At 59.3% G+C, this 57,671-nt stretch carries 38 protein-coding genes (1 of these 38 cut by a window edge); 16 read left to right on the top strand and 22 right to left on the bottom strand.

From position 1 onward, the window contains the following. The 3 genes from HMPREF2605_RS05290 to HMPREF2605_RS05280 form a co-directional block, all read left to right on the top strand. Nucleotides 1-645, top strand: the 3' end of a protein-coding gene (locus tag HMPREF2605_RS05290; protein ID WP_070847260.1) for a cysteine desulfurase. 654 nt of this gene lie to the left of the window's left edge; 645 of the gene's 1,299 nt are visible here — the last part of the coding sequence; its start codon lies off the left edge, out of view; the stop codon is at nt 643-645. A gap of 67 nt (nt 646-712) precedes the next feature. Beyond that, entirely contained in the window at nt 713-1,183 is a 471-nt protein-coding gene (sufU, locus tag HMPREF2605_RS05285; protein ID WP_049355035.1) for a Fe-S cluster assembly sulfur transfer protein SufU, read from the top strand. 529 nt (nt 1,184-1,712) lie between these two features. Next, the gene (locus HMPREF2605_RS05280; RefSeq protein WP_005508886.1) at nt 1,713-2,210 is read left to right on the top strand and encodes an FAD synthase family protein; all 498 of its coding nucleotides are present in this window, start codon (nt 1,713-1,715) and stop codon (nt 2,208-2,210) included. A gap of 152 nt (nt 2,211-2,362) precedes the next feature. Here HMPREF2605_RS05280 and HMPREF2605_RS05275 read toward each other — a convergent pair whose 3' ends face one another. The 12 genes from HMPREF2605_RS05275 to HMPREF2605_RS05220 form a co-directional block, all read right to left on the bottom strand. Continuing rightward, nucleotides 2,363-2,860, bottom strand: coding sequence for a DUF2505 domain-containing protein (locus HMPREF2605_RS05275; protein WP_049327953.1), 498 nt, complete (start codon nt 2,858-2,860; stop codon nt 2,363-2,365). A 250-nt stretch (nt 2,861-3,110) separates the two neighbouring features. Then, complete coding sequence (locus HMPREF2605_RS05270) at nt 3,111-3,821, bottom strand: glycosyltransferase (protein ID WP_049355036.1); 711 nt, start codon at nt 3,819-3,821, stop codon at nt 3,111-3,113. A 276-nt stretch (nt 3,822-4,097) separates the two neighbouring features. Continuing rightward, nucleotides 4,098-4,580 (bottom strand): PssD/Cps14F family polysaccharide biosynthesis glycosyltransferase, encoded by a 483-nt coding sequence (gene pssD, locus HMPREF2605_RS05265; RefSeq protein ID WP_049327955.1) that lies wholly within the window; start codon nt 4,578-4,580, stop codon nt 4,098-4,100. A 201-nt stretch (nt 4,581-4,781) separates the two neighbouring features. Further along, complete coding sequence (locus tag HMPREF2605_RS05260; RefSeq protein ID WP_070847259.1) at nt 4,782-6,014, bottom strand: Wzz/FepE/Etk N-terminal domain-containing protein; 1,233 nt, start codon at nt 6,012-6,014, stop codon at nt 4,782-4,784. Nucleotides 6,015-6,081: 67 nt separating this feature from the next. Then, complete coding sequence (locus tag HMPREF2605_RS05255) at nt 6,082-8,010, bottom strand: oligosaccharide flippase family protein (protein WP_070847257.1); 1,929 nt, start codon at nt 8,008-8,010, stop codon at nt 6,082-6,084. Then, complete coding sequence (locus HMPREF2605_RS05250) at nt 8,007-9,362, bottom strand: O-antigen ligase family protein (protein WP_070832835.1); 1,356 nt, start codon at nt 9,360-9,362, stop codon at nt 8,007-8,009. Before HMPREF2605_RS05250 ends, HMPREF2605_RS05255 begins: the two co-directional genes overlap by 4 nt. Before the next feature lie 17 nt (nt 9,363-9,379). After that, nucleotides 9,380-10,330: a glycosyltransferase family 2 protein gene (locus HMPREF2605_RS05245; RefSeq protein ID WP_070847255.1), complete on the bottom strand. Its 951-nt coding sequence runs from the start codon at nt 10,328-10,330 to the stop codon at nt 9,380-9,382. Between the two features lie 11 nt (nt 10,331-10,341). After that, nucleotides 10,342-11,130, bottom strand: coding sequence for a CDP-alcohol phosphatidyltransferase family protein (locus HMPREF2605_RS05240; RefSeq protein WP_070847254.1), 789 nt, complete (start codon nt 11,128-11,130; stop codon nt 10,342-10,344). A 477-nt stretch (nt 11,131-11,607) separates the two neighbouring features. Then, a complete protein-coding gene (locus HMPREF2605_RS05235; RefSeq protein ID WP_246828170.1) occupies nt 11,608-14,982 on the bottom strand; it encodes a fibrinogen-like YCDxxxxGGGW domain-containing protein in 3,375 nt (1,124 codons plus the stop codon). Nucleotides 14,983-15,195: 213 nt separating this feature from the next. Beyond that, the gene (locus HMPREF2605_RS05230; protein ID WP_070847250.1) at nt 15,196-16,068 is read right to left on the bottom strand and encodes a hypothetical protein; all 873 of its coding nucleotides are present in this window, start codon (nt 16,066-16,068) and stop codon (nt 15,196-15,198) included. A gap of 345 nt (nt 16,069-16,413) precedes the next feature. Beyond that, nucleotides 16,414-18,882, bottom strand: a complete 2,469-nt coding sequence (locus HMPREF2605_RS05225; RefSeq protein WP_049349998.1) for a fibrinogen-like YCDxxxxGGGW domain-containing protein — start codon at nt 18,880-18,882, stop codon at nt 16,414-16,416. Between the two features lie 528 nt (nt 18,883-19,410). Beyond that, complete coding sequence (locus HMPREF2605_RS05220; RefSeq protein WP_070847248.1) at nt 19,411-21,777, bottom strand: fibrinogen-like YCDxxxxGGGW domain-containing protein; 2,367 nt, start codon at nt 21,775-21,777, stop codon at nt 19,411-19,413. 555 nt (nt 21,778-22,332) lie between these two features. On the opposite strand from HMPREF2605_RS05220, the gene mfd reads away from it, so the two are divergent. Further along, entirely contained in the window at nt 22,333-26,082 is a 3,750-nt protein-coding gene (gene mfd / locus HMPREF2605_RS05215) for a transcription-repair coupling factor (protein ID WP_070738611.1), read from the top strand. A gap of 154 nt (nt 26,083-26,236) precedes the next feature. Further along, nucleotides 26,237-27,655, top strand: a complete 1,419-nt coding sequence (locus HMPREF2605_RS05210) for an NAD(P)H-quinone dehydrogenase (protein WP_049349996.1) — start codon at nt 26,237-26,239, stop codon at nt 27,653-27,655. A gap of 143 nt (nt 27,656-27,798) precedes the next feature. Here HMPREF2605_RS05210 and HMPREF2605_RS05205 read toward each other — a convergent pair whose 3' ends face one another. The 4 genes from HMPREF2605_RS05205 to HMPREF2605_RS05190 form a co-directional block, all read right to left on the bottom strand. Further along, the gene (locus HMPREF2605_RS05205; protein ID WP_005508870.1) at nt 27,799-29,199 is read right to left on the bottom strand and encodes an MFS transporter; all 1,401 of its coding nucleotides are present in this window, start codon (nt 29,197-29,199) and stop codon (nt 27,799-27,801) included. 381 nt (nt 29,200-29,580) lie between these two features. Continuing rightward, entirely contained in the window at nt 29,581-31,401 is a 1,821-nt protein-coding gene (locus HMPREF2605_RS05200) for an acetyl/propionyl/methylcrotonyl-CoA carboxylase subunit alpha (RefSeq protein ID WP_070847247.1), read from the bottom strand. Between the two features lie 151 nt (nt 31,402-31,552). Further along, entirely contained in the window at nt 31,553-32,260 is a 708-nt protein-coding gene (locus tag HMPREF2605_RS05195; RefSeq protein WP_070634138.1) for a Maf family protein, read from the bottom strand. A 315-nt stretch (nt 32,261-32,575) separates the two neighbouring features. Further along, nucleotides 32,576-33,994, bottom strand: coding sequence for a dicarboxylate/amino acid:cation symporter (locus HMPREF2605_RS05190; RefSeq protein ID WP_049341627.1), 1,419 nt, complete (start codon nt 33,992-33,994; stop codon nt 32,576-32,578). A 383-nt stretch (nt 33,995-34,377) separates the two neighbouring features. Between HMPREF2605_RS05190 and HMPREF2605_RS05185 the strand changes: the two genes are divergently transcribed. Continuing rightward, complete coding sequence (locus HMPREF2605_RS05185) at nt 34,378-35,328, top strand: hypothetical protein (protein ID WP_070847246.1); 951 nt, start codon at nt 34,378-34,380, stop codon at nt 35,326-35,328. A gap of 134 nt (nt 35,329-35,462) precedes the next feature. Beyond that, nucleotides 35,463-36,755, top strand: coding sequence for a glutathionylspermidine synthase family protein (locus HMPREF2605_RS05180; protein ID WP_070847245.1), 1,293 nt, complete (start codon nt 35,463-35,465; stop codon nt 36,753-36,755). 140 nt (nt 36,756-36,895) lie between these two features. On the opposite strand, the gene HMPREF2605_RS05175 is transcribed toward HMPREF2605_RS05180, so the two are convergent. The 6 genes from HMPREF2605_RS05175 to HMPREF2605_RS05150 all read right to left on the bottom strand — a co-directional run bounded on the left by HMPREF2605_RS05175 (nt 36,896) and on the right by HMPREF2605_RS05150 (nt 45,813). Beyond that, a complete protein-coding gene (locus HMPREF2605_RS05175) occupies nt 36,896-38,653 on the bottom strand; it encodes a DUF885 domain-containing protein (RefSeq protein WP_070847244.1) in 1,758 nt (585 codons plus the stop codon). 232 nt (nt 38,654-38,885) lie between these two features. Then, nucleotides 38,886-41,291, bottom strand: coding sequence for a restriction endonuclease (locus HMPREF2605_RS05170; RefSeq protein WP_070847242.1), 2,406 nt, complete (start codon nt 41,289-41,291; stop codon nt 38,886-38,888). Between the two features lie 464 nt (nt 41,292-41,755). After that, nucleotides 41,756-42,847 carry a restriction endonuclease gene (locus HMPREF2605_RS05165; RefSeq protein ID WP_246828169.1) on the bottom strand — a complete coding sequence of 364 codons (1,092 nt, stop codon included), beginning with the start codon at nt 42,845-42,847 and terminating at the stop codon, nt 41,756-41,758. Between the two features lie 298 nt (nt 42,848-43,145). Then, nucleotides 43,146-43,544 carry an acyl-CoA carboxylase subunit epsilon gene (locus tag HMPREF2605_RS05160; RefSeq protein ID WP_246828168.1) on the bottom strand — a complete coding sequence of 133 codons (399 nt, stop codon included), beginning with the start codon at nt 43,542-43,544 and terminating at the stop codon, nt 43,146-43,148. A 67-nt stretch (nt 43,545-43,611) separates the two neighbouring features. Continuing rightward, entirely contained in the window at nt 43,612-45,213 is a 1,602-nt protein-coding gene (locus tag HMPREF2605_RS05155) for an acyl-CoA carboxylase subunit beta (RefSeq protein WP_049341639.1), read from the bottom strand. Between the two features lie 318 nt (nt 45,214-45,531). After that, the gene (locus HMPREF2605_RS05150) at nt 45,532-45,813 is read right to left on the bottom strand and encodes a YciI family protein (RefSeq protein ID WP_049341641.1); all 282 of its coding nucleotides are present in this window, start codon (nt 45,811-45,813) and stop codon (nt 45,532-45,534) included. Nucleotides 45,814-46,044: 231 nt separating this feature from the next. Here HMPREF2605_RS05150 and HMPREF2605_RS05145 point away from each other — a divergent pair, with 231 nt between their 5' ends. The 9 genes from HMPREF2605_RS05145 to gatB all read left to right on the top strand — a co-directional run bounded on the left by HMPREF2605_RS05145 (nt 46,045) and on the right by gatB (nt 57,515). Beyond that, nucleotides 46,045-46,986, top strand: coding sequence for a biotin--[acetyl-CoA-carboxylase] ligase (locus tag HMPREF2605_RS05145; RefSeq protein ID WP_070688309.1), 942 nt, complete (start codon nt 46,045-46,047; stop codon nt 46,984-46,986). A 106-nt stretch (nt 46,987-47,092) separates the two neighbouring features. Further along, nucleotides 47,093-47,581, top strand: a complete 489-nt coding sequence (locus HMPREF2605_RS05140; RefSeq protein WP_070688307.1) for a glucose ABC transporter permease — start codon at nt 47,093-47,095, stop codon at nt 47,579-47,581. A 324-nt stretch (nt 47,582-47,905) separates the two neighbouring features. Then, on the top strand, nt 47,906-49,057 hold the full coding sequence (locus tag HMPREF2605_RS05135; protein ID WP_070688305.1) for an adenylate/guanylate cyclase domain-containing protein: 1,152 nt from the start codon (nt 47,906-47,908) through the stop codon (nt 49,055-49,057). Continuing rightward, nucleotides 49,054-49,947, top strand: a complete 894-nt coding sequence (locus HMPREF2605_RS05130) for a PP2C family protein-serine/threonine phosphatase (RefSeq protein WP_070847236.1) — start codon at nt 49,054-49,056, stop codon at nt 49,945-49,947. Before HMPREF2605_RS05135 ends, HMPREF2605_RS05130 begins: the two co-directional genes overlap by 4 nt. A 211-nt stretch (nt 49,948-50,158) precedes the next feature. Continuing rightward, nucleotides 50,159-52,414, top strand: a complete 2,256-nt coding sequence (gene ligA, locus HMPREF2605_RS05125) for an NAD-dependent DNA ligase LigA (RefSeq protein ID WP_141762283.1) — start codon at nt 50,159-50,161, stop codon at nt 52,412-52,414. A 696-nt stretch (nt 52,415-53,110) separates the two neighbouring features. Further along, nucleotides 53,111-53,878 (top strand): transglycosylase family protein, encoded by a 768-nt coding sequence (locus tag HMPREF2605_RS05120; protein WP_049355064.1) that lies wholly within the window; start codon nt 53,111-53,113, stop codon nt 53,876-53,878. 215 nt (nt 53,879-54,093) lie between these two features. Then, complete coding sequence (gene gatC, locus HMPREF2605_RS05115; protein ID WP_049332870.1) at nt 54,094-54,390, top strand: Asp-tRNA(Asn)/Glu-tRNA(Gln) amidotransferase subunit GatC; 297 nt, start codon at nt 54,094-54,096, stop codon at nt 54,388-54,390. A 15-nt stretch (nt 54,391-54,405) separates the two neighbouring features. Beyond that, a complete protein-coding gene (gene gatA / locus HMPREF2605_RS05110) occupies nt 54,406-56,010 on the top strand; it encodes an Asp-tRNA(Asn)/Glu-tRNA(Gln) amidotransferase subunit GatA (RefSeq protein ID WP_070847234.1) in 1,605 nt (534 codons plus the stop codon). After that, nucleotides 56,010-57,515 carry an Asp-tRNA(Asn)/Glu-tRNA(Gln) amidotransferase subunit GatB gene (gatB, locus tag HMPREF2605_RS05105; protein ID WP_070847232.1) on the top strand — a complete coding sequence of 502 codons (1,506 nt, stop codon included), beginning with the start codon at nt 56,010-56,012 and terminating at the stop codon, nt 57,513-57,515. Before gatA ends, gatB begins: the two co-directional genes overlap by 1 nt. Nucleotides 57,516-57,671 lie beyond the last annotated feature (156 nt).

Genomic DNA, 57,671 nt, shown 5'->3' with positions numbered 1-57,671 from the left:
CTCGTTGTGCTGGACGCCTGCCAGTCCGTACCGCACATGCCCGTAGACTTCCACGCCCTGGACGTCGACTTCGCGGCGTTCTCCGGCCACAAGATGCTGGCACCCACCGGCATCGGTGCCCTCTATGGCCGTGCCGAACTGCTGAACGCCCTGCCGCCCTTCCTGACCGGTGGCTCCATGATTACCCGCGTGGGTCTGCAGGACGCCGAGTATATGCCCGCCCCCATCAAGTTTGAGGCAGGTACCCAGCGCGTCTCGCAGGCAGTCGCGTTCGCTGCTGCTGTGCGCTACCTGCAGCACCTGGGTATGGAGAACGTTGAGGCGTGGGAACACGAACTGGGCGCCCGCCTGGTTGAGGGAGTTCAGAAGATCGATGGTGTGCGACTGCTCGGCCCCACCGACCCCACCAAGCGTGCTGGCTTGGTAGCCCTCGCAATCGACGGCGTGCACCCGCACGATGTGGGGCAGCTGCTCGATACTCGGGGCATCGCCGTGCGCGTGGGCCACCACTGCGCCCAGCCGTTGCACCGCTGTGCCGGCGTGACTGCCTCGACCCGTGCATCCACCTACATCTACAACACCACCGAAGACGTGGACGCTTTCCTGAAGGCGCTTGCTGAGGTGCGCCCCTACTTCGGCTTCTAAACGTAGATGCGTTAGACGCTAGCGCCCCAAATTTTTCAGACAGACCAACTGACGGAAGAAGAACACCGTGTCTCTTGAATCCCTGTACCAGGAAATTATTCTGGAGCATTCCAAGCAGCGTAGCGGCGAGCACCTCGTAGAGGTACCCGCCGGTCACGCAAGCGCCGATAACCACCAGTACAACCCCACCTGCGGTGACGAAATCAACCTGCGCGTGGTGCTCTCTGACGAGCTGAAGGATGGCGAGAAGACCATCGAGTCAATCTCTTGGGAAGGCGACGGTTGCTCCATTTCGATGGCTGCCGCTTCTGTGCTTTCTGAGATGGCTCCCGGTATGACTATCTCCGAGCTGCAGAGCCACGTGGATGCGTTCCGTGAGATGCTACGCTCGCGTGGCAAGGTGACTCTGGACGAAGAGGAGTACGGCGACATGGCGGCATTCTCTGGCGTTTCGAAGTTCATGGCGCGCGTGAAGTGCGCAATGCTCTCGTGGGTTGCTGTTGAAGAAGCTACCAAGGAAGCAGCAGCCAAGAACTAACTCTTCGCTGAGAATGTAGGCGGAAACGGCGGGGGAGTAGCTAGTATTTGAACGCCAATCGAAAATACCGAATGGCTACTCAACCTAAAATATTGCACGAGAACGTAAGCATGTGCGGTCAAAGCCTGCAGAAAATACTGGCTAAAACTCTTCGCTAAAATCTAGCGGTTAATTGTTTATCTATATAAGCTTTCTTTGATTTCAAGCGACGTATAGAAAATATGAGGCGGATACTACACTGTATCCGCCTCATATTTATATCTTTCCCTTTTTCCTCCAAAAAGGTGACTGGTAAAATAAAAGGACGAAGGGCGCCCAACCAGCACCCTCGAGAAACTCTTTTCGGACCCGCATACTCTGGGACGACAGAGAGAAGAAATAGGGCAATAATAAGAAAATATTTTCTCAATATTGCACATTCTTCACTTATTCTTAGGCTCTCACCCCAGACTGCGGATATGTTTCTCACCCTCCGGTACCTCAACCACACCGGAATACCCATCGCCGCTACCAACCACAAGGAAGCCCCATGATTATTGGCTACGCCGCAGGCGCCTACGACCTTTTCCACTACGGCCACCTCGAGATTCTCCGCAAGGCCAAGGAAAACTGCGACTACCTCATTGCAGGCGTTGTGCACGATGACGTCCTGGAAGTGACCAAGGGCCGCCGTCCCGTCATCCCCATCGAAGAGCGTGCCGCTATCGTCAGCCACATCGACTACGTGGACGAAGTGCACGTCGAAACCACCCCCGACAAACTCGAAACCTGGAAGCAGAAGCCCTTCAACGTCTTCTTCAAGGGCGATGACTGGAAGGGCACCGACAAGGGCAACGCCCTCGAAGCACGCTTCGCAGAGGTCGGCGTGGAAGTACACTACTTCCCCTACACCGAGCACACCTCCAGCACCAAGCTCCGCAAGGTCGTTGACCTGCTCGAAGCAGAGCACGACCTGCGCGTAGAGATGCGCCGCTTCGCCGAGCTGCTCGGTGAGCGCGAGTACTCCGAGGCGATTGTCGCTTCCTAACGTGCATAGGCCCTTATCAGGGCGCTAGAGCTCATAGAGACACATAAAGAACAGAGGATCCCCGCCGTAATTACTTACGACGGGGATCCTCTGTATATTGGCGTATCTAGCCGTATATCAGCTACACCTCAAAGGCGAGCGTCTAATAAGCCTTAGCGCTGTGCCAGCCACTTCTCAGCGGAGGTGCCCAGAACCTTCAGCACACGGCCAACCTGCGGCTCAGCAGCGGCAGCAATCTTCTTGCCCACCAGCGGGATGGAGCAGGAAACCTCACCGTTGACGTCCAGGCGGGTCTTGTCACCCTCGGGAATCAGGTGCTGGGTAGCCTGAGCGGACACGGGTACGCCGTTGACCTTCACCTCGGTGGAGACGGTGCGTGCACCATCAGCTGCCGGTGCGCTCACGGTGTCCACCTGGGTCATGGAGACGCCGCTACCGACGAACTTACGAGCGATGTCCGGTACGCGATCAGCGGGCACGGTGCGCTCGGTGGTTGCGGTGAACTCAGCGGAGGTGTCACCGGAAACGGAGAAGCTGTTGAACTCAACGCCAACCTCGGAGCAGACGAAGCGTGCGAAGTCCTCGCTGGAGAACGCCTCGATAACCTGCTCAACGCTTGCGTTGATAACGGTCGATTCCTGAACTGCCATAATTGTTCCTTTCGTAGTGCGCGAAAACCCCGCGCATTATCCCTTACTAAGGATACGGTGCGCGGGGTTTCGCAACCAATGTAAAGACGCGAATCCACCTGAGAATATGCCGTGAACAAGGGAAAACGTTCGCAGCCTCCCACAGGGTGGTTGGAGGATTCGCATGCCGGTCTAAAAATGTGGGAAGCACCCGGCAGGGTACCTCCCACACCGCATCACGAGGATGCTGAGCTTAGAAAGTAAGAAAACCTTAGGCGCTGGGAGCCATCGCGTCGATGCGAGCCATCTCAGCCTTGCCCGCACGGTGCGCGCGAGCAGCCTGCTTCAGGCGATCCCAGAAGGAATCCTTACGGTGGGTCTTGCCAGCGAGCAGATCCTGCAGTTCCTCGCCCAGCTGAGCTGCGGAAATCTCCGGAGTGGAGACGTACGGCTCAGCGGTACGGAACAGGGAGGGGTTCGCCAGAGCAAGATCGAGCTTAGCGAAGAGGTCTTCACGGCTCTCAACGACAACAGCGTGGCCGCGCTTCTCCATCAGAGTGGTGAAGGGGACCTGGTGGTTGTCAACAACCTCATCGAACTCTGCGCGGCGCGGAACAGCCAGGGGCAGAGCGCCGGTGCGGCGTGCATCCTGGATGGAACCGGGGCCGCCCTGAACCAGCACTACGCGTGCGGTTGCGTAGTAGTCCAGCAGTTCGGAGGCGGGAAGAAGCTTAAGGTTGTCTGCGTGCTTAATAGGCGCAGTGTGGCCGTGCTGCACGAGGCAGGTGACCTGCGGGTGAGCCTCAAGGTAAGCCTCAACCCAGCGCAGAAGACGATCAAAAGTGTGAACGTCGGTGCCGAGGGACACCACCAAATCGTAAGTCTTGGTAGGAATACGAACGGGCGCGACGGCAGGGGTAAATACGGGCAGGTCGAACTTGGAAGTATCAACACTGACGTGGGGGAAGTTCTGAATAGACATCGCCTATTCCTCTCTATGTATTTATCGGTAGTAACCCCGTATACCTGACGCAAAAATCCGGAGGGCATCATGGGTATACGCGGCGGCGTCGTGCCGGAGAAAATGGTGAGTAATCTCCGCATACGCTTCTCTGGCGAGTGGTTAGTTCGCTTGGATGGTGAGTCCACAGTGGAGCGCACGACTTATGCGTATCTGTATGTTTAATAAATACTATACCCTGAAAATAACGCCCCCAGCACACACGGGGACGCCATTTCCAGGATAAATTCATCACTCTTAGAAAATGGGATGAATCACACGAGAATCAGGGAAATTCTCCTGCTGCTCCTCACTCTGAACAATAATTCGATCAGCAAAGGTGTACAGCATCTTGCCGGTCATCGTCGGCAGAGTCGGGCGGTCAAAACACTCAATATAAAGAGTCTTTACGCCAAAAAGTTTAGCCGCAACAAAGAAAGGAACAGCAACACCCGCACCCGCAGAAACAACCGCATCCGGGCGTTCCTTCGGGAAAATACGAAATGCCAAGAACAAATTACGAATAGCGTTCTTAATATTTCGAGTGGTCGGGTAATACGCCCAATAGGTCTTCTCATCAGCAAGAGAAGATTCAACATCGGGCTGCTTAAAGCTAACCCACACACGGTCATAATCCTGCCACGCAGCAGAAGTAGCCGTCAGATGCTTCAAGTGTCCGCCACTGCTAGAAACCAGCAGAAGCTTCTTCTTCGGTGCCTGAGAGGAAGTTGCCTCAGTCATAGTGTTCTCCTAAAGCCCCAATACAAGAGAAAAATAAGAAGAGAAGATAAGGGTGAGCTGCCGGGTCCGGCAACACCTGTATCAACAGACCTGCCGCAACAGATCCGCCTCAACAGGCGTTACCTCACCCCACGCTCAAGGACGAAGGACTAACCCGCACAGAAGCGAGGCATCCATCAACAGAAACCCGATTACCCGCAATTACTCGCGGTCCAGGAACACAGCCAGAGCGTTCACGCCCTCAAGCTGATCCAGCTGAGCGAAGAGCTCACGAACCTGCTGCAGAGAAGTAGCCGCAGTCACCGGAATCAGAGCCACGCCGCCAGCTTGAACGAAACGCAGCTGGGTCGACAGGGGAGTAGCGGTGCTCAGGCTAATCACCAGAGGAGTCTCGCTCTTCTCAACCAGCGACTCGGGAGTGTGGCGGGTCAGAGCGTCACGAACCGAAGCGTAATCGGTGAAACGTGCGTACTCAGTGGGCAGAACACGCTGCAGCATCTGGTACAGGTGCTCAACACCGCGGTCGGTGCCGGGCAGAATCACAATGCCGGAAGCCCCCGCGCTCTTCACATCGCCGTCAGGAGCACCGATGGTGCGCAGCAGCATGAACGCGTCATTCGCCTCAGAGGTGGAACCCAGCTCGTGAACGGGGATACCGGCATCTTCCAGACGATCAGCGTAACCAACGTGACGCATGGTGCGGTCACGACCATACGCCAGCACAGCACCAATCAGCAGACCTGCAACAGCACCAACAATACCCATCTTCACCGGGCCAAGAGCCGAGGAAGAAGACGGAACCTGTGCCTCGCTCATCACACGGCCACCGGTGGTGGAAGTCAGCTGAATCTGAGCACGACGCTCCTGCAACTGAGAGAGCAGACCCGCACGGTTGTTATCACCCTCTAGGGCCGAAATCTGCTCATCAATCTGGTGCAGAGCAGAATCAACGCTGCTCTTCAGCGACTCGGAACGAACCTGCAGGTACGCGTTCGCCATAGCGTTAGCGTAACGTGCCGCATCCGTGCCGTTGGGGCGGGTCACCTCAATATCCAGAACAGCAGTCTGGGAGGTGCCAGTCACCTTGACGGAGTTCATCAGGCGGCTGGTCAGCTGAGCCTCAGAGAGGGTATCGCCATTCGCAATCAGAGACTTTGCTGCGTTCTGTGCAACCTCACGAGAGGCCGCAACGCGAGACTCGGTCGCAATATCCACCTTCGCGGAGTTAGCGCTACCGGTACCGGCGGGATCAACCACCAGCGGGTAAACAACCAGCGAAGCCTTAGAAGTGTACTTGCTATTGGTCATGTAGCCGTAGACGGCACCCGCCACAGCGAAAACCACAACCGACAGCAGAATCAGCAGACGGTGTCGGAAAATGCGACGTACCTGGCTGCCAAGGGTAACCGAGGAGGTATGAGAGGTGTTATCCATGAGGACATCCTTGAGGAAGAGAAACGGACACTAAATATCGGAGAAAAACTGTAGAAGAAGCGGAAGGCTAAGACTTCGCTCGGCGGGCGGAAAGGAAACGCTCAATACCGAGTGCTTTGCGGAAGCGGAACAACACCGCACCGTACACCGGCACCAGCAGCACCACGTACACGATGACACCCAGCACGCTCTGACCCAAGAAAGCCAAAGACGCCAGAGCACACACCGTCGGAACAGCCGCACCCAAGAATAGCGAAGGAGCCATCTCGCGAACCGAAGCGCGAATACCAACGAGGCGGAATACCTGGTAGCTCGCCAGGAAGGTATCAATCAGCAGAGCAGAGGCCCACGCCGTCACCGCACCGTACAGGCCCCAAACCGGAACCAGCGTGAAGTTCAAGGTCACAGCCACCACCAGCGAGGAGAGCTTGTTCAACAGCTGCCAGCGGCTCTTACCGCTCATCAGCAGAACAGACTGCACACCACCGGCACTCATCGACAGCATCGCCGCCGGGCAAATCACCCAGAGAATACCGGCGCCAGCCTCAAAGCCCTTACCGAAGAAATGCAACAGCACGGGGCCGAAGAACGCCAGAGAGAGGTAGAACGGCCAAGACAGTGCAGTCAACACGCGAGTGGTCGACAAGAAAATCTCTCGAGCACGATCCAGCTGACGGGTAGCCAACGCCGCACTAATCGACGGTCCGGTCACCACGCGTCCGGTGTGCTCAATCATGGTGCCCACACGAACACAACGGTTCACAGCACCATAGATACCACCGGCAGCGGCACCCAAGAATGCCGTCACGACCAGCACGTCAATCCACTCCAGGATCGTCTCCACAACGGTAGCGACACCGCGCGCAGAACTGAAACCCCAGAACGAACGGAACGTCTCAGTCGGAGAATCCTCAGAAGGAAGAACCTCCACATGCTCCTCATTGGGGAACGCCCGCTCCAAAAGCCACAGGGCAACCACCGCAGTAATCGCCACCGGAACAGTCCAGGCGTACACCAAATCCATGAGCTGGCCCGAGAACAGAACCACCAAACCCACAGCCGCAAAACGCAGCGTAGGAAGCAGAACATTCTGCAGAACCGTAAAGGTCACCACACGGTGCAGGCCACGCAGAGCACCGAAGAACACCGTCATCAGCGCCGCAACCAGAACGAAAGCCGAGCTGACGCGCATCGCCGCCTGATACTCCGGAGCCATCGGCACCAGTTCGGTGTAGATGTACACACCCGCCACCAGAAGCACCGAAGTCACCAGCGAAGGAATTAGACCGTACCGAATCAGCTGCGGAAGCACACCGTAACGACCCAGCGCACGCTGAGCGCTCATCGTACGAACCAAGCCAGTATCTGCACCGAAAGTCACCAGCGAAATCGCAATCGCGAAAAGCGCCATCAGACGGAAAAACTCGCCCGAACCCTCAGCACCAATACCGTTCGACACCACCATCGTGGTCACGAATGCGATACCCGCACCGTACATTACGCACAGCGAAGCAAGAGAGCCGCTCTTCGCCAGGCTGGGCTGCTTACCCTTAGCGGGAGCTTTCTTTGCTGGCGCATCCTTCGCGGAGGCGCTATCAGCCTGCGCCTTAGAATCGGCAGACTCAGCAGTAGCCGAGGTAACCCGACGGGAACCGGGCAGATGAGCACCCGCCACAGCAGCGTTCGTGTCTGCAGAATCTGTAGCTTCAGAATCCGCTACCAAAGACTCAGGGAGCGACTCCTTAGGGGCAAAGCCCTGAGCAGGAGGCACAATCGACAGAGCCGTGGTCGCCGGAAAACGACCCGAACGGATATCGTCCACCGTCGGAGCAAACTCATCAGCAGCAGGCTCAGCCTGCTCCGTCACCGGCTCCACGTACTCGCCGCTCTCACGCAGACGCGCACGGCGGCTAGGATGACCACCCGTCGAATACGCATCCTCGAAAGATGAAACCGCAGAAGTATCTAAACCACGAGGGGACTGATTCTTCGTCATAGCCCCTCACCATCCCGAATGGAACGAATGCACGCCATTGACGCGAGCATCAGAATGGTCAGCTGAGCAATATCGAAACTGTAGAAGATAAAGACGACGCAACATGCGACCGGAACGCTATGCAGCCAGTACCCGGACGTAGTCTTCACTCGCGCGCCGCTTGCCACAGTGCACACCATGAAGAGCGCGAACAGGGCCAGGCCCACGAAACCGAAGCAGAACATCAGAGTCCACAGGTAACCCTGGGTACCCATCGACACACCAATGCTCGGTTCCATACGCGGAGTGCCGTAACCGATAATCGGGGACTCTAAAGTCGCCTTCCAGGTGGCACGGTAGAGCGCCGCACGACCACCGGTGGAGTCCGAGTAGTCCTGACGACCCAGAATATTGTCCACGGTGCCCGAAGCGAAGAGCGCCACAACCACAGCCGCAATCGCCGCAATACCCATACCTACAGCACGCCAATTAGCCGCCAGGAACTGACGCAACAAAACGTACGCCGCGCTGATACCCAGACCAATGAACATGCCGCGGTTACTGGTTGCAATCGCCGGCACGGTAGAAAGCGCCATGCCAATCAGCAGAGCAATACGTAGCCAGATGGAACGCAGACGCAGCAGGCACGCCAGCATCACCGGGGTGAGCAGGGTGTACGCCAAACCCCAACTATTCGCGTAGGGGAACGGTGCGGAGGGACGAATATACGCCTCGGGAGCGCCCCACGGACGCTGAACCTCCGCCAGCGGCGGAAGCATGTAGTCGCGCACCAGCGGGTTCTGCATAAAGCCAGAAGGCATGATGAAGCTCATCGGGGTACGCAGACGGAATTCGGGGAAGAGAACACCGCCGTAACCCAGAACGATGAGAGTCACCCACAGGGTCGCCAGACCACCCAACAACCTGTTGAGGCTAATAGAGGAACGCGCGTTGTAGTAGTACAGGGCGTAAATGCCTGCACTGAGAATGTTCACAAAGCGCAGACCCCAACCGATCATGTCGGTGGAACGGGTCAGAGCAAGTGCCGCAACAACAACCCACACGCAGAATGCGCCCCACACCCACAGGGAACCGGGCACACGCACATTACCTCGAATGATGAGGTAAAAAAGCATGATCGCAGCCAGTACCAGCGGCGCAATCTGAAGCAACCCCATAGCCCACAGCGCCGGGAAGCCGTACAGCAACGCCAGCAGGGGCCAGGCGGGGAGCTTCTTCTGCGCTGTCGACATCGGGCGGATGCGCGCGCGGGCACGCAGAATACCGCTGGGCGGCGTACTAGCCGACCCCGCGGAATCCTTTAGCGCCACGGGCGAAGCACCCGGATGAGAAAGAACGGAAGAGGAAACCATGTCTGTGCGATACCTGGCTAGAGACCTCGACCGGTCTTCTGGACGAGATCAAGAAGCGTAGCGGGCTTAATAATGCCGGTGGATACAACGTATGCTGCCCAAGCACGAAGCTGCTTGGGGTCACGGCGCAGAGCGGCACGAGCGTAAGCGCGCGCCTCCTTGTTGTTGCCCAGAGACGCCTGAGCGTAGGCGATCTGACCGGCAATACGTGCCAGGCCTTTGGGGTCCTGCTCAAATTCGGGGAACTTACGCAGAATGTAGCTCAGACCGTCAACCATGGACTGCCACTTGCCGGAGAAGAAAGAGGGGCGGTCCCAGAGCACCAGAATCAGCGGCTCGGGTACGCTCAGCACATCGCCGTGGCGGGTTGCACGCAGCAGCAGGTCGTAGTCTTCACCGTACGCGGCGGGCAGCTCCTCATCGACCAGGCCGATGCGGGCGGGCTCACCGTCAACACCGAGCAGGTCCTCACGGGAGTACAGCATGGCGGAGGGGTGAATCTCAGTAATGCGCGAACGCAGGAAGTCCGCGAAGGTTGCGCGCTCGGGCGCCAGGCGTACGATGTCCTGACCGCCGGAGCGGACGGTAATACCCGAAGAGATAGCGGCTGCTTCGGGGTTTTCGCGCCAGAGAGCGACCTGCTGGGTGAGCTTGGACGGCATCCAGTAGTCGTCGTCATCGCAGAAGCCAATCATCTCGCCGCTGGAGGCGATAATGCCGCTGTTACGGCCGCCAGCCAGACCGCCGGAGCGGGTATTGGAGACAATCTTCAGAGCACGGTTCTCGCCGACCTCAATATCTTCGAGATGGTCGGGCTCAACGCGGTCAAAGACGACAACAACCTCAACGAAGCCACGGTAGCTCTGCTCAAGGATGGAGCGTACCGCCACGCGCAGCAGTTCGGGGCGCTTGCCGTTGGTTGCAATCACGGCGGAAACGGCAGGGTTGCGAGAGGTGAAGTGCATCATTGGGTTTCTCCTTACTCAGCGGGGGTCGCGAGGCTAACGTACTTGCGACGCATGGACAGCAGAACAGTTGCGGCGTTAGCCAGCAGAAGCAGCGCGTAGACGATGACGAATACGGGGCCGAAACCAACAAAAATGTAAATCCAGCAGAGGGTGCCAGCGTCCATGTGCAGGTTAATGAAGGAACGCAGGGGGCCACCGGTCGGAGGAGCCGCGGTCTTGCGGTTGTTGCGCAGCTGCTCAGCCAGAATCTGGCTCATGAAGTGACCTGCGGTCAGCGCGGTGAAAATCATCGGCATGGCAATAATCCAGCCGTTGAATGCGCTGGAACCGGTGAAGGAGTAATGCGCCGGGTACAGCAGGAAGGAGAGCAGGGTTGCCATGTGCACGGAGGGCACGCGGATGGAGTCGACTACGTGGTCGAGCCACTCACCGGCAGGGGAGGATGCACCGGTCACTCGAGCAACCTGGCCGTCAGCGGAATCCAGACCGTAACCGAGAGCGAAAAGCAATGCAACGCAGATACCCACACCAACGCTAGGCGGGCAGGTAATCAGAACGATGAGACCAGCTGCAGAACATGCAGCGGAAATTGCGGTGACGCCGTTGGGAGTGATGCCCAGTGCGACAGCTGCCGCGGCGAAGTAGCGTGCTACTCGGCGGTTGACCCAGCGGGTGTAGGCGGGAACGCCAATGCCGGGCTTCTGCGCTGCCTCAAGGGAGCGCAGGGTGTGGGAGAACTTCGCGGCAAATCCCGATGCGGGCGCGGAGTTCGGGGCGTGAGGTGCCTCAGAGGTGGACATGCACATTCCTTTTTAATCGGTGAGAGGAGTGAAGGAGAGTGAATTACTCCCTTTCGGGGCGGTTGCGAGAAAGTCCGGAAGTCCCGCACGCGAAAAAAGAGGTGGTTGGTCCCTTTTTCACATACACCACTATATAGATATTTTACAACGAGATAAAGTGCGACAGGGTGGGTGTGGTCAGGGTCAATAATTGTGTCGCAAAAAGCCCCTGACAATGCGCTTTAGTGCAGATTTGCGGGATTCATTAGGTGGGTTCGGCGTGCTGTTAGGCGGGGTTATCGGCGCTTTGTTCCTGTGAATTCTGGCTTTAGAAAATATTTCTGAACATTGTGCAGAGACACACATAACAGAATCACAAATAATGGGAATAAATGATGCAAAAAACACAGAAAAGTGGGGAGCATACGCAAATGGGGTTTGATTTCCTGAATCGTTCAGAAAATCAAACCCCATTTAGCTGAGATTGTCTAGAAGGTATTAGTTCCTTCGGGACTGCATCGGAACGCGGGTTCCGACTCCGTTATTGGCGACGCGTCGCTCGCCCTGGTCGGCTGCTGCGTTGTTCGCGTTATCGACCACGGGCTGCTCAGCCTCGTTTGCGGCGGGAGCCTCCGCCTCCTTGTCGGCTTCCTTCTCGGCGGGCTGCTCAGCAACCGGTGCCTTGGAAGTAGCCTGCAGATCGAAGCTCACGTTCGGTAGAATATTGCGTCGAGTGAATGCCGGGTGAACCTCAACAGCAATCAGGTTCTCGCCAGCCTTCAGCTGAGAAGCCGGAACCGTGAAGGTCACCGGAGTCTTCTGGGCCTCAGCGGTATCTACCGAGCTGGAAGCTACCACGCTATTCCACAGCTTGCCCCTGGTGTCGAAGTTGGAACGACCAACCTCTTCACCGTTGACACCCACCGCAATAGCGTCATCCGCGTAGGTGGTCAGCACCAGGTCGCGGCTCGCCTGCTCACGAGTGAGCTGGATGGTGGTGTAGGCGTAGATGTTGTGGCGGGTACGCACGAGCGGAACATTAACGGAGGTGTTGAGGTTACCGGTACCGACACCAATCGGGGTCTTGCCGGTCTGCCATGCTTCCTGCGCGATATCTTCCAGGGTGAAGTGGAAGTTGTACTTCCAACCGTACTTACGGTTGGGAGCATTGGCAGCAACCATGTACTTCCACTCGGATGCGTAGGGCAGAACAATCTGGTCCTTAGCGGCCTCATCCTTCTGATCGTCCTTAGGAGTTTCTTCCTTCGGTGCCTCAGTAGTTGCTTCTGCACTCGGGGTAGCGCTTGCCGAAGCACTGGGGTCAGCGCTCGCGGTCGGGTCAGCACTTGCCGTCGGATCAGCGCTAGGAGTCTCGGTCGCGGTCTCCGTGGGGGTAGGAGTCGGGCGAACCGGAGCTACCTGAACCGGAGTAGAGGCAGAGTAGTTATCCGAGGTGTCCACAGCACGCACAAAGTAACGTGCGTTATCGGTGTGGTCAATCTCGAACTTCGTACCCGAAGTGCTTGCAATGACGCGGTCGTCACGCAGAATCTGGTAGCGGACACTACCGGTATCCTGCACAGCATCCCAGGTCAGAACGTCCTTATCATCCTTCAGCTCAACCTGCAGGTTCTGCGGGGTAGCCGGAGGAGTCACATCGCGAGCCTCAAAGCGCGCAAAACCGACGGTATCCTGAGTGCCGTGAACACCCAGTGAACGGTGAATATCGCCGCCAACCCACAGGGTGCCCTTCGAATCCACGAAGGACTCCCAGATGCCGAAGCCATGGTCGCCCTTAATAGCGGGGGAGAACTCCGGCAGCATCTTACCGCTGTCCTTATCAAACGCGGCAACCAGCTTGACCGAGTGAATCACGCTCGAACCGCCCACGGGGGTCCGCTTGTTACGCGAATCCTGGTAGAGGAAATCACCGCAGTGGCAGGCGCCATAGATGGTGTTACCGTGCAGGTGCAGATCCTGGAAGTCGCCACCTTCGCGGGTAATCGCGGTGTAGGTGGGGGTCAGAGAGGCCTTATCGTAACGAGAGATGAGGTGCTCAGTACCGCCCACCCAGACGCCGGTACCGGCATCCTGGACGTCGAACTGGAAACCCCAAATTTTGGTTTCATTACGCAGGTCAGAGACATTAGCGCCGGCAGGAATCTCAGAATGCTGGTACGCCCACGGGCTGCCCTTCTGCATATGCTGAGTAATATCAGCCACGCGGTAGGCAAGGCCGCCGTTGAGCCAGGTGAAGTAACCGGCTACGTAAACATGAGAGTTATCAGCGGAGGCGCTAATACCGTTGACAGTACCGTTGAACACCTGGCGCCAGTTACGGTCTATACTCACAATACCGGGCACACCGTTAGAAGGCTCGCCCAACTTAAAACGGGCAATATTGCGCGAATACGCCTCACCCGCCTTTTCACTTTCATAAATGTGGGTAAAGGTGCCGCCAATATACACGTAGTCACCCTGACGGTGAATGGTCTTCACCGTCATGACCTCGGTACGAATGCGATCTTCGACTTTAACCTGGGCCCATTCAGGGGCAACTTCACCGGTCGTAGCGTCAACAACGACGAAGCTCTCATGCTTCTTACCGTTAACCAGGGTAAAGGTGCCGCCAACCGCCAGACGGTTATTCGGCAGAGCCTCAACAGCCTTCACCTGACCATTAACAGTCAGCTTGAAGTCGCGGCGCAACTCGCCGGTTTCCGGGTCAAAAGCAGCAATATTAGATTGCGCAACATGCTCACCGGTAGAGGACTCAAGGTACTCGAAGTCGCCGCCAATAAACACGCTGGAGGTGCCGTTGCCGTGATCGACCTCGGTGATGGCCTCAACATAGGTGTTCATCTCGCCGGTTTTACCGGAGGCGGTCTTAGAGCTGGTGCGCCAGCGCCAATCCGCCGAACGGCTACTGGGCAGGGCACGACGAGCGCTCGCCTGAGTACCGGAATCCGGGATAGCACCCAGATGCAAATCGTTCTGGGTCAGCTTCGGGCGCAGGAACATCTGGGTGTAACCGAAAGAGGTTTCACCGTTGCTTTCCTTACCGTAAATGTAGGAGTTCTGCGCATCGGTGATCGCCGGCTCAGAACCATCCTGGGAAATGGGAGCGTTCGCACCGTAACGGAAGCCCATACGGTAATCCTGCGAGGCCATTTCCTCAAAGAGCATCGTCCTGAAGCCGTAGTTCTGGCCGCCCAGCATATGGTCCTGCCACTCGCCGTTAAGCCAGTCCCTGCGGCCATTCTCGTCGTAGGAAGAGAACTCGCTAGGGTTCGTGACGACCGCGTTAGACCAGACAGCGTTCGAACGCAGAGCCCAGGTCCACTCGGAGGTCTGACGGCGCTCCACCGTCGCCTCCTGCCACTTAGTGCCAGAAGTGTTTACAGCGCGACGGAAACGGTAACCATCGGACAGCTGATCGGGGCGGGGGCCGTTGAGCAGCTGAGAAATAGTGGTACCCGAAAGCTGAATCGGGGTCTTTGCGGCGGGCAGGGAGCTCAGAGGCTTGCCCTGCTCGAGAGTCAAACCGGACGATGCGGGGGCGGCATCGCTGTAGAGCTGGGAGGTGTCACCCTGGCCCTCATAGTTTTCGGTCCAGCCGTCACGGCCCTCACCAATCTTGACCCAGCCGCCACCATCAGTCTCCTGATCGCAGTAGAACTGAGTCGGCTGGCTCATCGCGGGAGTGTACAACCAGTAGGCGCCGCTCTTTGCCTCGGGGTTAGCCTGCTTGGCTTCCCAACAGCTGGCGGCAGCACGCTCGGAGGTCGTGCCATTGTAGAAAGCAGAGTCCCTTTTATCCGCAGTCTGTTCGACAGCGGTACTCGGCGTAATAGCGGGGATAGCTACGGGCAAAGCCAAGGCCGTAGCAATGCTCAAGCAAAGAGTTGAGCGGGTTATAGCAGAACGAGAAAAGCCTGAGCCCGTCATGCCAAGGTGGGCTTTCATAATATCTCCAAATGAATGCCAAGAAATGTTATTGAACGCGCATCAACATTAATGCGCTATGGACGATAATGCGCGGTTTCCAGCGAATCATAGCTGGAAACCGGCATCTTTAGTTAGACCCTAACAATCAGGATTGTTCGGGAAATCATGGGTCGCAATCTTCCACTGACCATCGACCTGAACGAGGGTGTAAATATTGAGTGAACGCTTCGGAGAATTGTCATCCTTTACGGGCTGATTATTCTCGTCATAGATCTTCACAGAGGAAGAATCCATGCATACTTCCAGCATGCGCGCGGGCTGACCCTTGTACTGAGTTGCAGTCATACGGGGAGTGCCCACAACAGTGGAAGAACCTTCATAGTGCCAGCCTGCCAGTGCGTATTCGGAAGCCTGCACGGCAAACTCAGCGGCAGCGGAATCCACGGCTACAGCCTCGATGGAGCGAATCGTCTCGTCATCGAGAACGGCACGAGCCTGCTCAACGTTCTGCTGCTCAGCCTCTTCATCGCTGCTCGGGTCAGCGGTGCGTTCGGGAGAGGGAGCAGCGGAAGGAGCTGCCTTAACCTTAGTCAGAATGTTCTCAAAAGAATTGACCAGCTCGGTAGTCTTCTTAACTTCTTCAGCGTCAACGGGCACGGAAGAAGCGTTCTTCATTTCCTCAGCGCCAGTGTAAATCTCTTCAAGCTTCTGGCCGTCAGAAGAGGTCGCCTCACTCTTTGCCCCATCCTTTGCCTCAGCCGAAGCCCCAGAGGAAGCATTGGCGGATGCTTCTGCGGTGCCCTGCTCAGAAACCTTAGGGGAAGCGCTCGAAGACTGAGCGGAAGAAGCGTGTGCAGAAGCGGAAACACTTGCGGAAGCAGAAGCGGAAGAAGAGCTATCGGAGCTCGGGTTTTCAGTAGCGCAACCGCTCAGAACCAGGGCGGATACCGCAACGGTGCCCAGGGTGCCCAGAAGCCGGGACCGGGAGGACTGCTTGAAGAATGATGACATAGGAAGCCTCTTTAGTGGTTGGAGTGAGAATGACTATATTCCGGAAGATAATACCTCGCACAATGGCAAAGCACCTAAAGGCTAACACGCAAAGCTGGGAAAACACTTAGACCCGCAAAAATAACGTTTTTATAAATGATGAGAATAAGCCCTAAATAATGCTCTATTTTTGCCCGAATGGAAGATAAATATATATCTCTGAATGAAAGAACCTTCATGTAAATGAATGAAATAGATTCACATTGTGCAAAAAAGTCCCGGGCTGGTCATGAACCAGCCCGGGACAATAGGGCGAACATCACTAAAATTCTTTGTCACAAAAGTGGATATCGCCCTGATGAGGGGTTATGCTGCCTGGACAGCCTCGGTACTTGCCGAATAGTTATCTGCAGTATCTACCGCGCGCACATAATAGCGGGCGCCATCGCGGTGATCCACCGAATAGCTCGTACCCGTAACCGTCGCAATAGGACGATCATCGCGCAGAACCTGGTACTTCACCCTGCGCTCGGAAATACCCGACCACGTCAGCTGATCCTTGGAACCGTTCGTCGTGACCTTCAGATCGCTCGGGGGAGCCGGAGGGGTCACATCACGAGGAGCATAACGCGCGAAGCCAATAGTCGGCTGTACGCCATTAGCGCCCAGCGACTTACGGATATCGCCACCAACCCACAGGGTGCCCGTGGAATCCACGAAGGACTCCCACACACCGTATCCATACGCGCCGTTCATAATCGGTGCGAACTCCGGCAGCATCTTGCCGCTGTCCTTATCGAACGCAGCTACCAGGCGAATGGTCTGAGCATTAGTCGCGTTCTCCCACTCCGAATAGACAGTGTCTGCGCCCTGGAAGAGGAAATCGCCGCAGTGGCACGCACCGTAAATAGTGTTGCCGCTCAGGTGCAGATCCTGGAAATCGCCACCCTCACGAGTAATCGCACTGTCCGTGCGGCGCATCGAGCTTTTCTCGTAACGGGTAATCATATGCTCGGTGCCACCCACCCAGACGGAGGAACCAGCATCCTGAACATCGAACTGGAAGCCCCACATCCTGCGCTCGTTTTTCAAATCCCAGGTTTGGGCATTCTTGGGGGTATACGAAGGACGGTGGTGCCAAGCTACCGGGTTCGTGCTACTGCCTTGCATATGAGCGAGACGGAACGCCTCCTGGTTATTCAGCTGGGTGAAGTAACCAGCGACGTACACATCGGCATTGCCCTCAGAAGCGCTCACGCCGTTAACTGTGCCATTAAAGACCGGACGCCAGTTCCAGTCCACCTCACCGTTGCTCAACTTAATGCGAGCCAGGTTCCTCGCATACGCGTAGGTGGGGGAGGTCTGGCCCTTCAAGTGAGTGAAGGAACCACCAATGTACAGGTAGCCATCACGCACGTGCAGGGTCTTAATCTGTACCGGTACGGAAGCAATGCGGCTAACCACGCGGATATCCCAGTCCTTAGCAACCTGACCGGTCTGCGGATCCAGAATTACAAAACCGTTGTAGTACTCGCCGTTCACCTGGTCGAAAGAACCACCCACAGCAAGCAGGCCGTTCGGCAGAGCCTCAACCGACTTCACCTGACCGTTAATCTTCGGGCGGAAGGAACGGCGCAGCTCGCCGGTACCCACCTCGTAACCAGCCAAGAAAGCCTGCTCAACCTTCTCGCCGCTTGCCGACTCAACATACGCGAAATCGCCACCGGTAAAGACAGCGCCACCGACCTCGGTGATCGCCTCAACCTGGGTGTTCATCTCGCCGTTCTTACCGGTTCCGGTATCAGCGCTGGTACGCCACTTCCACTTCTCGGAGTAGCTATTGGGTAGCGCGCGGCGGTTACTTGCCGCAGCGCCCTGCTGGCCATAATCATGCAGACCCTTAGCCACCAAATCGTTCTGAGTCACCTTCGGGCGCAAGAACATCTGAGTAAATACCAGGGGAGTGGTCGAATCATCCGCCGGGCGGTAAATATACGCCGAAGGACGGTTCATCAGGTAGGTCTCGGTCCACCATGTAATCTTGGCGTTGCGACCGTAGGTGAAGCCCAACTTGTAGCCCTGCGATGCCTTCTCTTCGAAGTTCAGGGAACGGAAGTCATCAGAATCATGGGTGAAGATGTTACCAGCCACCTGACCACGGTTGGCGTAGTCATAACGGTTACTGTACTGCCAGGTGTTTTTGACCGAAATATTTGACCAGAACATCTTCGAACGCAAAGTCCAAGTCCATTCGGTACTGGAATCACGGTGAGCCTTAAAATCCTGCCAGGTAGTGCCCTCAACGTTCATCGCGCGATGGAAACGCACGCCATCGGGCAAATCCTGCGGACGGGTACCGTTCAGTAGCGCGTTCACGGTCACGCCGGAGAGCTGCACCGCATCAAAGCCGGTCGGGTTCTTATACAGCTGATCGGCATTACCGCGACCGTAGTAGTTCTCAGTCCAGCTCTCACGACCGCGGCCAATCATAACCCAGCCGCCGCCATCAGTTTCCTGATCGCAATAGAACTGCTCAGGAGCACTCATCGCAGGGGTGTACAGCCAGTACGCGCCGCTCTTGCCACGCGGATTATTCTGCTTAACCTCCCAGCAGCTCGCAGCCGCGCGCTCGCTCGACGAACCGTCATAGTAGCGTGCATCAGCAGCCTGCGCGCCCGAAGCAATCGGACCCAAAGAAGCCGCAACCATCGCAAAAGAAGCAGCCGCCGCACCCAAAGCACGGGACCCGGAGCGAGAAGCTACGCGAGAGCCCTCAGAAGCGGAGGAAGCAGCACCCTGCGCGCGCCCTCCACGCGTGAACGGAAGAAAATTCATTTGTCTCTCCTAGAGACCTCAACCGGCACACAGCAGAAAACTGCAATTCACACAGCAACACCCACCCCACACAAGGCACAGCATAGTGACCAGGCATCGGGGTAAGGGGGAAGCGTTATGAACTGCGCTAACAGCGAGTCTGTAGCCGGAATCAGTGAGTGTAGTTATCGGAAATTGAATGAATACGCCCCACCCCTCACGCACGAAGCCAACAGTGGCAACGCACCCGTACGAAGCGGAACGCTAAAAATCTGTGAAGTTTCCTCTGTCGTACCAACAGCGAAGAAACACCACAGATCAAGATTCAGCCCATCATCGGAAAGGACGGAAGCAACCCATCCGACGCAATGAATCCCAACCCATCATAGCCGCCACAGGGGCGAAGAGATAGCAAACTGGGAAAACCGGACCGAACCAAAACTATAGAGGGCATACACCCCGGGTGCACCGCCGCCTGATTCGGACCCCGCAAACCCTGCAGAGCCCGAACCAGGCGGCGGCTCAAAGAAACTAGATCAACAATCTGACCTAAGCCTGAGCAGCTCCCGTGGAAGCCGAGAAGTTCTCAGACGCATCGATGGAACGCACATAGTAGCGAGCGCCATCAGTATGCTCAACCTCGTAGCTGGTGCCCGAGACCGTAGCAATCACACGGTCATCACGCAGCACCTGGTAGCGAGCACCGCTCTCACGAACACCAGACCAAGACAGCTTATCGGTCGAGCCATCACGCTGAACCGACAGATTCGACGGAGTCGACGGGGCGGTCACATCGCGAGGAGCAAAACGAGCAAAACCGACAGTGCGCTGCTCACCATTAGCACCCAGCGAACGGTTAATGTCGCCACCAACCCACAGGTTGCCGCGAGAATCCACGAAGGACTCCCAAACACCGTAGCCGCTAGCGCCCTTCAGAACCGGGCTGAACTCGCCGATGACTTCGCCGCTATCCTTATCGAACGCTGCGACCAGGCGCATACGGTGAACCGCCTTCGATTCCTTCCAATACGTGTGGTAGCCGGTCGAACCCTCGAAGAGGACATCACCGCAGTGGCACGCACCGTAAATGGTGTTACCGCTCAGATGCAGATCCTGCCAGTCGCCACCGTACTTAGAGATAGACGAAGAAATACGGCCGTAACCGTTCTTCGAGTAGTTCGCAATCAGGTGGTCAGCGCCGCCAGTCCACACGGTCGAACCAGCATCCTGAACATCGAACTGGAACGCGTACACAATGCGGTCAGTAATGTTCAGCTTCAGCGACGGCTCCCACTCCCACTTAATGTTCGAAGCGTTAGAACCATTCAGCGCCGCCAGGCGGAACGCGCGCTGGTTATTCAGCTCAGTGAAGTAACCCGCAGCGTGAACAGTCGAGTTGTCGGATGCAGCGGTAATACCGTTGACCGTACCGTTAAAGTTCGGGCGCCAGTTCCAATCCACCGCACCGTTCGAGAGCTTAATACGAGCGGCACCACGCGAGTAAGCGTACGCCTTAGACGTATTGCCCTTTACATGGGTGAAGTTACCGCCAATGTAGAGGTAACCATCCTGAACCAGCAGGGTCTTCACCTGCGCGGCAGCACCATTACGGCGCTGAATCTGAAGATCCCACGTGCGGTCGATCTGGCCGGTGGTTGCGTCCAGAATGACGAAGTGGTTGACCTTCTCGCCGTTAACCTCGGTGAACTCGCCACCAACTGCCAGGCGGTTATTCGGCAGAGCCTCCAGAGCCTTAATCTGACCGTTGAAAGTCGGACGGAAAGAGCGAACCAGTTCGCCCGAATCCACGTTATAGCCCGCCAGGTACGACTGGTCCACGCGCTCGCCACCAGCCGACTCCACATACTTGAAGTCGCCACCGGTGAAGACGGTGTCGCCCACCTGAGTAATAGCCTGAACGTAGGTGTTCATCTCGTTCTTCTTGCCGGTGCCAGTCTGCTCACTGGTGCGCCAACGAACGGGCATCGTGTAGCTATTGGGCAGAGCACGACGGTTGCTAGCGGCAGAGCCAGAACCAATTTGCGAGAAGTTCAAGTCACGCTGAGTCAGCTTCGGACGCAGGAACACCTGAGTAAAGGGGATGGAGTAACCAGCGGAACCACGCTTGTGGTAAATATATGAATCCGGATTCTCATTACCGAAGTTCACCAGCGCACCGTACGCAAAACCAATCTGGTAGCCCTGGTTCGGGTTCGCGAAGAAACGAACAGAACTGGTGGTAATACCCGGAGCCATCTCCGAGGGGGAACCGCCCATACGCGCAGTGCGGTTAATACCGGCACCGGTGAACTTCACGGTGCCCCAACGCTGACCGTAGCTCATCGCCCAGGTCCACTGCTCAGTCTGAGGACGCTGAACATAAACGTTCTGCCACTGGGTGCCCCTTGCATTGTGGGCACGGTGCAGGCGCATGCCGTCGGGAAGGTCCTGAGGCTTAATGCCGTTCAGCAGGGCATCGACAGTGTTTGCGGGAAGCTGGACGGGAGTAAAAGCGGAGGGACCCGTGGGGTTCTGGTGCAGTTGACTCGGGTCGCCGGTGCCGTTGTAAGACTCGGTCCAACCCTCACGACCGCGACCAATCATGACCCAGCCGCCGCCATCAGTTTCCTGATCGCAGTAGAACTGCGCCGGGCCGCTCATCTGCGGGGTGTACAGCCAATAAGTGCCAGAAGAGGCAGAAGGATTAACCTGCTTGACCTCGTAGCAGGAAGCAGCCGCCTTATCGCTGCTGGAACCATCATGGGTGCCGGTAGCAGCCGAAGCGGGAGTAGTAGGAGTAAGCGGTGCCGCAGTGAAAGCGGTACCAAAAGCGAGTGCGAAAGCGGCCCACTTTTTAGCAGACCATGAATGGGCATGGCGCTTTTCAGCGGGTTTGTTCGTGTATGTGGTTGTCATATGCGTCTTTCTGATGCGACGTTCCGGAAGAAACATCGAAAGATACGGTGAATTTAGCGCACTAGAAAAACCGCAGTAAATACTGAAAACCTGAGGTTGGTTGGAAGAGGTAAACAGAATCCGGAAGGGGATATACTGTCTGGTTTTTCTGTAAGCGTTAATGATTAGGGTACAGGATTAAGCTGTGAAAATAATGGTGCACAAAGTGCAAAGATGCCCGTGAGTGTGTGATTTGCGCCCCATGCGATGAACGTTGTGGCACAGGAACAGACACGGAAGAAAACCATACTCAAATATCACCCACGAAAGCGACAATCGAGTGCAAAAAGGAATATATTCCGTCACAGAAGAGTACAAGAGAAAAATGCCAGAAAAAGCAGACAAGTCCTACAATGGAAAAGCCGCAAAAAACACCCCAAAACGCACAAAAAGCACCGTGAGATAAAGGCAAATTCACTCGGACACCCCAACCGGCACCGCCCAATACCGACCATCCATAGAAGCCCTCCACCAGCTCAACCGCCGCAAGCGAAGACCCCAGATTCAGGAGAACCCGTGAGCACCACCCGAAAAGCTACCGCACAGCCCCTCGAGGCACCCCTGCACCCCCTCCTGAACACCCTCAACCAACTCAGCAGCTGGGCCGCAATCCGCACCGCCGCCTCCGCGAAGCCCACCGAACGTAGCGCACGCACCCTCATCGGCGCCGTCGCCGGAACCCACGCCGCGCTCATTGCAGACATCTCCACCGCAGTACGCGACACCACCGCTGAAGCGCTCAGCCTCATTATCGCCCCCACCGACCGCCAAGCAGAAGACCTCGCCGCAGCCCTGCGTTCCTACCTGCCCGCCGCAGACATTGCGCTCTTCCCCGCCTGGGAAACCCTGCCCCACGAACGCCTCTCACCGCGTTCCGACACCGTAGGCCGCCGCCTGCAGGTACTGCGCGCCATGACCGGGGATGCGGCTAACCGCCCGCAGGTCGTCATCGCGCCCGTGCGTGCCGTCATCCAGCCCATCGTCACCGGCATCGAAAAGCTCGAACCCGTGCACCTGGTTCGTGGCGAAGAATACCCCTTCAAGGATGTGGTGCGCGGCCTCAACGACGCCGCATACTCCCGCGTAGACCTGGTTGCCAAGCGCGGCGAATACGCCGTACGCGGCGGCATCATCGACGTCTTCCCGCCCACCGCAACTACCCCCGTGCGCCTCGAATTCTTTGGCGACGAACTCGACGAAATGCGCCACTTCTCCGTCGCCGACCAGCGCACCCTCAGCGGGGGAGAGGAGCTCACCGAACTCACCCTGCTGCCCTGCCGCGAACTGCTCATCACCCCCGAGGTCATGAGCCGCGCCGCACGCCTGAAGGCAGACTACCCGGCAGCCGCAACTATGTTCGAAAAGATTGCCGGCGGAATCTACGTCGAAGGCATGGAATCACTCACCCCGCTACTCATCGAATCCATGAACACCCTCACCGAGCTACTGCCGGCTGGGTCCATGATTATCAACGTCGAACCCGAGCGTGTGCGTGCCCGCGCCGAAGACCTCGTCGCCACCAACGAAGAATTCCTCGCCGCCGCCTGGGACACCTCCGCAGAAGCCGACGCAGTAGCACCCATCGACCTCGGACAGCTCCGCATGAGCGACAGCGGATTCCGCACCATCGACCAAACCACCACACAGGCACTCGAAGACAAACTCAGCTGGTGGGAAATCACCGAACTCGTCACCGACGCAGACCTGCTCGAAGACGCCGCCGCAGGCGCACTCGAAAACCAGAGCATCGCCGACGCCATCGAAGACGGAATCGACACCTACACCGTCAACGCCACCCCCGCAACCGCATTCAACGGCTCCGTCGAACGCATGCTCAGCCAGGTCGGCGACCTCATCCAGCAACAGTGGACCGTCCTCGCCCTCACCAACGGCCGCGGCTCCACCGACCGACTCATCGACCTCTTCCACTCCGGCGAAGGGGCACCCGCCGTACCCGCAGCCCGCCGAACCAGCCTCGAAGCCGACCCCGCCGGCGACCTCGAACACGGCATCGTCGAGGTCTGCGAGGCACCCGCCTCCGCAGGTTTCCTTATCGAGGAGGCTAAGCTCGCCGTCTTCACCGAAGCCGAACTACTCGGCCGCCGCGGAACCTACGCACCCCGAGGCGCCGCAGGACAGAAATTCAAGACGCGCCGCCGCCGCAACGCCGTCGACCCGCTCGCGCTGAATCCCGGTGACTACGTGGTGCACGAACGCCATGGCATCGGCAGGTTCGTCGAGATGACCTCCCGCCCGGTTGCTGGTGCATCCCCGGTCAACGGCGTGCAGCCCATGAAGGAATACCTTGTCATCGAGTACGCCCCCGCCAAGCGCGGTGGCGCGCCCGACCGCCTCTTCGTACCCTCCGACCAGCTGGATTTGATCTCCAACTACGTGGGGGGCGAGAACCCGAGCCTGTCCAAGATGGGCGGCAGCGACTGGGCTAAGACCAAGTCCCGCGCTCGCAAGGCAGTCAAGGAAATCGCCGCCGACCTGGTGAAACTCTACTCGGCACGCCAGGCCTCGCGTGGTCACGCCTTCGCCGCAGACACCCCCTGGCAGCGAGAGCTGGAAGAGTCCTTCCCCTACAACGAGACTCCCGACCAGCTCACCGCCATCCACGAGGTAAAGGAGGACATGGAGAAAGAAATCCCCATGGACCGTCTCATCTCCGGCGACGTGGGCTTCGGCAAAACCGAGGTCGCCGTACGTGCCGCGTTTAAGGCGGTACAGGACGGCAAGCAGGTCGCGGTGCTCGTGCCCACGACCCTGCTCGCCCAGCAGCACTACGAGACGTTCAGCGAGCGCTTCTCTGGCTTCCCCGTGAAGATTCGCGTGCTCTCCCGCTTCCAGAAGGCGAAGGAAACCCGCCAGATTACCGAAGAAATCGCCTCCGGCGCGGTGGACGTGGTGATCGGTACCCACCGCATTCTCTCCGACAGCGTAGTGTTCAAGGACCTGGGCCTGGTCATTATTGACGAGGAGCAGCGCTTTGGCGTGGAGCACAAGGAGAAGCTCAAGCAGATGCGCACCAACGTGGACGTGCTCGCCATGAGTGCAACCCCGATTCCGCGCACCCTGGAAATGTCGCTAACCGGTATTCGTGAGACCTCCACCCTTGCCACCGCGCCGGAGGAGCGCCACCCCGTGCTGACCTTCGTCGGCCCGCGTACCGACAGCCAGATTACCGCCGCGATCCGCCGCGAGATCATGCGTGAAGGACAGGTTTTCTTCGTGCACAATCGCGTGGCTGACATCGACGATGTTGCCGCCGAAATCGGCAAGCTCGTGCCGGAGGCGCGCATCGCCACCGCCCACGGCCGCATGAGTGAATCGCGCCTGGAGCAGATTATTGTGGACTTCTGGGAGCGCCGCTTTGACGTGCTGGTGTGCACCACCATCGTGGAGACCGGCCTGGATATTTCGAACGCGAATACCCTCATTGTCGACCACGCCCAGAACTACGGTCTGAGCCAGCTACACCAGCTGCGTGGCCGCGTGGGCCGTGGTCGCGAGCGCGCCTACGCCTACTTCCTGTACCCGGTGGATAAGACCCTCGGCGAGATTGCGCACGAGCGTCTGAAGGCGGTGGCGACCCACAATGAGCTGGGCGCTGGCCTGCAGCTTGCGATGAAGGACCTGGAGATTCGCGGTGCCGGCAACCTGCTTGGCGGCGAACAGTCCGGTCATATTGCCGGTGTTGGTTTTGACCTGTACCTGCGCCTGGTCGGCGAGGCGGTCGCAAACTACCGCGGCGAGAAGGAAGAGCGCGAGGTCGAGACGAAGATTGACCTGCCCGTCAACGCGCATATTCCGCACACTTACATTGATTCTGAGCGTCTGCGCTTGCAGGCATACCGTCAGATTGCTGCCGCCGATACCGAAGAGAAGATCGCGGAGGCTCGTGAGGAACTGGTCGACCGTTACGGCGAGCTGCCGGAGGCGGTAGAGAACCTGCTTGCCGTGGCGACGGTGCGTATGCACGCTCGTGCCGCCGGTATTCATGAGCTGGTGGTGTTGGGGCCGAAGGTTCGCGTGGTAACCGCTACGCCGCTGCCGGAGTCCCGCCAGATGCGTCTGAAGCGCGTGTACCCTGGCTCCACGCACGCCCAGCCGAAGGGTATGGACACCTGGCTGACGCTGGTTCCGCGCCCGAAGACCATGCCGGTGGGCGGCAAGGACCTGGTGGACGGCGCGATGCTGCAGTGGGCTGAGAAGTTCATCAACTCGATTTATGCCGAGAAGCCGCAGGCTCTCGAGGAGTAGAGACCTACAGGGGTAGGTGTCGCCCTGTCATATCGGGCGGCCGAACCATGATGCCGAACCATGAAGATGCTCGCCGTGCAGGTTGCCACAATATGGCATATCTGCACGGCGAGTGCGTTTGCCCCGTAGGGGCGGCATAGCTCACAATTAAGGCATGACTTCAACGGTGAACTATGCATCTCAGCGAATTGTAATTATTGGTGGTGGCCCCGGCGGCTACGAGGCAGCGATGGTGGCTGCCGCATCCAACGCGGACGTGACTCTGATCGAACGCAACGCCATTGGTGGCTCCGCCGTTCTGACTGACGTTGTGCCCTCTAAAACCCTGATTGCTACGGCGGATATGATGACCCGCTTCTCCGAGGCGGGTAGCCTGGGCATTGAAAACACGAAGGGTAAGGCGCCGCAGCTTCGTGTTGATATGGACCGCGTGAACCGCCGAGTCCGTGACCTGGCCCAGCAGCAGTCTGCCGATATTAAGCGTGCCCTGGCCTCTGCTGGCGTGAAGATTATTCACGGTACCGGTAAGCTCCTGGACCGCCACACCGTGCAGGTGACTGATGAGGCGGGTCTGGTCTACCCCCTGCACGCGGACTTTGTGCTGTTGTCGGTGGGTACGCATCCGCGTGAAATGGCGACCGGTATGCCTGACGGCGAACGCATCCTGACCTGGACTCAGCTGTACAACCTCTCCGAGGTTCCCGAGGAACTGATTGTGATTGGTTCGGGTGTGACCGGTGCCGAGTTCGCTTCGGCGTATAACGGTCTGGGTTCTAAGGTGACCCTGGTGTCTTCGCGTGACCGTGTGCTTCCCGGTGAGGATGAGGACGCAGCTCGCGTGCTGGAGGACGTCTTCGAGCGTCGCGGCGTGCGAGTGATGCCGCGTTCCCGTGCGGTTGCTGTTGAGCGCACCGAGGATGGCGCCGGCGTCATCGTGACCCTGTCGGATGGTCGTAAGGTGTCCGGCACTCACTGCCTGGTGGCTATTGGTTCGATTCCGAACACTGAAGATTTGGGTCTGGAAGCAGCCGGTGTGGAGCAGACCCCGAGCGGTCACATTAAGGTGGACGGTGTGTCCCGCACGAGCGTGAACAGCATTTACGCCGCCGGTGACTGCACGGGCGTGTACCCGCTGGCTTCCGTGGCCGCGATGCAGGGTCGTATCGCTATGGCGCACATCCTTGGTGATGCGGTGCGTCCGTTGCGTACCGATAAGGTCGCGGCGAACATCTTCACCTCCCCGGAGATTGCGACCGTGGGCGTGAGCGAGAAGGACCTTGCCGAGGGCGCCTACCGTGGCGACGCGGTGACCCTGCAGCTGAGCACGAACCCGCGTGCGAAGATGATGGCGATGCGCGACGGCTTCGTGAAGATTTTTGCTCGCCGCCACTCCGGCACCGTCATCGGTGGTGTGGTGGTTGGTCAGCGTGCTTCCGAGCTGATTTACCCCATTGCTCTGGCGGTGGAGAAGAAGCTCGCGGTGGACGACCTGGCGGACACCTTCACGGTTTACCCCTCGCTCTCTGGCTCGATTGCTGAGGCTGCGCGCAAGCTGCACACTCGCGGCCTGTAAGCCGCGTATAGATACCCTGGGCTTGTAGAGAGCCGGTATCTCTGAAACGCACAAAAGCGGTGGGGGTCGCCTCCTGAATTCCTTAGATTCAGGAGGCGACCCCCACCGCTTTGCTGTAGAGACGCCTTAGCCCCTGCGAAGTTTTACTTCGTGGTGCTGACGGCGTTCATATCCACGTCACGGGTTTCGTGAGTGAGCAGGATGAAGACAACACTCAGGATCGAGGCGAATGCCAGGTAGCCGCCCACTGCAGCCACACCGTAGGAAGTGTTCAGCCAAACAGCCACGAACGGGGTCAGTGCCGCACCGAGGATGGACGCCACGTTGTAGGCGATACCGCTGGCGGTGTAACGCACGTTAGTGGGGTACAGCTCCGGCAGGTATGCGGACATGGAACCGAAGGACAGACCCATCAGGCACATACCGATAAAGATGAAGAGGGTAACCACAGCGGCGTTTGCGTTCGCGCCGGTACCAACAACGGAGGGGGAGATGAACAGACCGAAGGACAGACCGAAGACAGCCATCGCGATGGTGGTCCACAGCTGCTGGGTGCGGCGGCCGTACTTGTCAGCCAGCCAACCCGAGATCGGAATGAAGATCGCGAAGCCAATAATGGAGATCAGCTGAATGATCAGGAACTCGCGGTAGGGGATCGCTAGGCCGCCCTTATCCGCCTTGCCGATACCGTAGGAGAGGACCCAAGCGGTCATCAGGTAGAACAGCACGTAGCATGCCACCATGATGAAGGTGCCCTGAATCATGGGCCACCAAGCGACCTTGAACGCCTCAACGAGCGGGGTCTTCACCTTCTCATTGTTAGCGGCAGCCTTGGCGAAGACGGGGGTCTCCTCCAGCTTGAAACGCACGTACAGACCAACGGCGACCATCACGATGGACAGCAGGAACGGAATACGCCAACCCCAAATGAGGAAGGGGTGCTCGAGGTTCTTCGCGTCGGTTGCGGAGTTGAAGGTAATCCAGCTGGTCAGCAACAGCATGAAGCCGTTCGCAAGCACGAAGCCGATGGGTGCACCCAGCTGAGGCCACATCGCAGCGCGGGCGCGCTTGCCATCCTCAGCGTATTCGCTCGCGAGCAGCGCCGCACCGGACCATTCGCCGCCCAGGCCCAAGCCCTGGCAGAAACGCATAATGGTCAGCATGGTCGGTGCCCACAGACCAATCTGGTGATAGGTGGGCAGCAGGCCGATGATGAAGGTTGCCAGACCCATGGTGAGCAGTGCACCGACGAGGGTAGCCTTACGACCGATCTTGTCGCCGAAGTGGCCGAAGATCACTGAACCGAGGGGGCGCGCGATGAAGGCGACGCCGAAGGTAGCGAAGGAAGCCAGAAGCTCGGTGGTTGCGTCCTTCGAGGGGAAGAACAGTACGGGGAACACAGCCACTGCTGCAGTGGCGTAAATGTAGAAATCGTAGAACTCGATGGTGGTACCAACGAGCGAGGCGAGAATAACTCGACTGCGAGGAGTCGTATTCTTCACCGGTGCAGCAGACGCTTTCGTGTCGGATGCAGAAGCGCTCATGAGGAAAACTCCCGAGATGGTGAATTTGTGTGTACACATGGAGCCTGAGGTAGGTGTTCCGTTGCCGGTCAGCGCGGGAGGCGGGTGTGCCGTAGGCGCGTACTGGGTGCCGTGACCGCACCGGGTGGGGTGCGGCAGGCGTCGGATTCTGAAAGGCTCCTCTAAAGTGCAACATTATAACTCTGTTCAGAAAAACCCAAACAAATACAGCCACTATCTGGACGCGAACACAGGGGTTAGCGGCGTAAATCCCACCTAAACAGGCAAGAGCGGACATAGAAAATCCCCCGGAAAGATACGAGGTATTACCTCATACCCTTCCGGGGGATTCGTATAGCCTATGGCGCTCGCAGTCGCGAGACCTCAGTACCGAGCGAAGTGTTACTTGATGGTCGCCAGCACCGCGCCGGAGGTGACGGTATCGCCCGGCTTAGCCGACAGACCCGAAACCTTACCCGCCTTGTGTGCGGTAATGGGCTGCTCCATCTTCATTGCCTCCAGCACCAGAATCAGGTCGCCCTCAGCGACGGTGTCGCCGTCAGATGCGGCAACCTTGACGATGGTGCCCTGCATGGGGCTGGTCAGCTCATCGCCGCCACCCTTCGCCGCGCTACGTGCCGAACGGGACTTGCGGGTCTTGGCGGCGGGCTTAGCGGCAGGCTTGGTGCCGCCACCCAGATCAGGCAGGGACACCTCCAGACGCTTGCCGTTGACCTCAACGACCACGGTGGTGCGCTCATCCTCATCCGAATCCACGCTGCCGGGTGCACCGGAGTACATGGGGATGGTGTTGTTGAACTCAGTCTCAATCCAGCGGGTGTGCACCTTGAACTCGCCGCCCTCAGCCGGCGCGAAGGCGGGATCATCCAGCACGACGCGGTGGAACGGAATGACGGTGGGCATACCCTCAATGGTCAGCTCAGCCAGGGCACGGCGGGCACGCTGCAGAGCCTGCTCACGATCCGCGCCGGTAACAATGAGCTTAGCCAGCATGGAGTCGAAGTTACCGCCGATAACGTCGCCAGCCACGAAGCCGGAATCCCAGCGCACGCCGGGGCCGGTGGGCACGGTCATCTTCTCAATCGTACCGGGAGCGGGCATGAAGGAACGACCCGCATCCTCGCCGTTAATACGGAACTCGAAGGAGTGACCGCGCAGAACCGGGTCCTTCTCCTCAATCTTCTCGCCGCGGGCAATACGGAACTGCTCACGAACCAGATCCAGACCGGAAATCTCCTCGGAGACCGGGTGCTCCACCTGCAGACGGGTGTTCACCTCAAGGAAGGAGATGGTGCCGTCGGTGCCGACCAGGAACTCACAGGTGCCGGCACCCTGGTAGCCAGCCTCGCGCAGAATCGCGCGGGACGCCTCGTACAGGCGTTCGTTCTGCTCATCGCTCAGGTAGGGGGCGGGTGCCTCCTCAATGAGCTTCTGGTTACGACGCTGCAGAGAGCAGTCACGGGTGGAAACCACCACAACGTTGCCATGCGCATCCGCCAGGCACTGGGTCTCAACATGGCGGGGCGAATCCAGGAAGCGCTCGATGAAGCACTCACCGCGACCGAACGCCGCGGTAGCCTCACGAACAGCGGACTCGTACATCTCAACAATGCTCTCGCGGTCGCGCGCCACCTTAATGCCGCGGCCACCGCCACCAAATGCGGCCTTCACCGCAATGGGCAGACCGTGCTCATCCGCGAAGGCAACAACCTCATCGGCGGACTTGACCGGATCCTTGGTGCCGGGCACCAGGGGAGCGCCCACCTTCTGCGCGATGTGGCGTGCCGCCACCTTATCGCCCAGCTGGGTAATGGACTCGGGGGAGGGGCCAATCCAGGTCAGACCCGCGTCGATGCACTTCTGAGCGAACTGCGCGTTCTCAGAAAGGAAACCGTAGCCGGGGTGCACAGCGTCAGCGCCGGAACGAATAGCAATCTCAATGAGCTTGTCCATCACCAGGTAGGACTGTGCCGCGGTGGCACCGCCGAGAGCGTAGGCTTCATCGGCAAGCTTTACGTGCTGGGCGTCGCGGTCGGGGTCAGCATAGACGGCGACGGTCTGCAGACCCTCATCGCGGGCTGCGCGAATCACGCGGACAGCAATTTCACCGCGGTTAGCGATCAGAATCTTGCTGACCGGGCCGGTGTGGCGGCCGGGAACTGCAGTAAATTTCTTGGCGGCTTCTGCCTGGTGCTGAGTCACTTAAAGCTCTCCTTTAATCTCCTGCTCCAAGGATACATCGGCAGGATTGGCGAATATAACGCGCATCATACTGTTCTATCTTATCGATTGGTGTTCAATAATGTGTATTCCAGGGCGCGCTTTGAGACAGATTTATACGATTGCGCTGAATCTAATCCTCATCTTGGGGCGCCAGCCACAAATCGGTCACAGCAACCTCGCGGCGGCGCAACATATCGCGTAGCGCGTGGATGGACAGGCCCACCACCGTGTGGAACTCGCCCTCAATACCGCGAATAAACGCCGAACCGTAACCGTCCAGGGTGAAGGAACCGGCTACCCAGAGCGGCTCGCCGGTAGCAATGTACGCCTCGATTTCTTCGGGGCTGAGCTCATCAAAGTGGACGGTGGCGCTGCGCAGTTCAGAAACAGTGGGCAACTCAGAAGTTGCAGGCGGTTCAGTGCCCGGCTCAATACCGCGCAAATCCACTAGAGCGTGACCGGTGTGCAGCACGCCGTGGTTGCCGCTCATTGCGCTGATGCGCTCGCGTGCCGCCTCGGCAGTGTGCGGTTTACCGTAGGCAACGCCGTCAAACTCGAACACCGAATCGCAGCCCAGAACCAGCGCATCGCGCACACCCTCGGCGGCAAGTTCAGCGGCAACTGCCTGCGCCTTCAGCTGCGCCAGCAGGGAGGCGGTTTCAGCCGGGGTGAGTCCCGCACGTCCCTGCGCTCGCGCCTGTTCGTTGGCGGTAGCGAGTGCGGCGTCCTCATCTACGGAGGAGACGCGCACCGTGAACGCGATGCGGGAGTCTTCCAGGAGCTTGCGGCGTGCCGGGGATGCGGAGGCAAGAATCAAACGGATCGGTGTGGTACTCATAGGTTCTATTTTAGAGCCTCACGAGTGACCCTTACTCTCGGGTGCAGATTGAGGGTGCTGAGAAGCCGGTGGGAGGGAGCGGAAAAGCAGGGGATATAGAGAAAGAGCGTGTCCCATCCCCCTCAACCACGTAGGAGATGGAACACGCCGTTCAAAATCATAACTCTTCTCAAACATTAAAGAAAAGAAGAATCAATCGTGACGTTTTATGACGTTTGGCAAAAGTATGTCATCCATGTTGGGGCACGAGAGCGAGAAAGCTACACGGCGCTAGGCAGTACAGCCTAGCGCCGTGTAGCTTCAAGAGTCGCCAGGTTAGCGGCGTGCCGCGACGGTGTTGTCCTCCACCTCGTGCAGACGCTGCGCCTCGCCGGCGATGCGCTCATCGTAGAATTCCTGAGCCACGAAGCCGCCCTCCGAACGGGGAGCGTTGTAGAGCTCCTCATCCAGGATGCCCTCGCGGCGAGCCACAATCGCGGGAACCAGAGCCTGACCGGCAACGTTCAGGGCGGTACGACCCATGTCAACGATCGGGTCAATCGCCAGGAGCAGACCCACACCGTCCAGCGGCAGACCCAGAGTGGAAAGGGTCAGGGTCAGCATCACGATTGCGCCGGTCGTGCCGGCGGTTGCGGCCGAGCCGAGCACGGACACCATCACAATCAGCAGGTACTGGGTGAAGTCCAGCTGAATACCGTAGAACTGCGCCACGAAGATTGCGGCAAGAGCCGGGTAGACCGAGGCGCAGCCGTCCATCTTAGTGGTCGCACCCAGCGGAACCGCGAAGGAGGCGTAGGCGCGGGGAACGCCCAGGTTACGTTCGGCAACGGTCTGGGTCATCGGCATCGAACCCATCGAAGAGCGGGACACGAAGCCCAGCTGGAGCGCCGGCCACACGCCCGAGAAGTACTGGCGGACCGACAGGCCGTTCGCACGCACAATAATCGGGTAGACCACCAGGAAGACCAGCAGCAGACCAATGTAGAGGGCGATAACGAACGCAACCAGCGAACCCATCGACGCCCAACCGTAGGCGAACACTGCCTTAGCGATCAGACCCACGGTGCCCAGCGGTGCCAGGCGGATAATCCACCACAGAATCTTCTGAATAATCGCCAGAGCGCTCTTGACCACGTCGATGAAGGGCTTAGCAGCCTCGCCGACCTTCAGTGCGGCAATGCCGACCGCACCGGAAATAACCAGAATCTGCAGCACGTTAAAGGACGCGGAGGCAGTGATGCCGGAATCACCAGACTTGGCGCTGACACCCAGACCCAGGAAGTTCACCGGAATCAGGCCGGTTAGGAACGCGGTCCACGAACCGGTCGAGCCGGTGTACGCCTTGCCCTGCACCTGCGCGCCCACGCCCGGCTGAACAATCAGGCCCATCGCAATACCGATGAGCACCGCGAAGAACGCGGTAATCGCAAACCAGATGAGCGTGTTGACCGCCAGGCGTGCCGCGTTCGTCACCTGCGACAGGTTCGAGATGGAGGCGACCACGGCGGTGAAAATCAGCGGAACAACAGCCGCCTTCAGCAGGGTGACGTAGGAGGAACCGATGGTATCCAGGGTCACCATGAGCCAGTTGGGGTTGCTCTTCGCATCCCCGCCCAGCGCGAGGGCGAGCGCGCCAAGGACAATACCGAGAATGAGGGAGGCAATGATTTGGTTGCCGAAAGACGTAGCCCACTTGGGCAGACGCGAACGAGATGATGCATGCGGTGTAGACATGTGGCATACTCTAAAACTTTTGTGCACTCGCGCGCGAGTTTGTGTGAAGAAGTGTTTCAACCCGGTGCAGTATAGGGGATGTGTGACGAATCGTGACCTTCCGGCAGGCCCGCCTGCAAGCGAGCGTAACGGCAGTTCGTGAGGTAGCTAGAGGCAGATATTTAAGGGGGAATCACCGCAAAAGCAAACAGAAAGGAAACAACTGCGCAACAAGCGGCGAAGCTTGCTGAGATTTTGCCGTCAGCTAAGAACCCGAAAGCGAGGGCTTGATATGCTGGAACCACACCGATAGTCCGGCGAAAGTCGCCGGATGATGCTGTACCCACTCAGCTTCATGTACGCGTTGAGCGTTACGCCACGCACCACCTTTCAAGGAGAGATGCATGAGTTCTGCTCCCCAATACCCCGGCGGAACCACCACCCCCAACGGCCCGAAGAAGCCTCGCAACCGCATGGAAGCGGTCGCAGATTTCGCTACCCGCGCCGCACAGACCTCTGCCCAGCAGACCCTGAACCTGGGCGCAACCCGCCCCGGCATCGCCAAGATGATTGCCGTAGCGGGTGCCGGCGTGCTACTGGTTGGCGGTGGCATCTTCGCCTACAACTCCATGCACCAGGAAGAGAACGCATTCCTGTCGCAGGGCGAAGAGTACGCCCGCGTCTGCCAGGACGCGAAGACCGGCCTGCGCGTGGAAGATAGCGAATGTGAGAAGGCAGGCGTTCAGGAGCCGACCGACTCATCCAGCAACGGCTCGTCCAGCAGTGATTCCTCGGGTTCCTCTAACTCCTCTGGCTCCTCCAGCTCTTCCGGTTCGTCTGGTTCCTCGGGCTCATCTGGTTCGACCACCAGCCACAATACGTCGAATGCTTTCCTCTGGTACTATCTGGGCCGTCAGAGCGCATCCAATTCTTCCGGATCCCACTACATTCCTCCCGTGGGCTCTAAGCTTTCCGGAGGCAGCACCACCCGCCCCAGCAACGGCACCGTCTACAGCGGCGTGTCCTCCAAGGGCGGCGGCTTCGAGGACTCCTACCGCACCGCGAAGAAGTCCTCCACCGTTTCCTCCGGCAAGGTGACCAGCACCAACAACTCCGGTAAGACCTCCTCGGTGCGCAATAAGACCACCGGCTCGGTCTCCAGCGGTAAGCAGGGCACCAGCAATAGCGGTAGCACCGGCTCCTACAGCAAGTCGAACACCTCCAAGTCCTCCTCGAAGTCCGGTTCTTCGTCCAAGTCTGGCTCTTCGTCCAAGTCTGGTTCTTCCTCGAAGTCCGGCAGCAAGGGCGGTTTCGGTGGCGGCTCCAAGTCCGGTGGCGGCCGCTCCGGCGGCTAAGCCATAAGCCATGACACTGAATGCGGGCAGGGACTGAACGGTCCCGCCCGCATTTTCCTCACCAGAACAACCACACCCGCGGTGACGTAACAACACCGCTTTCCAATCACTACTTCGAAGGAGCCTAGCCCCTCATGCGCCGCGAAGAATTTCCCGTCGGCCGACCCGACTGGGAGAACGTCATCATTGAGGAAGGCCTCACCTACAGCGTGGACGGCCCCCACGACACCGACCACTACTGGAACGAATACGCCGCCTACATTTTCAGCCCGCAAGAAATGGACTCTGTGCGCGCCCAGGCGGAAGAAATGCACCGCATGTGCCTGGAAACCGTCGAGTACATTGCCTCCGGCGCGTTCGGCACCCTCGGCCTGCCGCAGGCGGCATTCAACCTCGCCGTAGAATCCTGGAACCGCCGCGACGCCGACTTCTACGGCCGCTTCGACTTCACCTACTCTGGTGTGCCCGGCGACGCCATGAAACTGCTCGAATACAACGCCGACACCCCCACCGGCATCGTGGAGGCGGCAGTCAGCCAGAAAACCTGGGCGAAAGACCAGCGCCTCGACACCCGCGGCTACGCCCACTGGGGTGAAATCGGCGAAGCCTTCACCAACCGTTGGCGCCACATCTTCGCCCCCGAAATCACCGCGGGCGTGCAGCCCGTATTGCACCTGGCGCACGTGCCCCCCGAGATTGACGAGACCAACGAGGACTACAACAACCTCTGGCTCATCGCCTACTCGGCACAGCAGGCGGGCATCAAAACCCACATGATTCCCATCGACGAAGTCATCTTCAACGAAGACACCAAGAGCTGGGAAGACGCACAGGGACGGCGCATCACCAACCTCTTCAAGCTCTACCCCTGGGAAGACCTGGTCACCGACAGCGAAGCAGGCTACGACAAGCTCCTCTTCGCCTACCACGGCGCCATGGACCGCTGGATTGAGCCTGCGTGGAAGATGTTCCTCTCCAATAAGCTGCTGCTCGCCGCGCTCTGGGATAAGTACCCCGGCCACCCGAACCTCGTACCCACCTACGCGGGCCACCGCGGCGGCATGCGCAACTGGGTTCGCAAGCCCATCTTCGGACGCGAAGGCGACGGTGTAGAAATCTACGCCCCCGACTACGACGTTTTCATCAAGCCCGAAGACGATGACTTCTTCGCCAACGCCCCCGAAAGCGAATTCATCTACCAGGAATACATCCCGGCACCGCGCTACGAGGGCATTATCAACCCGGTCAGCCATCCCATCCTCGGCGTGTGGGTGGTCGACGGACGCACGGTAGGCGTGGGCATCCGCGAATCGAACGGCGCGCTCACCGACTACTGGTGCCGCTTCGCCCCGCACCTGGTGGATCTGAACGACTCCACCGGCATGGGATTCGGCACCACCGACCCCGGCACCGCAAACTTCGGATAGCCCGGAATCCCGATAGATAAACCTCGCACGAAAAGACGAAGCCCCCGCCTCAGCTAAAGCTGAAGCTGAAGCGGGGGCTTCATCTATAGAGCCTCGCCCGGAGACACTCCAGAAGCGGCGAGGAGCGAGCAGACTAGAGGCTACTCGTCGTCCTCATCGTCGTCATCCTCAGTATCCAGAGGAAGCATCATCTCATCGGTCAGGGCGCGGCGCAGAGTGTCCAGACCCACCGAACCGAGCAGAAGCGCACGGGTGTGGAATGCACGCATGTCATCGCCGCGGCGTACAGCCTGATCGCGCAGCTCCAGCCAGAGGCGCTCGCCAATCTTGTAGCTCGGCGCCTGACCCGGCCAACCCAGGTAACGCAGGAACTCGAAACGCAGGTGACCCTCGGACTCGTCCAGGTTCAGCTTCAAGAACTCGTAACCCAGCTCAGAGGTCCAGATGGTGCCCGGTTCAACGCCCAGCTGCTCAGCCCACTCCGCGGGAATCGGCATCTCGCAGTGAACACCAATATCGAAGACCACGCGGGCGGCGCGCATACGCTGAGCGTTTAGCATGCCCATGCGGTCACCCGGATCCTTCAGATAGCCCAGTTCCTCCATGAGGCGCTCGGCGTACAGCGCCCAGCCCTCACCGTGACCGGAAACCCACAGCATGTTCGTACGCCACGAGTTCATGGTGCCCTTCAGAGCCGTAGCAATAGCAATCTGGAGGTGGTGGCCCGGAACGCCCTCGTGGTACACGGTGGAGGTTTCACGCCAGGTAGTGAACGTATCCTCACCCTCGGGAACCGACCACCACATGCGGCCCGGACGCGAGAAATCGGGGGAGGGGCCGGTGTAGTAGATACCGCCCTCGTTCGTGGGCGCAATGCAACACTCAATGCGGCGCATGGGGCCGCCAATTTCAAAGTGAGTATCCGCCAGGTTCTCCACCGCGGCGTCGGCGAGCTTCTGCATCCATGCCTTCAGCTCATCGGTGCCGTGCAGCTGACGTGCCGGATCTTCATCGAGTAGCTGCTTCGCACGCTCAATGCTTGCGCCCGGCTCAATCTCCTCGGCAACCTCACGCTGACGAGCGATAATGCTCTCCAGTTCCTTCACGCCCCAGGCGTAGGTTTCGTCCAGGTCAATGGTGGTACCCAGGAACGAACGGGAGTGCAGGCTGTACGCCTTACGGCCCACAGCGTCGCGGGAGGGAGCGATCGGCTGTAGCGTCTCCACAAGGTAGCTGTTGAGGCGGCGGTAGCCTTCCTTAGCAGCTTCGGCACCTGCGGCAGCCTCGTCCTTCAGCGCGGGGACAGCCTCGGCGACCTCAGCGGCCAGCTCGTCAAAGAAACCACTGGGAGCGTAGTACGCGGCGGTCTGCTCAATGACAATATCCACCTGGCGGCGCGGGGCGACCTTGCCCTCTTCACGAGCCGCCTCAAGGGTCTGGATGTAGCCCTCCAGCGCCTCGGTCACGCGGTGCATACGACCAATAATGTGCTCCCAATCCTGCTGGGTGTTGCGCTTCATCAGGTCAAAGACCGAGCGCACCTCCTGCGGGACGGAGGCAATATTGTTCAGCTGCCAGCCACCAAAGCCAGCCTTGTGCTGCTTGCGGTACAGGCTCAGGCGCTCCTGCAGAGCATCCAGGGTGACCAGGTCAACGTCATCAATAGGCAGGACGTTATCGACCTTCTTCAAAGTCTTCTTCGCAAGGCGCGCGAAAGCCTTCTCGCCGGCGGGCGAGTAGTCGGGGTACAGGGTCTCTACGCCTTTGCGACCAAGCTCGGTTGCATGGACGGGGTTCAGGTCGAGGACCTTTTCAAAATATTCGTTAGCAATCTGATCGACGTCGGTCAGCGAGCGCTTCAATCGGTAGATGCTGGGAAGTTCCTGGTAAGTGCTCATGTTCATATCCTAACTCAGGGGTGTGCCTTCAACCACGATTTTCGGTGATATGGGTCGCTTAAACCGGCAATATTACGTGCTGAGCGGCACCGAACGCCAAGAAAAGGGCCCACCTGTGGACAACTCACCGGGGAGGATGCGCGAAAACGCCCCGGCTTTCTCCCTCCGAACGTGCAGGAAAGAGAAAACCGGGGCGTGCCCAAGATGGGCTACAAGCTACTAGCAGGGGAGGCTAGCCGGCGAAGTATTCGCCGTTCAGCTCCAGCAGACCGTTCGCACCCTCGACCACGCCGAGGCGGTGCGCAATGAGGCGGTCCTGCAGCTCATCACCTGACACCAAGTCCACCAGAATGTTCGGGTACTTGGTCGAGCAGCGGATGAACTCGTCGTACGCCTCATCGCTGAACGGGGCGTTCGTAATGAAGGTGCCGAGCTGACCGCCGCGGGCGTGAATAGCCAGGAAGAACGCGGTAATATCCTGCGGCTGAACGCTCGCGGACAGCACACCGCCAGCTACCGGGCGCAGAGTGCGAACATAGAATGCTCGCTCTTTTTCGCCGGTGGCGGGGGTTGCTACGCCGTCCACGCCCTGCGCCTGAAGAGCCTCCACGGTGTAGCCGCGCATCAGGAACAGATCGAAACCAATGCTACGGAAACGCTCCTCAGACACCTGCGCCAGGGCGGGTGCCAGAGCCTCGCGGCGGAAGACCTGACGGTAACGCTTCAGAGCCTCACGCACCTGAGCGGCAGCCACCTGTAGCGCGGTCGAGGGCTCAGCAGCCGAAACAGCCGGAGCCGAAACAAACGGCTGGGCGGGAGTCGCAACGACCGGCGCAGCAGCGACCGGTGCCGCCGGAACCTCAGCGGGAGCCTGCGCCGCAGCCACCACCGGCGAACCAGCCGGACGCGCCAACAGCGCCGGAGAAGCACCCGGTACCGGAGCCAACGGCTCACGACCCTCACGGGCCGCCAGACGAGCCTGACGCTCCGCGGCACGCGCCTCCTTGGCAGCCTGAAGAGCCTCCTCACGAGCCTGCAGTTCAGCGGCAATATCCTGAGGCAGCTTGTGCTTGAGCGATTGGGGCGGCAGCGGCGCCATGCGGGCGGTCACCGCCTCCGGAGCGCCCTCCGGGAAACGCTTGAGCAGTTCCTTACCCGCCTCGCTCAGCTCGTAACGCTCCGGGTTCTTGCGGGAAGTACGACCGGTACCCTCACGCAGAGCGTTCAGGTAGCGCTCGCCCTTCAGCACGTGCATCGCCACCGAATAGCGGTTACGTAGACGCGGGGTCAGCTTGTAGCGGTGCGGCGCGACCTCACCCTGCAGGTACGGGATGTCCAGGGCGATCTTCAGCTCATCGTAAATGTCGTAGTAGGAGATGCGCGGGTTCTCCTCCACGAGCTTCAGAATCGGGTACAGCAGCTGATGCGGGTACGGCAGAGCATCCACAGCGGCAGGATCCAGCAGAGCCGAAGCCACCAGCTTCTGAACGCTCGGCTCAGCCATCTGCGCCAGGGTGGGCGCAAACGCGGAACCCAGCGAGTAGACGGTCTCACGCTCGGACAGGTAGTGGTGCGCGGTCAGCACATCGTAGATGTAATCCTGCGCGTCAATCTGCACAAAATAGGGGTTCGAGGACGCCTGCTGAATACGCTCGTCGCGGTCAAAGACCTGCTCCAGGCTCGGAAGGCTCAGCTCCACATCGGCGCCGTGGTCGTTGAGAGTATCGAGCAGAAGCACGCCCATGTGGGTCAGCAGAGCGTCGGTTGCGGCAATATCCTCAGCGGTAATCGAGGTGCCCTCATCCTTCACCAACGCCAGCACGGAGCTCAGCTCGCTCGCCGGCACGCCGGTCTCCTCATGACGAGCCACCAGCTCCTTCGCAGACGGGGACAGCGAGTACAGAGTCAGCGGCGAATCCGTGTGCTCGTGAATGGTCTTGGTGCGCAGGTAGCCCTCACGGGTCAGCAGGCTCAATGCCTGAGCAATCACCGGCTCAACAATGCGCTGCTCCAGGTACGACAGACCGTACCAACCCTGCACGAAACCGCACTCGCGCAGCACCAGCTCACGAATCTTCACGGGAGCCGCCGCGGGGTAGGACGGGGTAACGCTCAGGACGATGGGCAGAAGCTCACGCACCGTAATGTGCGAGAGCAGAACCGGGTAGAACTGCTTCAAGTAGTAGAGGTACACGCCGCTGAGGAGGGGCAGAACCGGCAAGAGAGCCTGAGCCTGTTGCTCCTTCGGGGTACCCAACAGCTCGCGGCCAGCCTCGCTCAGAGTGTAGTGCAGATTGCCCGGATGCAGCTGGCTGAGGGACACCTCAAGATAATCAGCGTTGACCAGCGCCGCAATCAGCTTATTAAGCGCCTCACGGAAGAGGACATTGTCACCCACAGCGATGAAACGCTGAGTCATATTGAAACCCAGGTCTACGCCAACCGGGGTGTACATATCGGGGAAGAAAACCTTCTCGCCACGATCCTGCGCGCGCTCAAAATGGCGGAGCAGAGAGAAAGCCGCCGCAACGCTGAGAGTGCGTGCTTCCTCGGGTAGAGCCTCCCACGAGGTTTCCTGCTGCAAAGAGTGCAATTCGGAATGATCGATATGGAGCATTGTTTTATTCACAAAAGCCACGCCGGGCTCCTTATCTAGTGTTATTTATCGTGCAGGCGTTCTTCATGAAGTGCAGTCATTTGAGCGGGAAAATAATCACGAAAGTGAGCGGCACCATCTTTATTTTTGGGCCGGCACTTTGAAATCCCGCTGTGAAGAGAAGCAAGGTAGGTAGTTTTTTCTCAACCCGTCCCGCTTACGCACCGTCTTCTATGACGCGCACTCAGAAAGAACGCTATAAATTGGGGTGAAGTGTCTAGACCGTCACGGGTATATACACTTCGTGAAATAATGCGAAGAATATATAACGCACTACCTTCTCATTGTATCGGCTGGTTCGAGAAATAACCTAGATTTCTAAAACCAGCCGATATGTGAAAAATATCCTCAAGGAAAAGTGAAAATACATTAAGTGAAATGACGCGGGAAATGCGCGAAGATCAGAGATATTCGGAGAGAAATACTCGCCCCAGAAACACCCCCGGCTACTCCATGCCACGGGCAAAATACTCCTCGTCAATGCGGTAACCGCACTCGCCCTCACCATCAAGAACACCCACACGGTGACGAATCATCAGCTCCACCAGCTGGTGCCGATCAACCAGCGCAATATTGCGAGCGCCCGGCAAACCTTGCAAATACTCGGGAACCGGCTGCGCAAAAGCACCGCAGGTCACCAAAACACCCTGCAGGCCGCCGTGCAAAAGCACTGCACCGGCAAGCTTCTGAATCTCGTTCGGGGTGACCTTCATGGTTCCGCAATAATGCTTCACCTGAATATAAATCGGCGCAAAATCCAGACCGTCAGAATAGCGGGCAATAACATCCACGCCCTTATCGTCGGCGCCGCCGGTTACCTCGGTCGTAAAACCGAGAGTCGTAAAAATATCGGCAACAATCTGCTCAAAGTACTCCGGCGTCACCGCGTGAATATGTTGAATCAAATCCTGCGTAAAATGCTCCGCAAACTCAGCCTGAGCGTGAATGACCGGCGAATCGCTGGCGCGCAAAATAATATCCAGGGGAGACTGACCGGCGGGCCAGGACCCCGCAGCCTCCGCAGTGCCCGCAGAATTCAACGCGTTTACAAGGTGCTCTGCACCGGGTGCTTTATGGGCGGGGGCAGAATCCCCGGTATCGGGGAGGAACGGCTCCATACCGGTGACCGCATCACCATCGGAAGCACCAAAAATAAGGCGATGCTCCGCCTCCGCAGTCGCCAGGAGTGCGTTCGCCTGCTTCTTCAGCTTCTTCACGCTCTTCGCCGTCAAACTCTGAGTACACAGCGCCTGCACCTGCTTCACCACACGCGGCGGCACCGAACCGTGCAGGTGCGGGGTGCAGGTTAGCTCGGCACCCAGAGGAGTGAGCAGGTACTTCCTCTTCTCCCACGGGGTCAGGCGAGGCATCAACTGGGCATAACGAAGTGCCACCAAGATCTTCAAGGTGGTACGTACAGCCACCGCAAAATCGGTGGATTCAAGATCGGGTAGGTTCTTCTTCGACCCCAATGCCTTAGTCTGCTGCCGCAACTGCTCACTAACATAGGCGGCGGTGCGAGGTACAGTCTTCGACAAGCGCCGTAGCGTCGGCAACAGAAGCGCGATATAGACATCCGGTGGGGGCCTATGGTTTTTATTCAGCATCTTTGCCATGGTCCCTGCCAATTTATTAACACTAATGTGATGGTATATACATCGTAGCATCAGTACGTATCATCATGACTTTATCGTTTCTAATATGACAAAACCACAAGAATCGGCGCATTAGATGTTCAATAGCGCAATATCAATCTTGAATTTGAGGCAAAACAATATATTCCCGCCACACCAGCTGGCGTGACGGGAATATAAGAAGCAGAGTTATCAGCTCGCGTTACCTGGGGCGAGCGCGCCTCCACGAACCGGGACCGGGACGCAACGAAACACCCAGGCGCTGACCGCGGTTCAGGATGCGCGAAGCGGCACCCACCAGCAAGTTCTGCTCCTGCTGCGCGGCATTCGCCTGCATCATCGCCACCACAGCGGTTAGGGCGGCAATCTCCTCCGGGGTGGGGGAGCCCTTAACCACCTTCAGTAGAGGCTCCTGCTCAGCGTCAGCATCTACCGAAGGCTGAGCAGAATCCTTCGGCGGGGCGCTGGATGCGGTATCTGCGTGCGCAGAAGAATGTGCGGAGCTACGCTCAAGCTGCTCGGCGCTCTCAGCAGCCTCCGAACTATCCTTCTTTTTACCGAATGAGAAATAACTCAGCGGGTTGTAGCCGGCCAAAGGCACGCCTCCTTAGAAAACCTAAAATCCTGGGAATGCCCGCGCCACAAATGGTGCGGGCACAAGGGAAAGCCTACAGCGGGATGTTGCCGTGCTTCTTTGCCGGGGTAGACGCACGCTTATCGTGCAGGGCGCGCAGCGAAGAAATGATGCGCACGCGAGTCTCACTCGGGGCGATAACTTCGTCAATGTAACCCAGCTCAGCAGCCTGATACGGGTTCAGCAGCTCTTCCTCGTACTTGGCGATCAGCTCAGCGCGGCGAGCCTCAACATCGCCACCCTCAGCCGCCAGAGCAGCCAGCTCACGACGGTACAGAATATTCACCGCACCCTGAGCGCCCATCACACCAATCTGAGCGGTGGGCCACGCCAGGTTAATATCGGCACCCAGCTTCTTCGAGCCCATCACAATGTACGCGCCGCCGTACGCCTTACGGGTAATGACGGTAACCAGCGGAACGGTCGCCTCCGCGTAAGCGTAGAGCAGCTTAGCGCCGCGGCGAATAATGCCGTTGAACTCCTGATCGGTACCGGGCAGGAAGCCGGGAACGTCCACAAAAGTCAGAATCGGAATGTTGAACGCATCGCAATGACGCACGAAGCGGGCGGCCTTCTCGGAAGCCGAAATGTCCAGGCAGCCGGCGAACTGCATCGGCTGGTTCGCCACAATACCGACCGTGCGGCCCTCAACGCGGGCGTAACCAATCATCACGTTCGGGGCGTACAGCGCCTGCATCTCCAGGAAGTGGCCGTCATCGACCACGGACTCAATGACCGCGCGCATGTCATAAGGCTGGTTTGCCGAATCCGGGATCAGGGTGTCCAGGTCCAGATCGTCTACCGTCACCACGGGCTCCTGGTCGTGCTCCAGGGGCAGGGACTCTGCAAGGTTATTCGAGGGCAGGAACTCGAGGAGCTCACGCACAAAATCGAACGCGTCTTCTTCATCCTCAGCCAGGTAGGTGCTGGTACCGGTCACGGAGTTGTGCTGACGCGCACCGCCGAGGGTCTCCATGTCCACATCCTCGCCGGTCACGGTCTTAATGACGTCCGGGCCGGTAATGAACATGTGCGAAGTCTTATCCACCATGATGATGTAGTCAGTCAGCGCTGGGGAGTACGCGGCACCGCCAGCGCAGGGGCCCATAATGACAGAAATCTGCGGAACCACGCCGGACGCACGCACGTTCATACGGAAAATGTCGGCAAACATCGCCAGGGAAGCCACGCCCTCCTGAATGCGGGCGCCACCACCATCGTTAATGCCGATGACCGGGCAACCGTTCTTCAGAGCGAACTTCTGCACCTTCACAATCTTCTCGCCGTTCACCTGCGAGAGAGAACCACCGTAGACGGTGAAATCCTGCGAATACACGGCAACCAGGCGACCATCCACGGTGCCGTAACCGGAGACCAGGCCGTCACCCAGAGGCTTCTTCGCCTCCATGCCGAATGCGGTGGTGCGGTGGCGGGCGAGGGCATCAAACTCTACGAAAGAACCCTCGTCCAGAAGCATATCGATGCGCTCGCGGGCGGTGTGCTTGCCGCGTGCGTGCTGCTTCTCGATAGCTGCCTCACCGCTGGGCGCGAAGCTGCGCTCTCGACGTGCATAAAAATCAGCGAGCTTACCGGCGGTGGTGCTCAAATCAAATTCCTGCTGGAGGTTCTCGGACATTATTCCTCGTTCCTGCTCCACCCGATCGTCGGGAGCCAGTGGTTGCGGTGATAAGGTGCTCAGGTGCCCCGAAGAGCACTCTTGAACAATGTGCATATCTTTCAACTATAGTGCGAACTAGCCCACATATGCCAGGTGAGAAGCCAGAATATCAACACTAGATACACTTTTATGCACTCAGTACCCAAGAAGGTGCATATAGTAAACGAAAAGTGCGAAAGCGCGGCTCAAAAGAGCGCAGAAAACCCCCTTTTCGCTTCGGCAATCCTTGTCGACGGAAAGGGGGTTTGCGTTCAAACTTTCAGCGTGAAATGACGCTTAGATGGTGCCCAGGACCGGGTTCCACTCGGTGATGGTGTGAGACAGAACCGCGCCACCAATGTTCATGGGGTCGCCAGCAACCAGCTTCTCAGCTGCCTCAACGGAGTCAACCTTTGCAATCAGCAGAGCGCCAGCGGGGGTCTCGCCGTCCAGCAGAGGACCCGAAACGATCAGGTTGCCCGCCTCAATCTGCGAACCAAGGTACTCGCGGTGAGCCGGACGGTACTTCGCCTGCTCCTCGGGAGCTGCGTAAACGTAAGTAATTGCGTAATAAGCCATAGCGGTCTTCTTTCGAGCAGGGCGGAGGAACCTCCGCAGCCGGTCGGTGCTTGATGCACCCTCACTGTCTAATGTACCGTCTCGGGCGCCGGGTGGGCATCACCGGCGGCAAGAAATTGGTATGGTGAGAAACCAGTGCGACTCGGTAGAAGCTGGCAGGTTTCGACGGTGAGCTGAAAGAGGGTCGGCATACTGCAGAGTAGTTTCGGACAGAGTGGAAAGGCGCAAGCTATGGAGAAGAACATGCACATCGAGAGCGATTATTCGGTTTTGGATGTGCCACGCATCCGCACCATTGCAATGGAAACCGGGTACTCCAGCGTAAACCTCTACGATGAGGTCGACTCCACCACCACCCGCGCCCGCGAGCTACTTATGGACGGCACGGACCCCGAACGCGAACAGCTCGGTGAGCTCTCCGTCTACGCCAGCCTCTACCAAAGCGCCGGACGCGGCCGCCTCGCCCGAGCCTGGACCGCCCCTCCCGGAGCCTGCCTCGCCGCAAGTATCGTGGTGCGCCCGCACGCCTCCGCAGACCCGCTCGCCCGAGAACTCCCCGAAGGCAGCTACCACTGGATGACCCTCATCGCCGGGCTCAGCGTGGTCGATATTTGGCGCAGCTACGGCGTCGATGCTGCCCTCAAATGGCCCAATGACGTCATCGCGCAGGGTGCTAAGGGGTGCGGAATTCTCGCCCAGCTCGTTCCCGAAAGCGGCTCCACCGAGGGGCAACGCAGCATTATTGTGGGCATCGGACAGAACACGAACATGTCCGCCGAGCAGTTGCCCGTACCCACCGCCACGAGCCTGAGCCTGTGCACCGGTACTGTGATTGACTCCTCCGAGGTGCTCACCCGGCTGCTCAGCATCTTCGCCCGCCGCTACCGCGCCTTCGTGCGCGCCGGCGGCGACCCCGAACGCCCCGACCCGCTCACCCCTGATAGCCTCAGCCTGCTTGACCAGGCGCGCGCCGCCACCGCAACCCTCGGCGCCAGCGTGCGCATGAGTCTGCCCGACGGAAGCACCGTAGAAGGCACCGCCAAAGACCTCGACGCGCAGGGGCGCATCCTCATCCGCCGCGAGGACGGATCCCTAGAGCCCTACGCGGTGGGCGATATTGAGCACCTTCGCCCCGCCAACGGTAGCTACGGAGATTTTCAGCAGGCACACTAGAACCAACCCCTAAAATGTCAGCCCGGCACGTCAACTGCATTAACCCACACCACCTCAACCGGCGCCTCCAGCCGGAATATAACAACCAGCACAGCTAAGGAACACCATGCGCCTGCGCGGAAAACTCAACCCCGGTGAGCATGTCATCATCGCCACCCGACAGCACTACGGTGCCCTGCTGCCCGCGCTTGCCTACCTGCTGGTTGCTATCGCCGCGTCAACCTTCGCCTCCACGGCACGGTCCTCACCGATTCTGTGGACTCTTGGCATGATTTGCGCGGTAGGTGCCCTGCTCGGTGCTGTGCGCACCGCCTGGCGTTGGGCAACCACCTACTACCTGCTGACCACCCACCGGCTCGTGGTTCGCCGCGGCGTAATGACCCGAACCGGAGACGAATCCCTCTACCTGGATTCCATGGGGGAGCGTTGGGCAAAACAGCGCGGCCCGGGAGCCTGGCTAGGCTACGGTTCGGTGTACGTAGTCTGCCGCGGCGTGCATCACCGCCTGACCTACGTGCCCGACCCGAAGCGCTTTGAAAAAGAAATTAAAGCCGCCCGACGTGACTGCTACGCCCTGCGCTCTCGCTATATTTAGAGCTTCTTCGCCCCCGCCGCCGACTCGGGCGGGAGCTGTCGGGTTGGCTCAGAGCCTAAATCAGTCGCTAAATCTGCCGAAAAAATGCGGATTAGAGTATTCTTAAATGTGAATTACTCCACTAAACTATCCTAGGGTGCGGGCGCTTTTGTGACCCAAACACCACAGCGGAGGGGTATATTAACAAGGCGCTACACGGTGAGCATCATCGCAGTGACGCAATGCAAAACCCACAGAGTGTAACGAGGCACCTCGTAACCTCGTGCCACCACGGTGTAAACCAGACAGTATTGTCCGGCAGAGATGAAAGGAGCGGCAGCGGCAATGAGCACGGCAGACCACCATGAACCTGCGCACTCTCCGCAGGGCACCGGCGCCACCATGGGCCCCGAAACCCAAATGCTGAACCTCAAAATTCTGCAGAACCTCGCCCAGAACAATATCTACCGAGACGAGGAATCCAAGGCAGGAATCCGAGCCCTCGAAAAGTCGCTCCTGGGACAGGGCCGCCGCTACACCCCCCTAGAAGCCGCAGAATGCGCCGGACTTCCCTTCGAAACCGCCCAGCGCATCTGGCACAATATGGGCTTCCCGACGATTCCCAACCACTCGCCCTACTTCACTGAAACAGACGTGCAGATGCTCGCCGACCTACAGAAGTTGGACGCAGAAGGCGATATCCGCATGGAATATGTGGCATCCCTCGTGCGTGCCGAAGGCCAACTGACCGACCGCACCGTCGCCTGGCAGATTGAGGCGCTCGTGCACAACATCATGGTCACCGAAAACCTCAGCGATAATGATGCCCGCCGCAAGCTCCTCAAAGACTTCCCGCGCTACCTCGAGGTTCTCGAGCGTCTGGCGCTATACGCATACCGTCGCCAGATGTACGCCGGAATCCTGCGCCTGGGATTACGCGAAAACAACGTGACCACCTCCGGCCTCTCCCGCCTGCCCCTGGTACGCGGTGTAGGATTCGTGGATCTGGTCTCGTACACCTCTCTGGTACGTAACCTAGACGCGGCGGCTCTTTCTCAGCTCATCAACCACTTTGAGCAGAGTTGCCTGGACGTTATTGCGCCCCTGGGCGGTCGCATTATTAAGACTCTCGGTGACGAAGTTTTCTTCCTCACCGAAACCCCGGACGCTATCGCAGAGATTAGCCTGCAGCTCTCCGAAAAGATTGGTGCCGACCCGCAACTGCCGGATGCACGTGTCGCCTTCATCTGGGGTGAAGTTCTGGCTAACCGCGGCGACGTGTACGGCTCCAGCGTGAACCTGGCTGCGCGCCTGGTCTCCCTCGCTGAACCGGGTACCGTACTGACCGATAATGAGACAGCAAACACGCTCCGACAGGTGGGAAATCGCTATATTCTCACCTCTCAAGGGACGCGAAACGTTAGAAGCTTTGGTAACGTAGACCCCGTGGCGGTGACTCGTCGCGCGAACTACACAATGGAGATAGACCTCTCATGACTGAACTGAAACTACGTACCGGTGGTGCAACGCACCGCGGCGCACATCGAGAAAATAACGAAGATTCGATGGTCGTTGCCGGTTCCCTTTGCGTGGTCGCGGACGGCATGGGAGGCCACGAAGCCGGCGAAGTAGCATCGCGCCTGTGCGTGCGTCAGCTTGCCTACTCGCCTTTCTTCACCATGCCCGGTGGCCGTAGCGAAGAGGAGCAGCAGGCCTACGCTGAACGCCTCGCCGCCATTGACGACTCCGACCCCGCCAAGCGTCGTCGCCGCGCCAACACCGTCCTCAACAACGAAATCGTGGGCACCCTGAACCGCCTGCACGATATTCTCGGCGAAACCAACGAAGAAATTAAGCAGGCACTCTCCCGCGCTGGCGGTACGACTGTGACGGGTGCATGGCTGACCCGCATTGGCGACCGCAACCTGTGGGTTATCTTCAACGTGGGTGACTCCCGCACCTACCGTCTGCTACGTGAAGACGAGGGTATTCACCACTCCGCGATGGAGAAGCTGCCCGGCTCTGAGGGTTCCGCTTCGCTGGAGCAGGTCACGAGCGACCACTCCGAGGTGCAGTACCTGGTTGACGAGGGTCAGATTACCGCCCTGGAGGCGCTGACCCACCCGCGCCGCAACGTGATTACCCGCGCGCTGGGTACCGGCAACTACTGGGAACCGGACTTCTGGGTTCTGCCCGCCCGCCCCGGTGACCGCCTGATGCTCTGCTCCGACGGCCTTTCCGGTGAGCTTTCGCACGAGTACATGGCGCGTGTGCTCACTTCGATTCGCCACCCGCAGGACGCCGCTGACGTGCTCCAGCACGAGGCGCTGCGATCGGGCGGCCGCGACAACATTACCGTGATTGTTGCCGACGCTGTCGAAGCCTAAACTTCATACCTTATGATTCACCCCCGCTCTCTTCGGGTACTCGTGCGAGTGTCTGCAGAAGGCGGGGGTGAACTGTATTCGCGCACAGAAACTAAGGAAGCGCGATCCAGGAAGTGGCTACGGTGCTCTTGCGTCAGCGTTCGTGCTTGCGGAACCCGGCAATATGACGAGCGATAGGGGAGAGGCGTAGCAAAAACGCTAGACTGGACGGGTGACTGAGAACAACACCGCCCAGCAGACTGCCCCCGCCGAGACTCGAGCAGAGAGCCCCGCAGAAAACTCCGTGGAAAACACCGCAGAAAACACCGTGGAGATTACCGAGGCCCTGCGTGCTGAGTACACGGAACTGACCGATAAGATTCGTGCCGCCCGCCGCGCCTACTACAACGAGGACGCACCCTTCCTCTCTGACGCCGAGTACGATAAGCTCTACCGCCGCCTCGAAATCATTGAGGCGGAGCACCCGCACCTGATCGCGAACGACTCTCCCACTCAGGAAGTTGGCGGTGAAGCCATCGAGGCTTTCGCACCCGTCACCCACCTGCAGCGCATGTACTCCCTCGAGGATGTTTTCTCCTTCGAAGAGCTCCGCACCTGGCTGACCAAGACCGAAGAGAGCGTCCGAACCCTCACCGGCGCCGCACCGCAGTGGCTGACCGAGCTGAAGATTGACGGCCTCGCCGTGAACCTGCTCTACCGCAACGGCACCCTCGTGCGCGCGGCAACCCGCGGCGACGGCACCACCGGCGAAGACGTCACCCACAATGTGCGCACCATCGCGAGCATCCCGCAGCAGCTGACCGGTGAGAACCACCCCGAAGAAATCGAGATTCGCGGCGAGGTGTTCATCTCCTCCGCCGACTTCGAGAAGCTCAACGAGTCCATGATTGCCGCCGGCAAGAACCCCTTCGCGAACCCGCGTAACGCCGCGGCAGGCTCCCTGCGCCAGAAGGACGCGGCGATTACCGCCTCGCGCCCGCTGAGCATGTACGTGCACGGCATCGGCTCGCGCACCGGCCTGGACGTTGCCACCCAGTACGAGACCTACGATCTGCTCGCCTCCTGGGGTCTGCCCGTGAGCCCCTACAGCGAAATTGCCGCAAACACCGAGGCGGTCTTCGACTTCATTAACAAGTACGGCGAGCAGCGCCACTCCCTGGTGCACGAGATCGACGGCATCGTTATTAAGGTCAACGACTTCGCGACCCAGGCTCAGTTGGGCTACACCTCCCGCGTGCCGCGCTGGGCTGTGGCATACAAGTACCCGCCCGAAGAGGTGCACACCAAGCTGCTAGACATTCGCGTGGATGTGGGACGTACCGGCCGCGTGACCCCCTACGGTGTTATGGAGCCCGTGTTCGTCTCCGGTTCGACCGTGGAACGCGCCACCCTGCACAACCAGGACGTGGTCAAGGCTAAGGGTGTGCTCATCGGTGACACCGTGGTGCTGCGCAAGGCAGGTGACGTGATCCCCGAGATCGTCGCCCCCGTGGTTGCCCTACGTGACGGCACCGAACGTGAGTTCGTCATGCCTAGCGAATGCCCCTCCTGCGGCTCGCCCCTTGCCCCCGGCAAGGAAGGCGACGTGGATCTGCGCTGCACGAACCCGCGCTCCTGCCCGGCGCAGCTGACCGAGCGTGTGTACTATGCGGCAAGCCGCGGCGCCTTCGACATTGAGGCGCTCGGCTTCGAAGCAGCAAAGGCACTCACCAGCCCCGCAACCCCGCACACCCCTCCGCTAACGACCGAGGCGCACCTGTTCAGCCTCAACATTGAGGACCTGCGCGAGGTCACCATCGAACGTGAGAAGAAGGTCAAGGGTGTGGGCACTGGAAAGATGGAGCGCGTGCCCTACTTCTACACCAAGCCGACCAAGGCACGCCCCGAGCCGAAGCCCACGAAGAATACGCTGAACCTCTTCGCCGAGCTGGAGAAAGCAAAGCAACAGCCGCTGTGGCGTGTGCTGGTTGCCCTCTCGATTCGCCACGTGGGCCCGACCGCTGCCCGCGCGCTCGCCGCGGAGTTCGGTTCGATGCAGGCGATCCGCGAGGCTGACCGTGAACGCCTTGCCGCTGTGGATGGTGTGGGCACCACGATTGCCGATTCGATTATTGAGTGGTTCGCCGAGGACTGGCACGCCGAGGTGGTGGACTCATGGGCTGCCGCCGGTGTGCGCATGGAAGATTTTCGCGACGAGTCTGTGGAACGCACCCTGGAGGGTCTGACCGTGGTCGTGACCGGCACGCTGAACGGTTACACCCGTGATGGCGCGAAGGAAGCCATTATTGCTCGCGGCGGTAAGGCATCCGGTTCGGTCTCGAAGAAGACCCACTTTGTGGTTGCCGGTGCGAACGCTGGCTCGAAGCTGGATAAGGCTCAGCAGCTGGGTCTGAAGGTCCTGGATGAGGAAGGTTTCACCGCCCTGCTTGAGGGCGGTCCGGAAGCGGTCGAGAGCGCCGCGGAGTAGACCCGGTAGCGGGGTCATCTGAATCTGACCCCTGCAATATATAGAGCATTCAGGCTCTGAGGCGCGTGCTTCAGAGCCTGAATGCCAATTTTTGGCATTTATAATTACCACAGCTTTTAAGGCGAAGGCGCCTTAAAACACTCCCAAAGCAAAGAAATATTTAAAAAATATTTACACGCTGTTCAAAACCCTTAAAGGGGGCGCGCGCCAACCCCGAATCAGAAAGCTCGGCGGGGGAGTGCCTCCGGATTAAAACCCTAGAAAACCCCGAAATTCCGGGGGAAAACCCTTAATATGCGCGGGGTTCAAGGTCCCCATTAATGTTTCCTGCACTTTTAACCTGGAAGAACCCTGGGAGAACCCGGGACGTTCGCTGTGAACTTGAAGTCGGGTTGGAATCATAAAAAACCTCGGCTATCTTTGAGACCAGATGGATTCTCGCAAGAGAATCACCTGTGTGGTTTCAAGCTTGGAATGCTTGAAACGATGCCCGGTTCTACCGCACGTCCCCATCGAGGAAGTGCCACCCGGATTCCGCACACAAGTGCAGAATCGCTCACGGTGACATGAAATCGGTGGAGAGCCGCTCACATGGTAGAGCCAGAACATGAGTAACCTACTTCGTTATCAAAGGGTGAGCGGCGGCGCGCTAGAGTTCCGGGGACGGAACGAGCGGGGACGGCCCCAAGGAGCATTATGAAGAACACTTCCATTCGTCGTACCGCAGCAGCTCTCGCCATCGGTGGCGCTGTAGCAGCTACCATGTCGATGCCCGCTGCAAACGCAGTAGACGGTGCTACCTGGGACGCACTGGCACAGTGCGAGTCCGGTGGCAACTGGTCCATCAACACCGGTAACGGCTTCTACGGCGGTCTGCAGTTCACCCAGCAGTCCTGGAACGGCGTCGGCATGTCCGGCTCCCCCGCGACCGCTACCCGTGCACAGCAGATCGAGGCTGGCGAGCGTCTGCTCGCTATCCAGGGCTGGGGCGCATGGCCCGCATGCTCCGCTAAGCTTGGCCTCTACGGCAAGACCGGCGCAGCTCCCACCTACACCGAGCCCACCACCACCGTGGCTGCACAGTCGCAGACCCAGCAGACCTACACCGCTCCCGCGGCACAGGTTGCACCCGCAGCTCCTGCAGCTCAGGCTGCACCCGTAGCAGTTGAGGCTCCCGCAGCAGCACCCGCTGCACCGGCAGCTCAGGCAGCTCCCGTAGCAGTTGAGGCTCCCGCAGCAGCACCCGCTGCACCGGCAGTTGAGGCTCCCGTAGCAGCAGCTCCCGTTGCAGCTCCCAAGGCTGCAGCAGGCACCTACACCGTGGTTCCCGGTGACTCCCTCTCGCTGATCGCTGCAAAGCTCGGCGTTGCAGGCGGCTACCAGGCAATCGCAGCTGCGAACACCGACATCATCTACAACGTTGACCTGATCTTCCCCGGCCAGGTTCTGACCATCCCCGCCTAAGGATTAACCCTCAAGCGTAACGTGGACACGTTGTAGCCCAACGCCCCGCACCTCACACGAGGAGCGGGGCGTTGAGCATTTAACCCGAAAACAGGGGAGGATAACACCGCCTGACCACGCAAACCAGCAGGTAAACCCTCCAACCCCCAATGAGACGGAAAACGCAACCTCCACTACACTAGAGAAGAGACAAGAAAACAAACTACGGGAGAACCATGTCTGCCATCACCTTTGAACAGGTAAAGCACCTGGCATCGCTGGCACTCATTGAGATGACCGATGAAGAACTCACCGCGATGGCGTCTGAACTCGACATCATCGTCGCATCCGTTGAGACCATGTCGCAGAAAGCAACTGCCGACATCCCCGCGACCAGCCACCCGATCCCCCTCGAGAACGTCTTCCGCGAAGACGTACCCGTCCCGACCCTCACCCAGGAAGAGGCGCTCTCCGGCGCCCCCGACGCACAGGACGGCAAGTTCCGCGTGCCGGCAATCCTCGACGAAGACTAAGAGGAGACACACCAAGTGAACGAACTGATTCAGCTCACCGCCGCCGAAGCCGCCGCCAAGCTGGCCGCCGGCGAGATTACCTCCGTCGAACTCACCCAGGCGCACCTGGACCGTATCGCCGCCACCGATGGCGCACCCCTGAGCGATAACCGCGCAGACGGCAAGAGCGGCCTCAACGCCTTCCTGCACGTCAACGCCGAAGAAGCACTCGCCACCGCGGCAGCAGTGGATGCAGACCGCGCAGCGGGCAAGGAACTGCCCCCGCTGGCCGGCGTGCCCATCGCCGTTAAGGACCTCATCGTCACCAAGGGCCAGCCCACCACCGCAGCATCCCGCATGCTCGAAGGCTGGATGAGCCCCTACGACGGCACCGTCACCCGCAAGGTCCGCGAAGCACGCATGCCCATCCTCGGCAAGACCAACCTCGACGAATTCGCAATGGGCTCCTCCAATGAGCACTCCGCATTCGGCGTAGTCCGCAACCCCTGGGCGCTCGACCGCGCACCCGGCGGCTCCGGCGGCGGCTCCGCAGCAGCCGTCACCGCCTTCCAGGCACCCCTGGCACTCGGCACCGACACCGGCGGCTCCATCCGCCAGCCCGCAGCACTGACCGGTAGCGTCGGCGTCAAGCCCACCTACGGCTCCGTCTCCCGCTACGGCGTCATCGCCATGGCATCCTCCCTCGACCAGGTAGGCCCCGTCGCCCGCACCGTCCTGGACACCGCACTGCTCCACGAAGCAATCGCAGGCCACGACCCGCTCGACGCAACCTCCCTGCCCGATGAGCCCGGCAACTTCGTTGAAGAAGCCAAGGCAGGCGCAGAAGCCGCACGCAAGGGCGACCTGTCCGGCCTGCGCGTCGGCGTCATCAAGGAACTCGGTGGCGGCGACGGCGAAGGCTTCGAACCCGGTGTGCTCGCACGCTTCCGCGAATCCGTTGAAGAGCTGCGTGCCGCAGGTGCAGAGATCATCGAGGTCTCCCTGCCCTCCGTCACCGAAGCTATCAGCGCCTACTACATGATCATGTCCTCTGAGGTGTCCTCCAACCTGGCACGCTACGACGGCGTCCGCTACGGCCTGCGCGTCGTACCCGAAGACGGCCCCGTCACCATCGAACGCGTCATGTCCGCAACCCGCTCCGCAGGTTTCGGCCACGAGGTCAAGCGCCGCATCATCCTCGGCACCTACGCACTGTCCGCAGGTAACTTCGACGCCTACTACGGCGCCGCACTGCGCGTACGCACCCTCATCCAGCGCGACTACGCAGCAGCATTCGAAAAGTGCGACGTGCTCATCTCCCCGACCGCGCCCTCCACCGCGTTCAAGCTCGGCGAGAAGACCGAAGGCGACCCCATGGCAATGTACCTGGGCGACGTCGCAACCGTGCCCGTCAACCTGGCAGGCGTCCCGGCGCTCTCCCTGCCCGGCGGCCTCTCCGAAGAGAACAACCTGCCCGTCGGCATCCAGTTCACCGCACCCGCACGCGAAGATGCACGCCTCTACCGCGTCGGCGCAGCACTGGAAGAACTGCTGACCGCAAAATGGGGCGCACCGCTCTACAAGAGCCTGCCCGACACTGAAACTCTGATCCGCGACTTTGACTTTGGGGGAACCAAGTAATGAGTGAAGAAGTCCTCAGCTTCGAAGAAGCCATCGAAAAGTACGACCCGGTCCTCGGCTTCGAGGTGCACGTCGAACTCAACACCAAGACCAAGATGTTCGACTCCGCACCCAACGAGTTCGGCGATACGCCCAACACCAACGTCACCCCCGTATCGCTCGGCCTGCCCGGCGCGTTGCCCATGGTGAACAAGACCGCTGTTGAGTCCGCCATCAAGCTCGGCCTGGCACTGGGCTGCGACATCGCAGACAAGTCCTACTTCGCCCGCAAGAACTACTTCTACCCGGACTCCCCGAAGAACTTCCAGACCTCCCAGGCTGGCGGTCCCATCGCGGAAAACGGCTCCCTGGACGTTGAGCTCGAAGACGGCACCATCTTCACCGTCGAAATTGAGCGCGCCCACATGGAAGAAGACGCAGGCAAGCTCACCCACGTTGGTGGCGCAGACGGCCGAATCCAGGGTGCAACCTCCTCCCTGGTCGACTACAACCGCGCAGGCGTGCCCCTGATCGAGATCGTCACCCGACCCATCGTCGGTGCCGGCGAACGCGCACCCGAACTGGCACGCGCCTACGTTGCCGCAATCCGCGACATCGTACGCTCCCTCGGCATCTCCGACGCCCGCATGGAACGCGGTAACGTCCGATGCGACGCCAACGTCTCCCTCATGCCCAAGGGCGCAGAGAAGTTCGGCACCCGCTCCGAAACCAAGAACGTGAACTCCCTCCGTTCCGTTGAGCGCGCCGTCCGCTACGAGATTCGCCGCCACGCAGCGATCCTCGAACGCGGCGAAAAGGTCACCCAGGAGACCCGCCACTGGCACGAAGACACCCGCGAAACCTCCTCGGGCCGCCCCAAGTCCGACGCTGACGACTACCGTTACTTCCCCGAACCGGACCTGGTACCGGTCGTCACCAACAGCGATTGGATTGAGCGTCTGCGCGCCGAACTGCCCGAACCCCCGGCAGAGCGCCGCCGCCGCCTCAAGGGCGAGTGGGGCTACTCTGACGAAGAGTTCCGCGACGTAGTCAACGCTGGCGCACTCGACGTTATCGAAGAGACTGTCGCCGCAGGCGCAACCGCAGCAGCAGCCCGCAAGTGGTGGATGGGCGAAATCGCCCGCCGCGCAAAGCAGGCTGAAGTTGAGCTCACCGCCCTCGGCGTGGAGCCCGCAACCGTGGTCGCCCTCGAAGCGCTCATCTCCGAAGGCAAGATCAACGACAAGATCGCCCGTCAGGTGCTCGAGTTCGTCCTCGCAGGTGAAGGCACCCCCGCCGAAATCGTTGAGGCGCGCGGCCTCGCCGTGGTCTCCGACGACGGTGCGCTCACCGCAGCTGTTCAGGAAGCCCTGGCAGCAATGCCCGATGTTGCCGACAAGATCCGTGCCGGTAAGGTTCAGGCTGCTGGCGCTATCGTCGGTCAGGTCATGAAGGCTACCCGCGGTCAGGCTGATGCCGCCCGTGTGCGTGAGCTGATTCTGGCTGAGTGCGGCGTGGAAGGCTAAGCTTTTCCGCTGACCCGGCTCTAACGAAAGAGGCGCTGTCTCCCGAGGTGGGAGGCGGCGCCTCTTTCGTGCTTTACCCCATTCCAGGTTCTGCGCGGGATGCACGGTTCCGCTTAGATTCCGCACGGAAAGGCGGTTATCGTCCTCGTTCCTACA

Origin of the sequence: Rothia sp. HMSC065C03 (genome assembly GCF_001837295.1) — a bacterium.
Classification (GTDB): domain Bacteria; phylum Actinomycetota; class Actinomycetes; order Actinomycetales; family Micrococcaceae; genus Rothia.
This window is presented reverse-complemented; position numbering and strand designations above follow the sequence as displayed.

Bases quoted from the DNA above. Each gene is read 5' to 3' on its own strand.
- HMPREF2605_RS05280 (WP_005508886.1), top strand. From the start codon at position 1,713: ATGATTATTGGCTACGCCGCAGGCGCCTACGACCTTTTCCACTACGGC.
- HMPREF2605_RS05275 (WP_049327953.1), bottom strand. From the start codon at position 2,860: ATGGCAGTTCAGGAATCGACCGTTATCAACGCAAGCGTTGAGCAGGTT.
- HMPREF2605_RS05270 (WP_049355036.1), bottom strand. From the start codon at position 3,821: ATGTCTATTCAGAACTTCCCCCACGTCAGTGTTGATACTTCCAAGTTC.
- pssD (WP_049327955.1), bottom strand. From the start codon at position 4,580: ATGACTGAGGCAACTTCCTCTCAGGCACCGAAGAAGAAGCTTCTGCTG.
- HMPREF2605_RS05260 (WP_070847259.1), bottom strand. From the start codon at position 6,014: ATGGATAACACCTCTCATACCTCCTCGGTTACCCTTGGCAGCCAGGTA.
- HMPREF2605_RS05255 (WP_070847257.1), bottom strand. From the start codon at position 8,010: ATGACGAAGAATCAGTCCCCTCGTGGTTTAGATACTTCTGCGGTTTCA.
- HMPREF2605_RS05250 (WP_070832835.1), bottom strand. From the start codon at position 9,362: ATGGTTTCCTCTTCCGTTCTTTCTCATCCGGGTGCTTCGCCCGTGGCG.
- HMPREF2605_RS05245 (WP_070847255.1), bottom strand. From the start codon at position 10,330: ATGATGCACTTCACCTCTCGCAACCCTGCCGTTTCCGCCGTGATTGCA.
- HMPREF2605_RS05240 (WP_070847254.1), bottom strand. From the start codon at position 11,130: ATGTCCACCTCTGAGGCACCTCACGCCCCGAACTCCGCGCCCGCATCG.
- HMPREF2605_RS05230 (WP_070847250.1), bottom strand. From the start codon at position 16,068: ATGTCATCATTCTTCAAGCAGTCCTCCCGGTCCCGGCTTCTGGGCACC.
- HMPREF2605_RS05225 (WP_049349998.1), bottom strand. From the start codon at position 18,882: ATGAATTTTCTTCCGTTCACGCGTGGAGGGCGCGCGCAGGGTGCTGCT.
- HMPREF2605_RS05220 (WP_070847248.1), bottom strand. From the start codon at position 21,777: ATGACAACCACATACACGAACAAACCCGCTGAAAAGCGCCATGCCCAT.
- HMPREF2605_RS05210 (WP_049349996.1), top strand. From the start codon at position 26,237: ATGACTTCAACGGTGAACTATGCATCTCAGCGAATTGTAATTATTGGT.
- HMPREF2605_RS05205 (WP_005508870.1), bottom strand. From the start codon at position 29,199: ATGAGCGCTTCTGCATCCGACACGAAAGCGTCTGCTGCACCGGTGAAG.
- HMPREF2605_RS05195 (WP_070634138.1), bottom strand. From the start codon at position 32,260: ATGAGTACCACACCGATCCGTTTGATTCTTGCCTCCGCATCCCCGGCA.
- HMPREF2605_RS05190 (WP_049341627.1), bottom strand. From the start codon at position 33,994: ATGTCTACACCGCATGCATCATCTCGTTCGCGTCTGCCCAAGTGGGCT.
- HMPREF2605_RS05185 (WP_070847246.1), top strand. From the start codon at position 34,378: ATGAGTTCTGCTCCCCAATACCCCGGCGGAACCACCACCCCCAACGGC.
- HMPREF2605_RS05180 (WP_070847245.1), top strand. From the start codon at position 35,463: ATGCGCCGCGAAGAATTTCCCGTCGGCCGACCCGACTGGGAGAACGTC.
- HMPREF2605_RS05175 (WP_070847244.1), bottom strand. From the start codon at position 38,653: ATGAGCACTTACCAGGAACTTCCCAGCATCTACCGATTGAAGCGCTCG.
- HMPREF2605_RS05155 (WP_049341639.1), bottom strand. From the start codon at position 45,213: ATGTCCGAGAACCTCCAGCAGGAATTTGATTTGAGCACCACCGCCGGT.
- HMPREF2605_RS05150 (WP_049341641.1), bottom strand. From the start codon at position 45,813: ATGGCTTATTACGCAATTACTTACGTTTACGCAGCTCCCGAGGAGCAG.
- HMPREF2605_RS05145 (WP_070688309.1), top strand. From the start codon at position 46,045: ATGGAGAAGAACATGCACATCGAGAGCGATTATTCGGTTTTGGATGTG.
- HMPREF2605_RS05140 (WP_070688307.1), top strand. From the start codon at position 47,093: ATGCGCCTGCGCGGAAAACTCAACCCCGGTGAGCATGTCATCATCGCC.
- HMPREF2605_RS05135 (WP_070688305.1), top strand. From the start codon at position 47,906: ATGAGCACGGCAGACCACCATGAACCTGCGCACTCTCCGCAGGGCACC.
- HMPREF2605_RS05130 (WP_070847236.1), top strand. From the start codon at position 49,054: ATGACTGAACTGAAACTACGTACCGGTGGTGCAACGCACCGCGGCGCA.
- HMPREF2605_RS05120 (WP_049355064.1), top strand. From the start codon at position 53,111: ATGAAGAACACTTCCATTCGTCGTACCGCAGCAGCTCTCGCCATCGGT.
- gatC (WP_049332870.1), top strand. From the start codon at position 54,094: ATGTCTGCCATCACCTTTGAACAGGTAAAGCACCTGGCATCGCTGGCA.
- gatB (WP_070847232.1), top strand. From the start codon at position 56,010: ATGAGTGAAGAAGTCCTCAGCTTCGAAGAAGCCATCGAAAAGTACGAC.